The sequence below is a fragment of the Legionella pelazae genome (assembly GCF_052527395.1).
Window position 1 is genome coordinate 1 of sequence record NZ_JBNVZS010000013.1, and the last position, 57671, is coordinate 57671.

Sequence of the window (57671 nt, forward strand, 5' to 3'; positions counted from 1 at the left end):
TCTATTTACTGTCTTTTTCAAGAAACGATTATAGTCTCGCAAAACGACTGTTTATGATAACAATTTAATATTTTATTTAACTCAGGCGTATAAATACTGAACCAGCGTTAAATATTAAGATTATTAGAGTAAAATTCTTAGGAGATAATTTAGCATAAACACTCTCAAAAATAACATTTTTCAAGACTGTAAATTTTAATTCAATCTAATTTCTACAAAGCCTTATAAAGAGCAAACTACCGACTACATGTCTGATAATTTATATATATGTTTATTTTTTAACTTATTATACGGATTATTTACATATCTTATATAAGCTTGCTAAGATACATGCCCTGTGGCAATAAATATTTTCTACTTGCACAATTGAAGAAATTTAAAACACTTAGCTAAATTCCTAGCTAATAGTATAAAAGTCATTAATATTTAACTTCAAAATCCTACTTTTAAGAGGTAGAAAATTTTTTGCAACAGATCCATATTTTGACAATTTATCATACTACTAGATAGTCATTAATGTACTAAAAATAGTTAGGGGTTAAGTATATGGTTAAGCATCTTATGGAAAAAAATTATGACAAAGACGTAGCAATCCTTTATCAAAAATATAATGATTTTCAAACAGAAAAAGGCTTCGACTTAATTAATCAACTTCAGATAAAAGCAGGAAAGCAAATCTTAGATATTGGTTGTGGCACAGGTGAATTAACCTATGTCCTTGCTAGAAAAGTATCTTCAGCCGGGAAAATATTTGCTATTGAACCAGATGTAGATAGATTAAAACTTGCAATCAACCATCAGATCTCCACAATATCCAGTGGTATCCCTCAAGCATTGAATTATTTGATGAGTTGCCAGAAAAATCTATAGATATTGTGTATTCTAATTACGTTTTACACTGGGTATCAGATAAAAAGAAGGCTTTTACCCAAATAAATAAATTATTAAGGCCTCAAGGTCAATTTATAATGAATTGTATTGCTGCGTATTCAAAAATTATTAGTGAAATTGAAACAGTCTCAGGATTAACGTATGAGCAATTTCAGAAGAAATATCCGTTAACACAAAAAGAAGAATGGTTAGCACTTTTAGCTGAATATAATTTCACCGTAATAGAAAACTGCTCAATTGAAGATTTTGAGTTTGCTTGTTTAGATGAGTTTTTACTATTTTGGGAAGCCACCACGCAAGGCAAATATAAACGCGAAAGCCTTTCTAGTAATAGGTACTATGCTCTGATTAAAAAATACCCATCTAAAATAAGATTGTTTGGAAATGAAACTCTCAGTGTTTTATGTCGTTCTAAAACGATATGCGACCTTTAGCAATTTATTTTTCATTCAGAAAACAAACGTTATTTAAGCTAAAATAGTTAACCCTTTATCGGCTATTAAATTTAGTAATTTTAAGGAAGTGCCTCTTGGGTGTTTCTCTCCTTGTTCCCATTGCCGAACAGTTGAAGGCGATGTATTTAAATATTTAGCGAAAACAACCTGACTGACAGGCTCTCTTAAACGCAAGGTTTTAATTTCTTGCGCTGTAAAAGATTTAATTGGAGGCAAACATAATGCATCAAATTCATGCATTGTAGTAGCATCTACAATACCAGCATCATAAAGACCTCTAGCAGACCCATGTACAACATCTAAAATTGATTTTTTCATTTTTCACCTACTCTAATTAGATTGCCAGAATCTAATGCATTCATAATTTCTATATCCGATAAAGAAAAATAAAGTTTGGCTAATTTTTTTAAGGCCTTAAGTTCCTTTTTTATAAACATTACCACCCAGATTAGCATCAAATAAACCATTATTCATTTCTGAGACTGCATCTATAAGCACCTGATCGGAAATCTTGTACTCTTGAGCCATTCAGAAAAGGCATTAATTTTATATATTTCCAATTTTTCTCTTTTAGATAATTAAACCACTTAGTGTTATAATTACAAATATTTATTAATACTAAACAGCTATGTTATAAAAATAAAAAATATAAAAATTTTCTCTAGGATGGAGCTCCTCTGTAGATTCCAAAAGAGGTAAAATGTAATTCTCAAAAAACGAAGGTAAACTACGCGAGCTTTATTTAAACAATAAAAACCAGTGAGATATTTTCTGTAGTCGTGATGCTAGCGAAAAGGTTATCGATCATATAGTAGGTATATCTAGACATGCCAAGTAATCTTTTATAAGAAATGTTAACTAACGAATCCAATTTATAATTTAATTAGATTCATTAGATTAATGAGCTAACTATTTTATTTTAACAGTTTTACTGCCAAATTTTTTCCGCAGTAAGTTTAGTCTTGGCAAGATTATAAATACCATCTTTAAAATGGCTTATATGTTGTTTCTTTTTTAAAGAACCTTCACCAAATACAATAAATTCGCGAATAGTTTTCTGCTTGTTATCAGCAAACTTAATTAAAACTTTGTCTGCCGAAAGATGAATGAAATGGTTAATAGTAATCTTAACATCCTCTTTTAATAGCGTTCCTTGCTTATCAGGTAGATTTATAATCGAATTTGCTGAATACTTAATAGCTAATGAAGAAGAATTAGCTGTTTTTTCGAAATGAGAATAAGCGAAAGCTTCACTAAAGACGATAGTGAATAATGTAATTCCTAAAAAATAGTTTTTTAAATTATTAAATCTTAACATAATAAACTCTTATAATTATTTGATTAATCTTGTTCCAAAATTCCTGGACTTTCCGTCTGGATATTAAAGATTAATGCGCGTAAGCACAATATATTTTTGTGCAATAAATAATTTCAATGCGGCAAAATGGAACACTTGCTTAATACTTCCGCTATAAATTTATTTAACTATTTTAAGCATTTATTAAAAGGAGAGATTAAATGTCTAAGTCTAAGCGCGCCGATTTTAGATTGATGAGCTGGCCACAGAAAGTTCAGGCAGTAAAGAATATACCTCGTGATTTAGTTGTACTTGATTTAAATTTAGATGATTTTGGTGTTACTTCTGGCGCCGATTTAGCTGAAATTTTTGCCGCAATTCCAAGGACAGTTAAAACACTTCATTTAAGTTTAAATCAAACTATTAAACATTCTGGCGATGAGTTAGCGCAAGCATTGATGGCTATTCCGCATACCGTAACCGCACTAGGTCTATTTTTTAAAGGAACTTGCGAAAGTTTGGGTGAGGATTTATCCCAGGCATTGATGACTCTTCCCGCTACCATTTGTTATCTTAACTTAAGCCATAATAATCTTGGCAATGAGCCTGTTTTAGATATATTGCAAGTAGTTAAAGCGCTACCGGCCCAATTGGTTTCACTTAATTTAAGCGCAAATAATTTGCAGGCAAAAACTACGGCTGAGTTATCTGCAATAATTCAAGCTATCCCTAATAAAATAAAGGTAATTGATTTAACCGCTAATGAACTCTTTACCTATAAATCGTTACGACAACGAGATGAATTACTACAGGCCTTAGCGCCTTATGAAAAAAATGGTCGCCTTAATCTAGCTCATAATGGTGAAGCAGCTTTTTTAAGGGCTTTATTGCCTGTATGCTCTATGCTTATTCAGCGTAAACTGCCCCTAGAGATTGCTTGTAATATCTTAGCAAAATTACTACCAGAAAAAGATAAACTTACAGTTATAGAAAAGGTTGATGAACAAATAGGTAAAATTTTTCCTAATCAGACTATTAAGCAATTTGTAGAATTTCATAAGCTAAATTTAGAAAAATTAATGCTTATTAATACGGCTAAGCGGGGGATTAAGAATTATCTAGCTTGGGCTGCGGATAAAACCAATGTTGCCATGTCGCGAGGCTATGAAAATTTTTTTACGCGGTTAGGGCATGGGCAAGCAGGTTGCGATGCAGCAAAAAAATTACTTATAGATCTAGATAATTGTTTAACACCAAATGAGGCAATTACGCTGATTAATAATTTTTTAGATCAGCCAAGTACGCGATTTTATACTAATTCATTAGCCTGTTTTCTCCTTGATGAGTTAATTAAACTACCCGACTCACCCTGGAAAAATATAAAACATTACCCACAGTATCAACCTATTGAGAATGTGAAGGCTACAAGCGAGCTAGCTAAATTTTAATGGCTAAACGATTTAACTTATTTTAAAGAGAATTTAGGATTAATTAAATAGAGTAGCTATTAAGCCAGCCAGGCTGGCTATGCCTACGTTCATTACTTTAATTTGATGGATACTTTAAAGTATCATTGGCAAAAATAATGATTTTTTCAAATCGATTATCATTCTTAGCAAATTGAAAGATAACCATAAAGGTTGCTGACACAGGCTCGCCAGTCATTTTAATACCTGCTGAACCAATTTCTAAAGCATAAAGATCTTTATTGGCTGTTTTAAAAAACATGAGCTCTTTCATCTCTAATTGTATAAATTTTTCTACAAAAGCAGGGAAAAAATCAACTGCCTTAACTTCACCTTGATGACGTGATACAACGGTACCTCCTTGTATAAATAATGCGATAGCTCCGTCAGCATCTAATTGGTTGAGTTTGCTTAAATATTTTTGAATAATTTGATGTCGTTGCTTTGTATCATTCATTAGCGCGCTTTGTGCATGTAGAGTAGAAGTGATAGCAAGAATAAGAATTATAAATAGTTTACGCATACAGTGGCTTCCTTGTTAATACTTTAAATTACAGTTAGATTTTAAATGATAGATTTAAGCATTAAGACATACGTAAAGCAAAGAAAAAATTTTATTAATATTTAATTAAAGGAAGCTAAGGGAAATTCACTATGAACGAAGAAAAGAAATACTGCTTAGCCATTACAGGGCTCTTAATTCTTTCCCTAATGATGTCACTTTCTTTATTGTTAGTGCCACCTATTCCTCAGCCCTTAAGCTATCATGATTTTGCTGATAAACGTGTATTTTTATCTATTCCTAATTTTTTCAATGTGGTGTCAAATCTATTGTTTATAGTAGGGAGCATGGGTTTAGTGTCTCTTTTTCATAAAACGATTAAATTGCTTAGTCCTGAAGTCAAATGGCCTTATGTAGGTTTATTTCTTGGTACCATTCTTACTGGTATTGGTTCTGCTTATTATCATTGGGCACCCAATAACTATTCTCTATTATGGGATAGGTTGCCTATGGGCATTATTTTTATGTCATTTTTTAGTGCCTTTATTCTAGAAAGGGTAAATAGATGGGTTGGTTTTTACTTATTATTGCCTGCTGTTTTAATTGCAATGCTTTGTACGATTCATTGGGAAATAATTGAACAATTAGGGCAGGGCGATTTACGTTTATATGGTTGGTCACAGGCATACCCAATTACAATGATCGCATTAATATTTCTTTTATTTGTATCTTCTTATACAAGTGAGCGATATTTAATAAGTGTCTTTGTTTTATTTGGATTAGCTAAGCTTACAGAAATTTTAGATAAACAAATTTATACGTGGTCTGGACACTTAATAAGTGGCCACACTTTAAAACATGTGTTAGCCGCTGGTGCAATCTTTTTAGTTATTCAATATGTAAGATATCGCAAAATTAAGGTTAAAGATTATCCTAAGCCCTCTATAAGGAGAATAAGAGGTCTAAAAATTAGTTGAATATAAAATAGGTCTATTTTTTTTAATTTACAATAGTCTAAATTATTAACTAAACTAACTTTATAACTTCTCTATATAGTAGAGAGCGTCATTTGCTAAGCTTGCTATGGCATTGGCAATTCCTTAAGCCAGTCATGTGTACTTATATACATTCGTATGCCTTAATCACCTGCGTCTTGTCTAAAACTTAGTGGGCAACCGCTATAGTTAAATTACCCCATTAAAACTGTAATCTCTCCAGGTGCATTTACTTCCACTGTAAACCCATTGGCAGAAATTTTAGCCGGCATAATGACACCGCTTTCTAAATCTACATATAAGGTACCAACAATAATAGGCGAACTGCTGTCAATGTCCATCTTAATAACGGCAGGACAAACCCCTTCTTCTTTATGCTTGCTACAACCTATCTTAACAATAGTCCATGGCACTTTAGTGGTCGCGTAAGGGCCAGCTGGCTCAGGCGCTGGAACGCCATCCACATAGGCATTGGTTGTGGTATCAGTCAGATTATGCGTGATCATCGCTTTAGGCGCTGCTAGTAATTCTGCGGTGAATAAACTAGTGATTAATATAGCAGTGCCTAGAATTGAGCGGTTCATTATTAATATCCCTTTATATTTATTTGGATTAGCAATTATTAAGAAATATCTTTATATGTCAAGTTTGTTTATTAATTTTATAGTTGTTTCTCAGCCAAATAAAAGGACTCTCAACCTTTACAACGATTAGGCTTTATCTTGTTATGGTTTGAGCATAGTTAGTATTCTAACTCAAATTGGTATAAATAATAGACATGGTTGGCAAAAATGAGTTCCTAAATTTGTCACAATTTGATTGACATAATATTTTAATATGTTATCTTAAAAGTTAATCACAAATTAAATGACAATATTGTCATAATAATTAAGTCAAAAATTTAAATCTATGTAAGTAAGGAGTTTTCCATGGCTAATTTTGAAAAACAAGCTAAAGATACGATGCAAAAAGGTTTAAATGAATTAGAGAAGTCAGGTTGTGATTGGCTAGATTACGTCCAAAAACATCCTTTGCAAATCATGTTTTTTGGACTAATAGGTTATTTTGCTGTAAAGGGCATAATTAAAGATTAGATTGCAAGCTTATCTAATTAAATAAACAAGCAGAGCTGTAATGCTCTGCTACATTTTAGGTTTAAATGGCCTATTAGAGGATGATTCTAAATTAGAAAAAGGAGTACGACATGACAACTAGTGTTGGTATGCAGGCTAAGTTCCATAATGCTCTTTATGCTCTTTGTGAGCTCGATTTTGACGCAGTTGCCGCCTATAAAGTAGCCATTAATCGGCTTGAAAGTGAAGTATATAAGCAGCGTTTAAGCGGATTTATGGATGATCATAAACGGCATATAAAAAATATAACTAATATCCTTAAAGCTCATCAAAAGGAAATTCCTATAGGTCCTGATATGAAACAGTATCTAACTAAAGGTAAGATAGTCTTAGCTAATATATTTGGCGATAAAGCTATCCTTAAAGCAATGGTTACCAATGAAATAGATACTAATACAGCCTATGAGCGAGTTAGTGAGCATACTAATAAATGGCCTGAAGCAACTGCAGTTATTATGCAAGGTTTAGATGATGAGCGACGTCATAAACAATGGCTTGAGGCGGCAATTGAAGAACTTGAGGCCACAATTGAGGAAAATCAATAGAGATTAAGATTAGGTCAAAACGACCTAATCTTCCTAGCATAGTTATTTACTTAACATACTTAGGGCATGTCTTAGTTTTTTACTTCTCTAATTAACCTTCTTAATGAAGATATGATATAAAAATAAAAAAATGATTAAATTTAATACTATTTTAAGCTTACTATATTAATATAAAACTATTAGATAGATAAACTTAAGTAACTAGTATGCCAACCACTGCAACCCCAACTCCTACTACAGCTTACATTTATTATGGGGTACTGAACTCACATACCTTATTAATATGCTGTTATCATAGTGGTCGCATGAACTCTCTAGCATTCTACTCTTTATATTCACAACAATTAAATCTTCAATATACACGGCAACTCAATAAAGATAAGAGCCCTATTAAAATTTTTCCAAAGTATAAGTGTACCTCAGTAACTATTAAAGATAGCAGAGACTATGACTTGGTTGAGCAAGCCGTTTTAACTGCGCTTAAAAATATAAAAGAACAGCTAAATGAGTCTAACCAAGAATTTAGGGAAGTCTCTTTTTACGCTGATGTGAACTTATGTTTTTTAGATAAACTCGAGATTGCTCGGTTCTTTATGGATAATACACTGGCTACTATATTTCAAGTACCGGTAAGTTGCGTTTTAGAAACAACTTTAACTGCGGTGGCAAAGAAGGCGGCAGAGCATCATCAAAAGCATTATAAATCTAAGGTTACAATCAGGACTAAGGAAAAAGGCTCAGACGGTAAGTATACCTATCCAGATGATAGTAATGAATTAAGTGAAAATACAGTAACAAAAATTAGTGATGAAACACTCACAAAAGCTAAGGAAATTACAGAAATTATTGAGACTACTAGCAAATTGGAAGACGAGATTAAGGATGAGTTAAATCAGGTTAAGAAAAAGAGGCGGTTACTAGAGCCTCAAACAGGTGTAGATGCTGTAGATATTCCTAACACAAGTAGTAGTACGTAGAAATATTTTTTTAGTGATTAATGAAATGAAAAAAATGATATTTTTTAATAAAGTTAACAAACCAACTTATAAAGTTGAGCTATCATTGAATCACTTCAAAAAGGATATAGATAATCGTTCTGAGAAATTAGCTTCAGTCTACAGCTATTTAGATAAATTAAAAGAAAAACAGCAATTCTTACTTCAAGAAAAACAGAAAACAAATGATGAACAATTAAATAGGAAACTACAACTTGTAAATAATGATATTAATTATTTAACTAACAAATTATTAGAAATCAAGCCAGAGGAAAAACTTAAGGAAATGCGACTTAAATATAAATCTTTAAAGACTCAGTTTGAAGCGATAAAAGAAGGAATATAGTAAATTTGGTTAGGATTTTTTCCTTGTGTAAGGTATCTAAGCTCACTGTATCATTAGCAAAATCTATCTCATAAAAAATTTAATTTAATTAAAAAAATTTTTATATTTAATAATTTGTTAATGTATAAGTATTAAAATTGGACTGTAGATGATAAAACGAGAAAATCATGAGAAGTCCAATATATGTTCACTATGGATTAAATGCAACAGGCATATTAATAATCAGTTGTTACCATGATAAGGGCCCGGCTTATATGAATTATAAGGGGACTACTATTCGCTATAAAGACACTAAAAACCTTGAAAATAAATTTCCAGATTTTAAAGAACCTGAGCAAATTCCGATTGCTCCTAATGACGATTTAGAGGTTGTTGAACGAAATTTAAAAGTAGCAATTACTGGGAAATTAGCAGAGATAGTAAATAAATTTGGTGTTAAAGCTGTTTCTGAGGTAATTTTTTTGGCTGATATAAATTTATGTGTAAATAATTATAACATTGCAAAATTTTTACTTGATGATACGTTAACAAAATTGCTTTTTCAAGGTGGAATTTCACTAGTGAGAACTTTAGAGTCAGGTACGTCTGAGATTGTTCAAAGAGGTATTGAAATTTATAAGAATCTCTCTGCGAATATTGAATTTAAGTCTGCTTTGTCCTTCCAAGTAAAAGGAAGAAAAGTGCCAATAGAATATATTGAAGCTGACGAAACTGTAAAAGGAAAAATTTTGGCAAAAAGAAAGGAAGTAGAACGTTTAATTCAAGACAAGGGAGTTAGCGCGGTAATTTTAATACCTGAGCCAGAGCTAGCAGATCCAGATCCAGGTGATGATATGGCGAGCGAAATTGAACAAGGGGATAAAATTAAGGAAAGCGGTGTTCCTGCGGTTAATGTAGAGCCTAATGTTTCTGTTAGCTCTGAGACTCAACGTCAGGTTAATATACTTAAGGTAATCATTAGTACACCTAAAGACGTTATTGCTAATGTTACAAGTCAATTAGAAGAGATGGAAGTAACAGAAACTAAAGAGAAGAATAAGACCTTAACTCAATAACATAAGTTAGTAAGGGTGAGTATTCAATAACTTAGATTTTAAGCCTTAAGCTTAGTTTATTTATAGAAGCAGGAGCAGCAAAAGAGTTTTAAATTTTAATAGAAATTGCTTAGCAAGCGCCTGACTTTTCTGGCAAGCTTACTTAATTAGACTAAAGCTTGCTTGATATTAAAAATTTAGGATAAATTAGATGGACTTTAAAAGTTATTTTCTAGTAGGTGGCGCAGGTTTTATTGGTTCTCATTTTGTTGATGCGTTATTAAGTATGGATACAACCGCGAAAGTAACAATTTACGATAATTTTTCTTCTGGCAAAGCGTGGCATTATCAGCAACACAATAAGGACGCTCGCTTTATAGTTATTAAAGGGGATGTTAAAGAAACAGATAAACTCAATAGGGCGATAGAAGGACATGATGTTGTGATGCATTTTGCTGCTAATCCTGATATTGCACGGGCCATTTCACAGCCAAGTATTGATTTTACTGAGGGAATTTATCTTACTTATCAAGTTTTAGAAGCCGCTCGCTTGGCGCAAGTTAAACGAATTATTTATACCTCGGGTAGTGGCGTTTACGGAGAGGTTGATATAGAAAGTCCAGAAGACCAAGCTGGTATGTATCCCATTTCGACCTATGGCGCTAGTAAACTTGCAAGCGAAGCTTTTATTTGTAGTTATTGCCATATGTTTGATCTAACTGCCTGTGTTTTTCGTTTTGCTAATGTTGTCGGACCTCGTCAAACGCATGGCGTAGGGTATGATTTTATAAGAAAACTAAGCGCCGATCCAACTAAGCTTGAAATTTTAGGCGATGGTTCTCAAAGCAAATCTTATATTCATATTCAAGATGTCGTTTCAGCCGTTTTACTGGCTCATAATAAGATGACGCAAAAATATGAAGTATATAATGTAGCTACTGGGGATTATATTAGTGTTCGTGACATTGCTAGCATTATCATAGAATGCATGGGTATAAAAAAATCAGTTCATTTCAAATTTACAGGTGGTAATAGAGGTTGGAAAGGTGATGTTCCAGTAGTACGTTTAAATATCGAGAAGATTCATTCGTTAGGTTGGCATTGTAAGCAAAATTCTGCCCAAGCCATCCAATCCTCGGCCTTGGCGATGATTAAGTACCTTCAAGAGACTTCGTTATAACACTCTCCAATAAGCTAAACCAAAACTGAGTCCCACATAGATACTAAAGATTGCTGTAGTAATAAAAATAATTTTTACAAGTTTAAAGTATGGTGAATGATAAGCATAATCTTCATATAACCAAAGGGTGATAATAGCAAGAAGAGCCCAGTAAGGGATAAAATCCACTTGATATCGTTGAACAGCAAAGGGAAGTAGAAGCAAAAATAAGGCATTAATGAGAGGAACAAAAAAGGTAAAGAGCAAAAACCACAATAAAGGAATCTTCTGATTTTTCTCTTTAAAATAGATCAAAAGTAATTTAGGTAAGGCTAAAACTAAAAGAATAAAGGGTGTTGTAATTAATACGCCGGCAATGGCTTCTAGATAATAATCGTTATCAATATGATACCGGCAGTCATGCCAAATTAACCTGATATAGGGAAAGGTATCAACTATTGTAAAAGGTTGTAGAAAATAAAAATAAAAACTATAAATCAGATTACGGGGAATTTTGCTTAGATCGTTTAATTCTTGATGTAAGGCCATTATGTTATTACAGGAAAGTTGCCAAATATGGCCAAGGTTCCAAATAGAACCAAATCGCAAATAATTATATAGCGCTAACATGAATCCAACTCCAGCGGCTGGAACAAATAAGGCAGTCACGAGAGTAAAAGGTGACTTGGTTGTGTATTTTAATAAATAAATGAAAAGAGCAGGCAGGAGAAAGAAACAAAGTAAAACAAAATGCGGCCTAGCGGCCACACAGAGTGATAAACACAGGCTAAATAAGACGATATCTTTTGTTTTGTATTGTTGGGTTATTTTATAAAGAAAAAAGAAAGCAAAACTCATAAAACAAAATGCAGACGCAATTGCTATCTCATAAACAACAGGCCTAGACATTAAAAAGGGCGCCCCGTTGGTAAATCCAAGCAACACACCCATGAATCCTAATTGCAGTTCCGAAATGTGGGAAAAATATTGTTCTTTTATCTTTATGATTAGAAAAAAGTTAATTATAAATCCTAAGGATAAAAAGAAAAACGCAGCAAGGCCATCTGAAGGGTAAAAACCTGTTAATAATTTAAACGGTAAATGAAATACTATAACGGGAAGTGGTCCGAAATAAAGATAATATTTATCTTTATATAAAGATGCATCATGCAACCTAAACTTATAATTTTGTACCGGATCATAAGGGTCCGGCAAATTAAGTAATTCTTGCGAGGGTTGTACCAATAAATTTAGATGTCCTGCGAGAAAACTTTGGGTTAAATATTGATATAAACTATGGGGTACAGAATCAACTGAGAGATGAAAAGTCGGATAAAAAGCATAGACTAGAAGAATATAGGTGACTAATGCCCCACGATAAAAGAATTTATCCCTCATCTAAACTAGCATCCTTTATTCATGAAAGGACTACCTTTGTTCCGTCAAAATCAAAGCTAAATCGCACTTCCTCTAAACCTGCTTGTCGCATGACATGGCGCAATTTATTACGATCAGCAGCATAAAACATTAAAAAACCACCGCCACCAGCCCCAACAAGTTTTCCACCAACAGCACCATTTTTTATACCAAGTTCATACCACTTATCAATCTGATTATCACTCATACTGTTTGAGCGTTGTTTCTTATACTCCCAATGCTCATGCATAAGCTCACCAAAACGTATACCATCACCTTGTTCTAGAGCTTCTTTAATACGGTAGCCTAATTGCTTGATAAAATGTAAATTCATTAACATCTTATCATCTCTGTGCTGAGTCTTATCATTTTGATCTTTCAGGATGTTACTTGCATTTCTTGAATAGCCGGTAAAAAATAATAAAAGATTATCCTCCAAATCAAAAAACATATCTTGCGAGATATTTAATGAAGTTGCTGTTACTCTGTCATCCTTATGAAAGGTAAAGCAAGTTAGGCCACCAAAAGCCGCTATATATTGGTCTTGTTTTCCTATTGGTTCACCTAGTCTTCCTATTTCGATGCAGCAGGCTAATTCAGCTAATTCTTGGGGATAGATTAATTTGTGGTTATATGCATATAAAGCTGCTAAGAGTGCTGTTGTAAAACTACCAGAGGAACCTAAACCCGTACCGGCAGGGATATCAGCAAGGGACGCAAGTTCAATTTGGTTAGAATGTAGATTAGGTAGACGTAAAACTTCCCGAAAGATTTTATGCTTTATCTCATCAACAGAATGAACATATTCCAATTCAGAATACTTAAGATAAATGCCTTTACCAAAAGGTTTCATGGCAGTGACATAAACATATTTGTTGATTGCTGCCGCAATTAAAAATCCTTCATGCTCTCGATAATAGGATGGTAAATCTGTTCCGCCACCCCCAAGCGTAATTCGCAATGGGCTACGTGCAATAATCATAAGCTCTCTCCAAATGAGGTACAGCGTTATCCATTAAGCTTTATACTGCGTTGCAAGTTCACACAGCTTTAAGTTATGTATTACTTATACACGCCTTCGCCTTAACTAAAATTTAGTGGATAACGCTATAACTTTAGCCCAGCTGCTATGGCATCATTATAAAAAGTTTTCACTGTGGTTAGAGAGTAATCATCTAAACTATAACCAACTAAGTGTAATTTTTTCAGTATATCTTTGGAGACTGTAATAATGTGGCAGCCAATTCTATCTGCTTGAAAGATATTAAACAGTTCACGTGTGCTAGCCCAGATTAACTCTGTTAGAGGGTTGGCTTTAATAATTTTTAGTGCCTCTACCATTAAAGGGATTGGATCTTGCCCAGTATCAGCAATACGTCCAGCAAAGATGGAAATATAACTGGGTACGTCAGGCGAAAGTGCTGAAACAATATGGCGTACTTGTTCTAAGGTCATAACCGCGGTGACATTAACTTTGATTTGCTGTGCTGCCAATTTCTTAATCAGGGCGTGAGAGGTTTCACGACGTGTATTTATGATTGGGATCTTGACATAAACGTTATTTCCCCAAGAAGAAATCTTTAGAGCTTGTTGTTCCATCTCGTTAAAATCATCTGCAATGACCTCAAAAGAAATAGGCCTATCGGGAATAAGGGTAAGAATTTCTTTTGCAAAGGCTTGGTAATCTACTACGCCTTCCTGGCGCATTAGTGATGGATTGGTTGTCCACCCTTTGATATGAGGTTTCTGATATAACTCTAAGAGATTGATTTTATCAGTTCCATCAGAAAATATTTTTACTTTTAAATTTTCAATTTTTTCATTCATTATTCGCTCTCACAAAGAGTTCCTTTCTAAGTAAACAGGTTACATTTAAGTTTTACCTGTTAATTTTGGATGCGATACCATCAAATGCCAAAGGACCGCTTGTAACGCTTCAGTATGCGGTGTTATTGTTTCTTGATTTACAGTTGGAATAATAATGCATGCATGAGCTACTTGAGCTGTATAACCGCCGTCTCTTCCTACAATCCCGACTATTTTAGTGCCTATCGATTTGGCATATTGTAAAGCGATTACAATATTTGGACTGATATTTTTGGATAAATCGCCGCCGCCTACTGAGAAGACAAAAACGATGTCTTTGGCAGAAAGTTTGCTAATTTTTAACCACTCAACAAAGGTCGTTGTCCAACCATTATCGTTGATTCTTGCAGTGAGCTCTGCAATATTATCCGTAGGTGTATAAGCTTCAATTCCAGCAATTTTACGAAAATCATTGACGGCATGTGAACAGTTGGCTGCACTTCCTCCTACGCCGAGAAAGAATAATCGTCCATTCGATTCTTTAAGACTAACAAGCAAATTAACTATTTGCTCGATGGCATTAATCTCTATTTGATTAATAATTTTTATTGCTTCATTTAAATATTGTTCTGTATAGACCATCTTCTTCTTCACTAAAGATAATTTCGGCTTCATGCAATGAAGGTCTGATAAGATACAGCCTCGCCACTAAGCTTTATAGAGCATTGCAAGTTCACTCGGCTTTAAGTCATGTATTCCATACACACTCTTTCATCTCAATTACTTGCGCTTTGTCTAAAGCTTAGTGGCGAGGCTATATCATTTTAAATGTAAGTTCTTTTTTAGGTAATTGCAAAAAATTTATTTCTTATTGCCTATTACCGTTTAAACTCCTTATAAACGAAGTTATAAAATCACAAAGTTAAATTATATTTTACTGTTGGGCGCATTCTGACTTTGATGATTCGCTTTAGTGTCCACCAGCTAGTATCTAGAGCATTCATTTTACTGTGTCCAATCCTTTCTTGATAATCGATAAATATAGTATGAATTTTATAACCAGATATAATTGGTTTTAAAAGAAGTTCAACAGGTAAAGCTGCTCCTTCAGCATCAAATTGTAAGGTATCTAGCATCGTTTTACGATAAGCACGCATGCCACTATGAAGATCAGTTAACCGTCTAAAAAATAGTAAACTTGCAAGCCAGGAAAATATTAGATTACCTAAATAATTAAACCAAGGCATAGCTTGCGGCTTCTTTTGTAATCGTGATGCATCCACTAAATCATAACCTTCTTTAAGAATAAGTGAAGCAAGTTCAGGAATTTTTTGGGTAGGATAAGTATTATCACAATCTAGAGTAATAATAACTTGGCGACTTGCTTCGCGTAACGCACGTTCCATAGCAGGGCCATAGCCACGAGGAGGGAATTGACGAATTACTTTGGCTCCACATGCTTTAGCAATCAATGGTGTTTCATCTTGGCTCGAATCAACAATAATAATTTCAGCTCCAGGTACAATTGTTTTAATATCTTGAATAACTTGAGCTACAGCCTGTTCTTCATTTTTAGTAATCATAGCAACAGTAACATATTTCCCTATAGGATCAGTATTAGCACTCATTGAGTTTTTTCTCCGCTAGCTTGCTTGCAACTAGAATAATACGAAAGGCGAATAAGGTAGGTCTTAGGCGGCTAATCCAATATTCAAGAGGATATAAAAACTTACAATATAATTTATAATAGGGCGAGGTAATAATACTATCTTTGCTGTGGTCTTTTTTGTTACTCAGTATGCGCTTAATAGTAGGTAAAAAGGCTCGTGCTAGAAAAGGGGTACAATCTACTTTTTCAATTTTGTAGGCAGAGGCTTGAACCATTTTCTTTGCAGAATGAAAAGTAAAGAAACGGATATGAGTACGATCCATAACACCGGTCATTTCATAATTAAAAATTCCAAAAATAAACCGTAAGCGGTTAAGCCAATTGACTACATTAGGAAGTGAGATGAGAATTTTCCCATCATCTTGCAAAAATTCTTGATAATCTCTTAGAATTTGTAAGGGATCGTAAACATGTTCTAATACATCAGAAAAAACGATGTAGTTAAACTTTTTACCTTGTAAAAAATCTCTGACCTTGGCTACATCATGCAAGTCAGCGCAAATAACTTGATGGACTCTTTTCTTTGCCTCTTCAGCGATCAAGGTGTTAGATTCCAGGGCAGAAACTTCATAACCAAGTTTTACCAGAGCGGCACCTAATAGACCTCTACCTGCTCCTACATCCAATATGGTTGCCGGGCCATTTATAGGCGGTATTTGTTTAAGAATACCTTCATTTACTTCTTCTAAGTAAGGATAATGACTTTTCTTTTGAAAATCTAAAATAAAATTTACATCTGACATGAATCAGATCCAGTTAGTTTATTTAAAGCATTTTTTAAATAAAGGGATTTTATTTGTAGGTAATCTCTTTGATCGCCATTTAAGGTTGCAGCAAGCTTAATAGCTCTATCTACTGCCATATCAATATTAATATATTCAAAATAACTAAAACGACCTAATAAGTATATCCCATGAGAAGCAAGCCAGGTTCTTACTTTGTTAGCATGTTCTTCATAACCTACGTCATAAACTACGTAAGCGTATGGTATACGGTTAACTTTTGCAAAGACGATAGAGTTATCACTAGGTAGCAAGTTACGCTTTTGTAAGCCAAGCTTAGTGTGGGTTAAAATTTCTGCATCTGACTTTTTCCAAAGTGCTGAATTTTTAGTACAGGTAATTTCTGCTTGCAAACTCCAGTGTCCTTTTGGCCCATTGACAGAAGAAAAGGTACAAGGATAACTGACTCGATTTACCCAAAATTCAGGTTCTGGAAAGTAAACAGCTGTATATTGATTAGGATCAATTCCTTGTATACCAAAAGAAATGACGAACATCGGGTTAATAATTAATTTTTCTGCTGCCGATTTAATATCAGCGGGTATGGCAATATTGATCTTTGCAATCAATTCATGGATGGGCATCGTACTAATGACTTGCTCATATTCTTTCATGTTGCCGTGACAATCATACAATCTAATTTTGTCATTTATAAATTGAATTTTGTTGACGGTGAATTGATAAATAATGGAGAGATTTTTTTTCCAAGCCTCACAAATTGCCTGGTAACCACCTTTCTTGGGATAAGAATAATAAAGCTGATGTAAGTAACCTTCTGTAGTATAACCTAAAGAAGATTTCAATATATCTTCAGGAGGCGGTGTTGGGATGCGATCCGCTATAGACATGGAAAGTCTCTCTACTGGGATATTCCATACCTTTTCGTTATAGGGAAATAAATAGCGTGAGCAAATACCTTCACCAAAGGTTTTTAAAAACCATTCCCGCATATTGTTTGGATTGGCATATTTTTCTTTGTAAGGATTAAAAATAAAATGACGGATACAGTCATAATTATCTTCTAGAGGAAGTGAGCCTAAGTCATTTTCAAAGGGGTATTTGAGCAGTCGATCTTTATAGGCAATTTTATTGTTGCGTCGACATTGAGCTATATTATCTCCTAAGGTAGCAATAATAAAATCTAAAATGTCCTCGTCACGAGAAAATAAAATGTGAGGGCCATAGTCAAAGGTAAATCCATCAACAATGAATGAGGAAGCATGCCCGCCAACATGATTTTTACTTTCCAAGATGTCAGGCGTATTTTTTAGAAAAAGGCTAACAGCTAAGCCTGATGGCCCTGCACCGATGACAGAAAGACGAGATGTAGGGATTGTAGGCTTATCTTCATCCATCATATAGTTGAGCCATCCAAAAATCTTAATCTCATAAAGTGAGGAATTTTAATTGATATCATTATATCTATTTTTCTGCAAACATTATCAAAAACTAATACTAGGTAAAGAAAGGAGTGTTATATGAGCTTGCCAGTTGCTATTTTAGCCGGTGGACTAGCAACGCGCTTGCTGCCGCTCACTGAAAAAATTCCCAAATCACTGGTAGAAGTAGCGGGCGAATACTTTATCAATTATCAACTTCGTTATTTACGCCAACAAGGAATATCACAAGTAGTGCTTTGTCTAGGTCATCTGGGAGAGCAAATTAAAGCTGTTGTAGGAAATGGTTCAGCTTATGATTTAGCCGTACGCTATTCCTGGGACGGACCTTGCCCTCTTGGCACTGGAGGCGCATTAAGGCAAGCTTTGCCACTTTTAGGTGAAGCATTTTTTATTCTTTATGGTGACTCCTATCTTCCTATTAACTTTAAAGCGGTAGAGCGAGATTTTTTTAAAAGTGGTAAACCCGCACTAATGACTGTTTTTAAAAATAGTAATCAAGGAGATAAAAGCAATGTCTTATTCAATAAGAATAAAATGATTGAGTATAACAAACGTAAGCCTTTGTCTGAAATGAATTATATCGATTATGGGTTAAGTATCTTGTCAGCATCGCTTTTAAAATCCTTTCCAAAGGGAGAGCCATTTGATTTAACAGACTTGTTTCATGATTTGTCCCTTCGCGATGAATTAGCAGGCCATGAGGTGTTTGAACCTTTTTATGAAATAGGTTCTATGGTCGGATTAAATGAGACAATGAAATATCTCTCTACCATCGCTAAATCGTAAGAAAGTGAAATGCTCGCTTTAAACGAAAAATGATGACAATAGCGAACGTAGGTTGAGCTAAACGAAGTGCAGCCCAACAAATGATGAAGATGTTACACCTCTTATCAATGTAACTGTTGGGCCTCACTTCATCTGGCCCAACCTACCTTTGCTCACCCTGTCACTCCCGCGTTAGGCGGGAATCTATTCTTCCAGTTTATAAATTAAGCTGTGTATCTTTTACATCCATCTCATTTAACATTTTAATAGCTTTAGTAACATGATCCCATGAATTAGAATTTGTTTCATCAAGTGATGCAAGAAGCTGATAAAACTGCTCTGTTTCTGGCGCTCTATGGCGAACTTTATTATGGAAAAAACGAGCTAGATTAGAATCAGATTTTTTCCATCTACTAAATATTATCAATTGGGAAACTAATTCATCGCGCGTTAAGGTTTTACTTGTTGCAGCTTGATTAAAGATGGTTCTTATATCTTCTAGACCTGCTACATGCTCTCGGGTTTTAGAAGTACAAAATGATTGAACTGCCTCAAAAAGCGCTTCTGACTTTAAATCACTAGGAAATTTTTGCTTAATGATAGCTTTCTTATTTTCTCCCAGAATACCTTCTAATGCAGACTTTTTAATAAGCGCTAAAGAAACTTTGGCAGTTTCCACTTGCTCTGGCGCTGTGTATTTAAAGTCTTTTGATTTAGTATACTTAGCTAATATTGTTATCAACTCAGTAAAGGCCCTATCGCCCATTAAATTCAAAGCTTCTGGCCTACATTCAGCAAGTTGAGTAGAAGATAAATTGGCGTCTGGACTCTCTGGACAGGTAAAAACTTGAGATTTAAAGTGATCAAAAATATTGCCTTTATAGCCTAATCGTTTTAAATAGTCGCTTGGCGATTTAAGGTTAATCTGCTGCTTTAGTTCCCCTGTTTCATTGCCAACTGTTTTGCGCGTAGCTAATAAGAAAGGTATCCCAGGCGCCAGATCATTCCAGTTTCCTCGCTGGTTTGCTACATCGGTCCCTGCGACTAACACATATAAAGTTGGCTCTATATTGGCACGTTGACTTCGTTCAATTTCTAGTCGTTGTAAGTACTCTAGCATTTCCCAAGATTCGATATAACCTCTCTTAGGTAAACTATTTGGAGTAGTATTATAGTAAAGGCCATAAGCGGCAATATCTATTCCTACGCGTAAAGGATAGGCATCTTGTATGGTTGCTCGAGCGATAGTTAATCGCTCTCTAGCATTAAAAAGTAAGCGATGATAGGTCTTTCCATTTAATTCTATTTTAGGATAAATTCGCTTCTGAAGATAAGCATCATTAACGGGTGAAATAATTGATCGTTGAACTTCAAATCCAAATTCATTCGATAAAATTGATCCAGCTTCCGATAAAATTTTTACCTGAGCAGAGGTTAAAGGGTTAGCATTAGTAAATAATATAGGTATTACTTTAGGCATAATATCGGTGTCTCCCTTTTACGCTGATGGAGCTAAAAAGATCTAAATTTAAACAATAAGTTGCTTCAAAGCAATATTAGATAAAAGAAAGGGCGAGAAAATGTAAACTTAAATGACATTTAGATCTTTATATAAGTGTTTATTAAAGCGCTACTAAACTAATAGCGCCGGACTTATTTTTTCTTACTGTTTTTATTTAATTAAAAATTTAACAATCAACTATTTTTAACTATTAGTTCCACTAGGATTAGCTCCAGGCGTTGGAAAAGTTAACAATAAATTATCATTGTTAGCAGTCCTCATCTTATCAAATAATTTAAGGCCGCCCTTAGAATGAGTAAAGGGATTCTGATCTAATGTTTCTTTATTTTGTTGAGTTGGTTTGTTGTTATCAAACATAACGTTATAGCTACTACTTAAGTTCTCCTCGTTGGCAGCAGTATGATCATAGGCTGCTTTAGATTTATTAGTTTTTAAATTAGTAAATTTGCTACCTGCATACCGTGCTGCATCAAGAAGATAGAGTGGCGAATTGACTGCTATAAGGGTAACAAACTTAATTCCAGCAAGCGCAACCAGAGTGCTTAACATAAGTAAGGCATTTAATTTTTTAGCTAGTTCAATAGCCGCCGTAGAAATGATAAAAACTGGTGCTAATAACGCTACGACTGGACGTTGAATAGTGGCTGAAAATAATTTATTACCTATCCCGGCCGGTAAAGGCCCAAAAATAGTATGCGAGAAGAGTTGCGTAATAAATTTAATTTTGTTGAAGCCAGTTGTTTGCTCTTGAAGGATTTTTGTTTTAACTTCGTCTGCAAACTTTGTTTTAATCTGTTCTTCTGTTTCATTTAACAGAGCAGCTTGAGAAGCAATATAATATTGTTTAAAGTCTTCTAAAGGCATTTGTCTGAGTTGTGTCAAACTAGAATTAATTTGATCTCTATCTGTTTGAAAAACAGCCTTTATTAATTTTCCTTTTAAAAAAGCAATTTCTAAGTCTTGCTTACCTTTATAAAATTTATTTTCAGCTTCTTGGTAGCGGGATGGTTCTCGAACTAAATCCTGGCTAGCTTGGTTGAGCTCTCCTCTTGTAATAGAATCTATTAAATTATTTTGAATTTTATTGATTAAAGAAATAGTACTTGCAATTGCGGTAGTTACAATTATGGCGCCAATTCCAACAATGATTAAACCAATATTGATGAGCCATGAGGTTAAACCAACTAATGTTCGTAAGGGTTCATAATAGCGTTTATAAAGTTTTAGATGATGATAAGCCTGCTCTATAAAATTAATAACAAGTTTTGCAGTAGCAGTAACAGGATCATTAGCAAGATCATCAATAACGTTAGGTTTCTTGTAAACTGCACCTAAAATTTGAAAGGGCTCGTCAAGGGAAATATTGTTAGCAGAAAGAAGGGAAGAGAGCTTTTTATTTGCTTTAATTTTATCTGAGTGCAAATGTATGGATAATTTTTTATAGAAGCTTTGTTGTTCCTCTTCTTCTAACTCCTTGAGTTCATCACTAATAATGAGATGAATCTTTTGCCTAACCTGGTCAACATCATCGCCATGTTGGACGCTATTTTGCTCTAAATAATCTATTAGATTTTGGAGAGCATTCTTAACTTTTTGTTCTACTAAACTCATAAATGCACACTATTTGCTGTAAAAAAGCGCACATTGTGACATCAATATGAGATCAGATCAATTATTAGCTTCCTAATATAATTAAATGAATTTAATATTTAATCAATTTGTTAAAATACTGATATTTCACATGAGAATTCTAAGTCAAATTTTATAGAGCCTTAAGCGTTGTAATTAGATTTATAATGCTACCTCTTCTAAATCGAATTCAACCGGCTCATGTTCTACCTTATTTAATAATATTTGTGACAACGTAAGTACGCTTACACTGAGTGGTAAAATGCAGATTAAATCAAGGGGGAAACTTAAAATCCCAATACCTCCAAAGGATCCTAAGTAAGAAACAGAAAGTAAGGAGATCATGTAAAACAGAAACCAATAAAGTCGTAGATCACATTGAAAAATACTTTTTCTGTGATATGCCAGACAAATAGCTAGTCCTATAATTAAGGCTAAATCAAGCTTCCATAATATAGTAAAGCCACACCAATATAGCATTAAGTTACAAAAGTAAAAGGCAATGTGGCAGCAAATTAAAGCACCCCTTAAGCGAAAAGGACGGGTAGTAGTAGGTTGCAATTTACGCATGGCTAAAAGAGAGATAGGGCCAATACTATAAGAAAGAATGCTAGCTGATGAGAGAAAGGCAACTAACTTTTGCCAGCCAGGAAAGGGCAAAAAAGATAATATTCCTACAAGGAAATTTGCATATAATGTCACATAAGGAATTTTATGGCGATTAACTTTTAAGAAAATTTTTGGTAAATGATTATTAAGAGCCATACCATATAAAATGCGTGAGGTTGCAGCTGTATAAACTAATGTAGTCCCAAAAGGTGAAAATGCTGCATCAAAAAGTAATAAACTAGCAACTATAGTAAGGCCGAGGAGCAAAGTTAAGCCTACAAGTGGCCCACTATCGCCAGGATAATTTAAATGTTGCCAACCATGAGTTAAATATTTAGCTGGAACTGCAGCAAGAAAACTGAGCTGTAACATGAAATATAATAAGAATCCGATAAGTACAGCGCCTAAAATAGCGATAGGAATATTACGTTGCGGGTTTTTAACCTCACCAGCTAACACTAGGCCATTTTGAAACCCGGTAAAGGCAAAAGCTACCCCGCCAGCAGAAAGAGCGGTAAAAATAGACACCCAATCTTCTTTGCTTGATAAATGAATAGAAATATTATTAAAGTTTGGCGCGTAATGTAAGAAAGAGAAAATAGCAATACTAGGTAAAATAAATTTAATAATACTGGCATATTTATTACACTCAGCCAGCATTTTTATTCCGTAGGAATTGAGTAAGACAACAAATAACATAATGAACATGGCGGCAACATAACCATAATTTGAAAGTTTAAGCGTTGCAGCATCGTTAACTGTTAAAATGGGAAAAAAATGACTTGCATATTGCAAAATAGCCTGTATTTCAATAGGGGTCATGACGACATAAGAGAGCCAGGATGTCCAAGCAAAGAGAAAGCCTACTTCCTGGCCATGTGTATAAGTTGGGTAATTAGACATACCTCCTGAGATAGGAAACATTGCGCCTAATTCACAAAGAGGGAGAGCAATAAAAAACATACAAAGAGTAGCAATAATCCAGCTAATTAAAGAATTGCTGCCAGCCATTTGAGCGCTAATATAAGGGCTAAATAACCAACCTGAACCAATCATACCGCCTGCAGCTGCAACTAAAACGTTTGTTGTAGAAATATCGCGTTTGAGCATGATTTTATCCTTCCTTAAATTAGAACGCCTGCAAATCTATAAAGCTTAATTTAATTGCGTAGCTAATGGTTCAAGAAGCACTCATCTAGCGTACGAGCATTATACCATGGCTGTTAACAAAATGACTGGAATGTCTAAATTTAATGCAGTGTTTGAAGCGTTTGTCTAGCTTAATATTATAATTACATACATAAGAAAAGTGCTACTTATAAAATTACTCTCATCCTTTTAAGAAAGGAAGACTGATTGTTAAGAATTATAAATTTAACAATTTTTATCTATAAAGTTAAGCAATTTTAATGTAACTGATATAGACTAAATTTGATTAAGGAACGGTAATTTAGCAAAATTAATCCATTAAGAGATTAACCGGGATGAGTAAGGATTTAACATTTGTCAGGATTATTTTAATCATTTTAGCGGCCTCATTATTAATCTCGTGTGGTTCAGGCCCGGCTGCGTCTGATAAGCAGCAAGAGTTACCTGTAGAAGTTGAGGTTGCTTTTCCCTTAAAGGATAAGATAGTGGATTGGGATGAATATACCGGTCGCTTTCAGGCTATTGAGGAAGTTGACATTCGTTCCAGGGTAAATGGCTATTTAATGGCCATAAAATTTAAAGATGGGCAGTTTGTTAAGAAAGAAGACCTGCTTTTTATTATTGATCCAAGGCCATTTCAATATGCGCTAGCACGGGCACAAGCTCAATATAATTTAGCAAAGAATCAATATCAGCGTGTTTTACAGTTGCATAAGAAGAAATTTATTGCTACACAGGTTGTTGATCAACGTTTGCAAGACTTGCAAATAGCAGAAGCACAGTTAAAAAATGCCCTTGTAAATTTAGAGTATACTGAAATAAGATCGCCCATCAATGGTAAAATAAGTCGTTATTTGGTAAGCATCGGTAATTTAATTCGGATGAATGAAACTGTCCTAACAAAAATAGTCTCTATGGATCCAATTTATTTTTATTTTGATATCAGCCAGGCTGACTTATTAAAATACACTCGTTTAAAGCAAGATAATAAAAACTCACAAGAGATTTTATTAAAACTTCCAGATGAAAAAGATTATATGCATCGTGGTAAAATGAATTTTCAAGACAATGTCATTGATGAAAGCACAGGGACAATGCAGGCAAGGGCGATTGTCCCTAATCCAGAGAAGCTTATTTATCCTGGTTTATTTGGCCGTGCTAAATTAGCGGCAAGCAATGAATATGAAGCCTTGCTTCTTCCTGAACGAGCAGTAAATACTGAGCAAACACGTCATTTTGTTTATATTGTTAATCAAAAGAATGAAGTACAACGAGTATATGTAGAGCTAGGGCCTTTACGCGAAAATGGCTATTATGTTATTCGCAGCGGATTAAAAGGAAATGAATTAGTTGTTATTAACGGCATACAAAGTATTCAGGTTCCTAATCAAAAGGTTAAGCCTGTAATTATTAAATTAACGAGTAAAATGAACTAAAATAAGGCACTTAGAGAACCTTTAGTTATTAGAAGGGATTGATAATACGTAAATAAGAGCCCTGAAGGTACAGTATAGCGCCGCCCACTAAGTTTTAGACAAGGCGCAAGTGAAGCGAGGCGAAGGAGTGTACCTAAGTACATGACTGAGCCGAGTGAACTTGCAACGCGGTATAGAGCGTAGTGGGTGACGCTATATCACTTAAATAAAGTTGGGGCTCTACATAATTAAAAGGATCTAAATGCGTATTGCTCATTTTTTTATTGATAGACCAATATTTTCGACTGTCATTTCAATTATTATTGTATTGGTAGGATTATTAGCTTATTTTGATTTGCCTATTGAGCAATATCCGCAAGTTGTTCCTCCCACCATTCAAGTTCAAGCATCCTATCCTGGTGCCAACGCTGCAATAGTTGCTGCAACAGTAGCAACACCGCTTGAGCAAGAAATTAATGGCGTTGAGGGAATGTTATACATGGATTCACAATCTACCGATGATGGCCAACTAAGAATCACAGTTACTTTTCAGTTAGGTACTGATTTAGATGACGCTCAAGTTCTTGTCCAAAATAGAGTGGCAGTTGCTGAAGCAAGATTGCCTGAAGAAGTACGCCGTATTGGTGTTACAACCAATAAAAACTCACCCGATTTGATGCTAGTGGTTAATCTATATTCTCCCAATGGTAGTTATGATCAAACCTATATAGGTAATTATGCAGTTCTTAATATTCGCGATAAATTAAGGCGCATTGGTGGCGTTGGCGAAGTTCGCTTAGTTGGCGCAACAGAATATGCCATGCGTATCTGGTTAAATCCTGATTTAATGAATTCTTTTAATTTATCAGTCAATGATATCTTGGCTGCAATTCGCGCACAAAATGTCCAAATCGCAAGTGGAACATTAAATACTCAACCACAAGATACTCAATATAGTTTTGAATACAATATTCAAACGCGAGGGCGCTTGGTTAAAAAGGAAGACTTTGAAAATATTATTGTGAAATCAAGTGAGGGACGTATAGTTCGTTTAAAGGATATTAGCCGCGTAGAATTAGGCGCGCAAGATTATCGAACAAGAGGCTATTTAGGAAAAGATGCAGCAGTTGCTTTACCCGTTTTTCAGCGGCCAGGAACCAATGCTTTATCGACAGCCCAAGAAATTATGACAACCATGCAAGAGTTAGCGAAGGATTTTCCACCAGGCCTTGCTTATCAAATTGCTTATAATCCCACACTCTTTGTTCAGCAATCCATCAATGCTGTTTTCCATACTATTTATGAAGCAGTGATTTTAGTCGTTTTAGTTATCTTATTATTCCTGCAAAGTTGGCGGGCAGCAGTTGTTCCTATTGTGGCTATTCCAATCTCCTTAATTGGTACTTTCGCTGTCATGAATTTTTTAGGATTTTCTCTAAATTACTTAACTTTGTTTGGTCTAGTTTTAGCAATTGGTATTGTTGTCGATGACGCCATTGTGGTCATAGAAAATATGGAACGCAACATGCGTAGGGGCTTAAAGGCCCGCGATGCAGCGAGAAAAACTATGAATGAAGTAGGAGCGGCTCTTATTGCAATTGGACTTGTATTAATTGCAGTTTTTATGCCTACTATTTTTTTGCAAGGAATCTCCGGACGTTTCTATCAACAATTTGGTACAACCATTGCGATTGCAACGGCTATTTCTGTGTTTGTTTCATTAACTTTAAGCCCTACCTTAGCCACTTTATTATTTTCTAAACATAAGACTTATGACATTACGCAAGTTGTGTGGTGGAGAAGGCCTATACAGCGATTCTTAGTAGGTTTTAATCGAGTAGTTGAGAATACTTCTAGACGTTATGGTTATTTAGTTGCTCGCTTAACACGACACTCACTTATGATGTTGATTGCTTATCTTCTATTAATTATCTTAACTATCTTTTTATTTATCTATGTACCGCGCGGTTTTATTCCTCGTCAGGATCAAGGTTATTTTATTATTGCAGTACAGCTACCTCCCGCTGCATCTTTATCCCGTACTGATGCAGTCATGAAAAAGGCAGTAGGTAAAATTTTAACGATACCCGGTATCGCTAATGCTGTAAGTTTTACTGGTTTTTCTGGTGCAACGTTTACTAGCGCTTCTAATTCAGGTGCAATTTTTACCCCACTTTTATCATTTGAAGAGCGCAAGCAACGCGGCATTACTCATCAAGAGATCCTTGCTAACTTACGTAAAGAGTTAAGTACAATTAAAGAAGCATTTATTGTCGTTATTCCGCCTCCGCCTGTACGAGGTATCGGTAATGCGGGTGGATTTAAAATGATGGTTCAAGACAGAGAAGGTAAAGGCATGATGGCCTTAACGGAAGCGACTACCAATTTAATTAAAGCAGCAAATAAAACGAAGCAAGTGGCTTCTGCTTTTACTCTTTTCGATAATTCTACGCCTAAGCTGTTTCTTAATATTGATAGTGACAAGGCATTGCGCCTAAATATTCCTTATATTAATATTATTGAAGCCTTACAAGTGTACCTTGGTTCATTTTTTGTTAATGAGTTTAACTATTTAGGTCGGACATTTCGAGTAATCGCACAAGCTGCCGCAGACTATCGCCGTACAGTAGATGATATTTTACGCATTAAAGTAAGAAATAGTGTAGGTGATATGGTGCCTATGGGTTCTATTGCAACAGTAAGTAACACAACTGGTCCTACAAGAATACCACATTTTAATCTTTACCCAGCGATTGAAGTACAGGGTGATATAGCACCGGGTTATAGCTCGGATGAGGCATTGACAACCATGGAGAGTCTTGCCAAACATATTCTTCCACCTGGGATTGGTTATGAATGGACAGAAATTGCCTATCAACAAAAGATGATAGGTAATACGGCTGTTATAGCATTTAGTTTAGGCGTTATATTTGTATTTTTAGTTTTAGCTGCTCAGTTTGAGAGCTGGACTTTACCTTTAGCTGTTATCTTGATTGTACCTATGTGCCTTTTTTCAGCCATGTTGGGCATTAAATTATTAGGTATGGAAAATAACATTATGACGCAGATTAGTTTCTTAGTACTGGTGGGCCTTGCCTCAAAAAACGCAATTTTAATTGTTGAATTTGCAAGACAATTGGAAGATAGAGGTGAAAACCGCTGGAAGGCAGCAATTAAAGCCGCTAAATTGCGACTAAGGCCTATTTTAATGACCTCCCTTGCGTTTATTTTAGGCGTTTTTCCTCTTGTTATTGCAACCGGGGCTGGCGCTGAAATGCGCCGAGCAATTGGCGTTGCTGTATTTAGTGGTATGATTGGTGTCACTTTTTTTGGTCTTTTATTTACACCTGTTTTCTATGTATTAATAAGTCATTTTAGGCGAGTAAAGCCTATAGTATCTACTTAATGCAAATCAGCCACAAGGCATTAATCACATTGCCATGTTTTTAGTGGCAGCAACATACATAACTATTTAAAATTAAGAAATTAGGAAGGAGTTATACAAAGCAGTTTTTAATAATGTCATCTATAATGTTTTAAACAACAAAATAAATTAATCATAATGAATTTTACCAAAATAATATTATTTTCAGCTTTGGTTAGTTTACCCTTTAAAATTGCAGCGGCTGATGATTTCGTGAATACAACAGTGCTCATTATTAAGAAATGTTATGATGAGGGCAATAAAACGGATGGTTTGGCGTTAGCGAAATGTGTTGCTAAGCAAATAGAAAATACACCAAATCCGGATAATTATATAGTAAATCTTGAAGGGAAAGTGCCTCATCAATTGAGTTTGTATTTATACAATCCTAAAGGCTTTAAAATAACTTGTTTACTGACGGGATTTGAAACAATAGAAATAAAGAGCTGCAGTAGCGCGCCTGCTAAACCATTAAACCCTGAGCAGCAATTATCCATCTCACCACCTTAATGCCTAATCAAGCAGGGGCAGTGTAATAATTAATCATTTTGGCTTTAAATCGCTTAAATAGAAATATCACACTGAATGAAGAACCAATAATCATTCCCCACCATAATCCTATGCCTTCCATTTTAAAGGAAGTGGCTAAAAAATAACCCAGAGGCAGTGCGATGAACCAAAAACTAATGATAGATATTAATAAGGTAAAATGAGTATCCTTTAAACTACGCAAAGCGCCAAATAGAGAGATTCTTACCGCTTCTATGATCTGAAATAAAGCGCATAGACTAAAAAATTCTATAGCGTAATGAATGATAGGTAAATTTTGTGTTGCTTGCAGATTAAAATCAATGCCAATAAGAAAAGTAGGAAACAGCCAATAAATTAGCGCAATAAAAAACATGAAAATAAAGGAAGTAAAAATACCCCCATTGGCAGCATGTTCAGCTGCTTGCTTTTTGCCCGCGCCTAATAGATGGCCCATTCGTACGGTAATCGCTTGGGCCATGGAGAAGATGATGTTTATTAAGACACCTAAATACTGCAAAGCGACTTGATTAGCGGCAAGCATTTGACTACTAAATAAACCCATAATGAAGGTTAGTACAAAGAAAAAGCCAACTTCTATACAATACATAAATCCCATTGGTGCGCCAATACGGATAAGTTCAAATAAATAAACTGGTTTAGAAAAGGTTAACAAATTTTGAAAATAAAGCTTATTTTTTTGATTGCTTATTAAATAGATGATCAAAATTAACATGGTAAGCCAATTACTTACAGTTAAGCCCCAGCCAGCGCCCGCGATACCTAATGCGGGAAAACCAAACTTGCCAAAAATGAGTGCAAAACTAAAAAATATTGTCAAGGATACCGAAACTAAACTTACTTTAAAAACAAGCCTGGCTTGTCCTAAGCCAATAATGATTTCAAGTAAAGCAGTAACAATAAAATTAGGTAAAATCCCAAAGGTTAATGCGTGTAGATATGAACTTGCTAATGATGTTATGTTTTTCTCTTGGCCAAGCCATAGAAAGATAGTGGCCATATTCCAAAACAAAATCATACTGGGAATAACTACGATAAAGGTTAACCAAAATCCTTCACGGACAACTTGAGCAATTCCTTGAGCATCTTTAGCACCGAATTTATGTGATATAAGTACATTAATTGAGCTTAATAGACCAAAGATAATAACCGCAAATGTCCCAGATAACCAGCTAACTAAGGCGCCTGCTGCTAAAATTGTTGGGCCTAGATGAGCTAAAAATAATGTTTCAAAAAAAAAGACACCAGACTGGACTAAACCGGTGGCAGCTAAGGGAAGGGCCAATTTAAGTAACGGGTATAAGTTTCCCTTAAATAAATTCATAAACCATACTCTTTATCAAATTGGTTAATAATATGGACTATTAGCTGATAGATATCGGCTTGTTGATTACGGTAATTAGGAAGGCTTCTTGTTAAACAGTCTAATAATGCGAGTAAATTTAATAGATTAACAGTTGTTTGCCAATCTTTTGGTAAAGAATAACTTAATGATAAGCCTTTTAAAAAAGAGTTTTTAAAAGCGAGTGGCATATGATGCGCATAACGTAACATATTAGCTACATCAAAGAGAGGTGAACCCGAAAAAGCAAACTCCCAATCTAATATTCCTGAAATTTTCCATTGCTTATCTTCCTGAGATACTAGGATATTTGCTGGATCAAAATCACCATGAACTAAACATTTCTCGTCTTGGGAAGAGAAAAAGGGCCCTAATTGACTTAAGTAATAAGTTATTTTACTTATAATATCTGCCTCTAAGACTGAAACCACTCGGTCATTTTTTAGGCAACTTTTAGCATATTCAATATAGCTTGTCTCGGATGATTGCATTATTTGCATCTGCCGATTAAAAAAGCCAGGTTTAGGAAAGGTATGAGCGTGAATTTTAGTTGCTAAAGTACCCACCTCATACATTAACTCGTTCATATTGAAGGCTTGCTTACTTAATAATAAATCGCGCAAAGTGATACCAGGAAGATACTGCGTAAAGGCAAATTGATACCCTTGATAATGACCAATAAAATAGATTTCTGGTATAGGCAATTCTGTTTTTAGACGTAAGCTTAACTGCTGCTCTCGGTAAGCTGCCTCCGTATCGCGTAGATACAAGCGCAGAATATAGGGATTGTTATCTAAATCAAAATAAATTTTACAGTTTAAATTAGCACATCCTCCAGAAATTAATTCATATGAACGCATTTTTTTATTGGGTAAGGCTTTGTTGGCCATTGCCTTTATTAGTTCTGCTGAAGGATATAGCAAAGGATTTGTTTTTTCCCAGCTTTGCTTGAAAGTCACACGTATGCTCAGTAGTTAAGTTAATAATTAATGGCTATTTAAATAAATATCGGGCAGAAAAGCCGCAATATCGATATACTCTAGCAATTTAGTGGATTTATTACTTATTTTAACATGCTACTTAATTGAAGCAGAGCTTAAATAATCTTTTTTAGATAATCGGTAGAGTACATGCGGCCTTAAAGGGCTAGTGAATGCAATATTAGGGTGCTCAAAATCATCGTCAGGATCATAATGCATACCAATTTTTTCCATAACCCGCCGCGGCCGCGAAGACCAATTATTAAGAGCTGTAAAAGAAACAAGAGCATCTAGATTTAATTGGGTAAAAGCATAAGGCAAGAGCGCTTTCGCTCCTTCTGTCGCATATCCTCTATTCCAATAACTGGAATTTAGGCGTCAACCAATTTCTATAGCAGGCGTAAAATGTGCTTTAAAAGAAGGTGTAAGTAACCCAATAAATCCAATCATGTCTTTTTTTTCTTCTTTCAATTCAACAGCATACAGTGAGAAGCCGTATTGATTAAAGTGTTCAATACTATATTCAATTAATTGTTGCGTGCGTTGACGATTACCAAGACATAGTAAATACTGACACATACTTTAGGATCTTGATTTATTTTTGTTAAGGGGTCTAAATCCTTATCTTCCCACGTGCGTAGTAAAAGTCGCTGAGTTTCTAAAATAATCATTTTACGTCAAATTAAATTTGTATTTTTAAAAGAGAATTTATAAGTATCTTTTCCAAAAAGCTTAAGCTGCTTATTAAATATTTTTTATTGACAGCCCAGCCCTAATTGTCACAGTCATTTCAGTGAGTTTTTTGTTCAGCTTATTGCGCTACTTTTATGTCAGCATAGAGGCCTGACGGTGCTCAGTAGTGCGTTCATGAGTTGATAAGTACTCGTAAAGTGTTTTAATTTGTTTAGCAATTTCAGCAGATTGGTATCCTGCTACATTTTTACTAACTAATTTATTGGCAACATATAGTACATTTTTGTCTAGAATTTTATTGATTTTTTCAATGTCTTCAAATAAAAAAGCTTCTATTTGCGTAATTGTAGTTTCTATTGCATCTGAGAAAATAGCCCTAGCATCTTTTACTGGAAGGATAGATTTACTTCCATATCGATTATTATCTCGTATTATTGCATGATTACTAATATTGTTTATTCTATTGATTGCCACAGGATGATTAGGACTCAAAAGTAAAACATTCTCGTAAAGTTCAAGTGCCAGTAAAGGAGTATTTTTAAGTGGCAACTCTGTTTCATAATAAAAATCTGCAATGAGGGAAAGAATATTAGCTAAAAACTCAGGATTAGACGCTTTTTCACTTATTTTATTAAAAGTTTCCATAAACGCACTGGAATGGGGCTTTTCTTTAAAGGTGACTTTTTTTGCAGGACCATTCTTATTAGCAAAGAATGTTGTATGAATCGTTTGAGATATACTAGGTAGGTCCTTTAGATATGAAGGTTGCTCACCAATTGGGCAAGGTATGCTTTCAGCTACTGGACTGGCACTTATTTCATTATCATTATCGGCATCTTCCAAAATAACAGTTTTTGGCCGCTTGGAAGATTTTTTTATTACAATAACCTCTGATTCATCTTCATCATTTGAAGAGGATTCACCAACCCCTTTAAGCTGACGTTTCTTAAGAGAGTCGCTCTCCTCATGAGATAGTTTAGCGATTAATTTTTGTATGTCTTCAATAATATAATGATCCTGATCTACATCAGAATTTAAAAGTAATTTTTCAAATTTTTTAATTAATTGATTAGCACTTTGAGAATCACTATCTTCAACAGCAACCAAAAGTTGATAACTTAAAATTTCAAGCGCCTGCATTGATGTAAATGGTAATTCGAGTAACTTATTGTGATTAATATACTGCTTTATTTTTAAAATAAAATTTTTGTCTGAGCTACATTTGTATGCTTGTTCTAATAAATTTAAATAGCCAAGATGCAAATTAATATCTATAGATAAATTTGCTCGTTTAGAATAATCAATGGCTTTAGTGAGCCATTCTAAAGCAGATAATATGTCGCTTTCATTAAGTGTCTCATCATCTCGTTCGTCACTTAATTCCTCACTAATCATGTCGCAAACGTCAGCCAATAACTTATAACAGAACTCTATTTTATCTTTTATAATATTCTTATTTTGGACGGCACCCATTTCTTTGAAAACGGTTTCTAGTTCAATAATTAACCCTGGAACTTCCTGCCATAATTCCTTTATAGGTTCATAATTAAAAATTTCTTGATCATCTATAGTTGTCCTAATAGCATCACAGCTTGTTTGAATTATTTCACAAATAACATAAGTAAATGCATAACGAAAATCATTACTTCTTTTAAATTTTCGTTGTGACGCTAATTGATTTAAAGTTTGCAGGGCATGTTTATAGTGAATTAAAGCTTCAGTGTATTTTTTTTCATTGTAAGCCTCGTCACCAGCAATTTGATTAGGAGTATTAAAATAATAACGCATATATTTTATTTTTTAGTTAAAAGGGTAAAAATTTTAACACATAAAACAGGTCTGGAGGTACTGTTAGCCTTGTTTTTATTTTAAATACTAAGCTAAAAGTATGCTCATTTGTTTAGCTCTTGATAAATAACAGGATATAGCTGTAAAAAGGTAGTAAACACTATAAATACACTATAATAGAATCACTTCAGGTCTTTTTTATGTTAATTAAATTATGGATAGCCGTCTCTTAACTAAAGATGAATTAAAGTTCTTACAAATTACTGACCTACATTTATTTGCCTCAGATGAGAAAAGAGTGTTTGGTATTGACAGTAATAATCGCTTTAAGCAAGTAATTTGCCATATTAGGCGGCATGAACTTCATGATACCGATGCTATTATCCTGACAGGTGACTTATCTCAAGATGAGACGCTTGAGTCTTATCATCGTGTTGTAAAAACATTTAAAGATTTTAAAATACCTGTTTATTGGATTCCCGGCAATCATGACAATCTACCTTTAATGCAAGGTCTTTTTGCAAGTTCTTCTATACTTCGTTATGAAAAGGTACTTGCTTGCAAGTATTGGCATTTTATTTTTTTAGATACCCATATTCCGGGTGAAGGAGTGGGTTATCTTAAAGAAGAAGAACTAACCATTATTATAAAGGAAATAGAAAAATTAGAAAAAACCAGAAAAAAAATTGCACTTATTATGCATCACCATCCGATTAATATAAATACACCTTTAATGGATCAATATAGCTTAAGAAATCAAAACCAACTTTGGAAAAAAATAATTAACTCTCCCGTTCAATTAATTATCTGTGGTCATGTGCATGGTCATTATAGTTTAGAGCATCACAATATTACCATTGAATGTGCACCTGCTACTTGTTTTCAGATTAAAAAAGGCGCTACTGATTTAGAAATTGAAAATTTAATGGGATATACGATACATTTTTTTAAAGGTAGCGCTTATAGATCTTCCCCAGTTATATGGAATGCAATTTAATAGCATTATAGCGCCACCCACTAAGCTTTATTGCTCGGCTCAGTCATGTACTTAGTTGTACACTCCTTCGCCTCACTCACTTGCGCCTTGTCTAAAACTTAGTGGGCGACGCTATACCTAATTTTCTTTTATCAATAATTCCACTTGATTAGCTAACCAACTTTGTTTTATTTTTACCTTTTAGATTAAATTTTGAGAGGTAAATAGCTATCTATTAGTATTTTTAAAGTTATCTTTATAAAAGCATGATCGTTAATCTGTGTTTTGGTTGTTTGAATCAAGCAATTGATTCGGAGGTAAGTCTCTATGCGTCTTAATAAATTAGTATTACATTTATATAATTTTCAAAAAGAAAAAGGATGCCGAAGCCCGTTAGATGACTTCATTTGTAATGTAAATCCCATTGTTCTTTCAACATGTATGCGTCATATTTATGTCTTTGACCAATCCCAATTGGAAGGGCAGCAAGATGTTTTAAATAAGCTATTAACTTTCTTAGAAACTCCCCGCGAATATCAAACTAAAATTGAATATGATTATTTATCAGGAATAGAGGCTTACTCATTTTTATTACTTTGGTCAATTGGTGCATTAAATAAAAATAAACCCTTAGATGATCATCGTGTATTAGATTCTATTCGAAAAGTTTGTCTTGAGTATGAAAGATCAAGTTCAGGAAAGAAGAAAATGACTTATCAAGTAAATAAAAAGTTTTTAAATGCTTTTTTATTAGATGCTAAACGTATGCATCAGGCTTTGCTTGATAATCTAGATATATTAAAAGAAGAATCGCAGGGAGAGACTGCTCCTATAATTAAAAAATTTAAGCACGCCAGTAAACAATGTGCTCAAATGAGAGACAATGATTTTTTAGATAATCTCCCTGTATTTAATTACTCTTATTTCTTATTAGAGGAATCGGAGTTATTTTTGAAGATTCAGCAGAATTTGGAGGAAGTTAAAGATAATTTACAGGTTGAGTTATCAGGAAACCACCCAAAAAAGGAAAAAAAGGCATTAAGTTTCTTTTCTAATAGTCTGGAAGCAGAAAAAACAAAGCGAGAAAAAATCAAAATTAAAATTTCTAATTTAGATACCCTAATTTTAAAAGCTAAGTCAAGTTTAGCTAATGATGCAGATAATAGCAGCTCTCTCCCATTTAAATCGACTAATGATTTGAAAACAATAAGCCTGAATTGAATAATTACGGTGTAAGTAATTTTAGAGCCTATCAATAGGTTTCAATAACATTATTCTTATGTCTATAAAAAATTAAGGTTTGATTAGCCAAAAAAGTAAATCTTTAGTGCATGCTAAGCTTTTAGTAATCAATTTCTACCAAGCATTATCTCTCTAATAAAAATGGTTAATACTGAAGGACTTATAGTTATCTTTTAGATATAAGGTACTAAGCGATAATTTTTTTACATCTGAAAAGCAAAAAAGGGCTGTTTTAAAATTTATTAAAATGCTATAATTTTAAACATTAGTAACAATGTTTGGACTTATTTATGCAGGGCAAAGATGACAGATTTGACGTCATTGTTATTGGCGCAGGGATAGCAGGGGTAACCACAGCATTAGAACTTGCTAAAATTGAAGATCAGGGTAAAAAGCTTAGGATAGCCTTAATTGAAGCAGGCTCAGAGGTTTTACCAGCAACATGTTCAACACAAAATGAATGTAATAAATTGCATACAGGTATGCATTATCTTGCTGATCTGGAAACAGCAAAAAAGTGTTTAGAAAGCGCAATTGAATTTGCTAAAAAATATCCAACATTTATTGCTGGTAGAGAGTTTACACCAAATCCTTGTCTTGGGCGCCATTATATCCTTGATAAATCGACAGTTTCTCCCGAGCAAGCAAGAGAGGTTGCCGAGTATTTAAAAAAACTTTATGCGGAGAAAGTAGCAGAAGACCCAAGCAATAAAGTATTTGGCGAGCCTGAAGAATTTATTCAAGAGCTTAGCCGAGAACAGTATGATTTTATTTCCGATTCTATTCCATTTCGTGATGATAAAGGAAATATTGTAGGTACTACAGCTGTAGCAATGGCTTTTCAAACAGCTGAGGCCCAAGTTAATATTCCAAAGTTACAAAAACACTTACAACAACAAGTTCTAGATACTGAAAACATTACTTTCATACCAAATACCTATGTAACTAATATAGGTTTAACTTCTGATCATTTTGGTTATTATATCTGTACAAAAAGTACAGAATTAGACAGAGGCATAGTTCCTCCTTTGGAAGCTAATGCAATTGTAAATTGCTCTTGGCAAAATGCCGCAGTCCTTGATAAAGGCGTAGAATCCCATTTCGATAAGACTGATAGCAATAATAGTAAAGGCGTTAACCGCGTTAAGGTAAGTATTGAAATTGAATTGCCGCAAGAGTTACAACATCTAAATACAAGTCTTTTTTCTACAGGCCCGTTTTTTTCCTTTACTAATCTAGGAAATGGTAAGGCTATTCTTACTAGTGAGCGACTTACAAATATTGATTTCTATCCAGACGGGATGGAAATGCCAGCTGATATAAAGGAGAACATTGAAAAATTAAGAAGTACACCTATGTCTGATATGGCTAAAGGACTGGCTGAATCAATTATTGATGATTGTGCTGATTGCTTAAAGGATAAGTATAGAGCTCTTCTCTTACAGACTAAGTCAAAAGAAATAAAGATTCATGTTGGTATTGTAAACATTCCTGGTTTAAAGAAAGAATATACTAAAAAAGATATCTACTCCCAAGATAGTGTTATTCATTCGCGTAAGTCAGATGGTATAGTGCATAAATCACTAGGTTATATTTCTCATTTAAGTGCGAAAATGACTTATGCGGGACGAAATCCTGAAAAGGTAAAGAGCATGATAGATAAGGATTTAGAGTTAATTGAAAATTATGAAGCTTTAGTTAACTTAATTGTTCCTCAGCTAAAATTGACAGATGCTTACGCAACACAGGATGTGGCAGGAATAGAGCAGTTATTATATGTCGAATTTCGGCAGCAAATGCTTGAAATAATATATTCAGAGGACATTAATCCTAAGACTTTAACTACACTGGAAGGAACGTGTGATGGCTCTTTGAGGTCTAAAGTAGAGAATTTAATTACGGAGATCTTACAGTCTAAGAAAAACAATGGGGAAATTTATCAAAGTAAGCCAAGAAATGCATTTTTTTCTCCACCAGCAAATGCCTTAACTGGAACTGCAGCAAGGAGAAGAGATAACACAGATCAAACTTTACGTAAGGATATGTTAACTACTACTAATACTAAACCAGGGAGTAATGGGCCTAATACTGACACGTTGAAATTAAACCTTTAAAGGGATCAGTAATACATAAATGGATAAATATATATTATTAAATCTTATTAATCATTTACCCCATGCAATTTTCTGGAAAGATTGCAATTTAGTCTTTCAAGGCTGTAATAGGATCTTTGCTGAAAAACTAGGCTTTTCTGAACCGCAAGATATTATAGGCAAAACAGATTTTGATGTTTTACCCGCCGAAGCTGCAGCTAAATATCGTCGTGATGATAAACTGGTCATTGAATCAGGTAAGGCTAAGTTAGATTATGAAGAAACTTTCATTCAACCAGATGGTTCTAAAAGAACTGTATTAGTTAGCAAAGTGCCTTTCTATGATGATAAAAAGGTAATTGTTGGTATTTTAGGTATTTATACAGATATTACTCAGCGTAAAAAACAAGAAGAGCAGTTAAAGAAAGCGAAAAAAAGCTCTGAAGCAGCTAATCGGGCTAAAGATGAATTTATTCGTAATATGAGTCATGATATTCGTACGCCTTTAAGCGGTATTATTGGTATGTCCTCTCTGTTAGAGCAAGAGGCACATACGCCAGAGCAAAAAGAACATGCTCATATGGTTAACATGAGCTCTGAGCAATTATTAATATTATTAAATAGCGTTCTTGAAATTGTAGCGACAGGAAGTGCAATCGAGTCAAATATTAAGTTCTCTAAATTTAATATTTATGAATTGATTCAATATATATGTGATTTAGAACTTCCAGCTATAAAAATCAAAAATTTAGATTTAAAAATAAGTATTGATAATGAGGTTCCTAAATTTATTCAAACTGATCAAATAAAGCTTCACCGTATCTTATTAAATCTACTGGGGAATGCAGTAAAATTTACCAATAAAGGATACATTGAAATTATTGTTCGTGTGGAAAAAAAATGTGGTAATAAAATTAATCTTGAATTTCTAATTCGGGATACAGGCATTGGTATTAAGCCAGAAGATAAGCAGAAAATTTTTACGCGTTTTTATAGAGCAAATCCATCTGCACAAGGTATTTACTCTGGATATGGAGTAGGTTTACATATTGTTAAAAAGTATACCAAGCTCCTTAAAGGACATATTGCTGTAGAAAGTAATGTAGGTCAGGGGACTACCTTTTCCGTTACTATTCCCGTGCAAGCTGTAGCGAATAAACATGACTTAACGAAAAATGATGAGGCTCATAACTCTGTTAATGTAGTAAATACAACTGTATGGCTTAAAAATGGAGATAAGCCTTGTATTCTTATAGTTGAAGACAATGCTATTGCACTAAAAACAGCAGAAACGATTTTAAAGCAGGCCAGTTGCCAGTTTCAATCTGCGCAAAATGGTGCAAGAGCAATTGAACTTTTTAGAGAGTATAAATTTGATTTAATTTTACTGGATATCGGTTTGCCTGATATTTATGGCAATGAATTAACAAAAATTTTTAGACGTATTGAACAAGAAGAAAATCAAGTATCAACACCAATTATAGGATTAACGGCTTATTCACCAGCAAATACTGAGGCAGTGCTATTAAAAGCAGGCATGAATAAAGTTATTACTAAACCGTTTAGGTTAGCTGCACTTAATGAATTGCTAGCTACGTTTGTGAAAGATAAAGTAGCGATCAAAGATAATATAGCTAAACAAGCTGATTTAGTTAATTTATTTTCTGCAGTAAAACAACATCCGCTCGTTGATATAGAACAAGGCACTAATGCAATTGGCTCAGTTAATGCATTAACTGAATTATTACAAATGTTGCTTAATGAAACGCCTGCTCATTTAAATGAATTGGAACAAGCCTGGCTTGAAAAAAATATTGTCTTAATGAGTAGAGTTATTCATAAAATGAAAGGAGGCGCTTTATGTTGTGGCGCTGTTCAAATGCAACATGCTTGCCATATTTTTGAACAACATTTAAATAGTTTAGCGGTTCAGGAACTTGCTAACTTACTCCAGCAGTTTATTTTAATTGTCAAACATACCCTCATTGAAATTAAGACTTGGTTAGCTCTGAATAATTCTACACTACAATCTTTCTAATCTAAAGTTTTCTATTCTGATAATTCTATGTCAAAATAAGTCATTTAGTATTTATAATGTTTATAGTGAATAAAAGAGACGCCACCAGCAAGAAGAATGACATAAAATAAAACAGTTAGATTAAATATGTGGTCTGGTTTTAACTAAAGGAATTATTATGCCCCACTTAGTATTAGAATATAGTAACAATATTGATATTAGACCAGAAGTGACAACTTTTTTTGCAAAGGCTCACTCTTTATTAGAAAAAATATTGCCAACACAGTTGGCTAGTTGTAAAAGCCGCTGTATTAATTATGATAATTTTTATATAGGTTCAGGGCAGATAAATAATGCCATGGTACACTTAACATTAAAAATTTTACCTGGCCGTTCTGATTTACTAAAAGAGCAGGTAGGGCAGAAGCTAATAGAATTAATGACAGAGAGTTTCGCGCCAAGAAACAAAAATCTAAATTTAGAATTCTCAATGGAGATTATTGAAGCAAGCCCACATTATTTTAAAGGCTAAGCTAATATTTATAACGTTATGAGAGTGTATAGTACAAGTGTTCTCGTGTCTTATATTTAAATTTATAGCAGTAAATTTATTTCTAGAGGATTAACCATTTTAAAGTAAGAAAGTGAAGAGTATTTCATGACTAAGAGAATGATTATTGGTATTTCAGGCGCTTCCGGAATAATTTATGGTATACGTCTTTTAGAAATTTTAGCTAAAACTGATTATGAGACTCATTTAATTGTTTCTAAGGCTGCACAGCAGACCCGGGGGTATGAGGTAACTATTTCTGCACAAGAACTTATTCGCCTTGCAGATAGATATTATTCTATTGATGATATTGCTGCAGTGATTGCAAGTGGCTCATTTAAAACAAGTGGCATGATTATTGCGCCTTGTTCTATGCAAACTTTGGCAAGTATTGCCTGTGGAATGACTTCTAACTTACTAACTCGCGCTGCTGATGTGATATTAAAAGAACGACGCAAATTAGTATTAATGGTTCGTGAGTCACCCTTTCATTTGGGTCACATAGAAAATATGCAAAAAGTAACTCAGATGGGTGCCATCGTTGCACCACCTACCCCTGCTTTCTACAATCAGCCAAAAACACTTGATGATATTATCAATCATAGTATAGGGCGTGTACTGGATTTATTTGATATTGATGTTGGAATTGTCAAGCGTTGGAAAGAAAATCCTTATTCCGACTAGTAGTGCGTGTCATGAATTAGTGTTTTTGGCTGTAAATTGGATTAGGTAACGTCCCTAAAGTTTATTTGCGGTTTTCTCAACATTAATCTAAGCACAGATTTTTCAGCTTACATCGATTTGCCCCCCTCTCCCGCGAAGGATATCATGATACTACTCAAATTCCTTGCGCGGGAGAGGGGGCAAATCGATGTAAGCTGAAAATTATATGCAGAGATTAAGACTGATGAACGTTACCTAATCCAATTTATAGCCAAAAACATTAATTGATGACACGTAATCCCTAAGCTTAAGCCAGTTTGTAGGACTATTTTTATTTTGTATTCATTTGAATTTAGTGTATTGAGTTATGCCTACTTAAGTCAGTATCAGAAAACACCGCGTTATTTGGAGCTGAAACGGGTCTTGCTGGAGTCGTTGTAAAAAATCTTGGGCTAAATAATTGTTGGCGACAATAATCCTGATAGCCTGCCGACTCAATAACCTCTTTTCGTAGAAAATCTAAGTTCTTAAGTTTATGGTTAACAGTCTTATTAATAAGCTCTATGAATTTTACATCATTTTTATTAGTAAACATAAAGCTTAATTCTTGCCAGATTCTTTCAGCAAGCTTATCTTTAATTGCTGCCCAAATAGGTTTAATATTGAAACTAAGCTGATTAAAGAGATGCATTAATCTTAAGTAATCAGCTGATGTTTTAGGATGGGCCTGTAACTCTAAATAATGCATTGCAATATCCTCTGTTAGCATTATTATTTTGTCGTTGATAGCTTTGTTAAAAGATTTCTCTAGTGGAATAAATTGCTTTTGTTGCGATTCATAAATAAAAATCTCCCCTGTTTTAATTTCATAATACCAACCGTGAATTGTAATTTCTTGCTGGTTAAGTTTTTTTATAATGGATGGATAAGACTTTAAGTGCTCAATCTGCGTTAAAATATTATATTCAATAGTTGCCTTTAATTTTAAATCATAATCAATCTCTGTATTACTAAACTGCTCTTCTATTTGATTAATGACAGGACGAGCATGGGTTAGCCAATTAGCAACAACAGGAAAGGCATTTTCTAGGTTTGGTGTTAATAGGCCTTTCATAGCGCCGCATTGAGAATGACCACAGATAATAATTTCTTTAACCTTAAGTGCCTCTATCGCATACTCAATAGCAGCTGCTTCACTACAAGCTACGCCATAAGGCGGAACAATGTTTCCTACATTCCGCGCAATAAATAAATCACCTGGCTTAGAATGAGTAATAACATTAGGATCAATACGCGAATCAGAGCAAGTAATAAAAAGTGTATCTGGGTCTTGACCTTGACTAAGTTTAATAAACACCTCTTCTAAATCTTTAAAGGTTTTCCCTTGAAATTGACGGATGCCGTACATGAGCTTTAGTGTCATTGTTCCTCTCTCTGGGCGTTGTACAAATGAAGAAAGCGCATTAATCTGCTAAAAGACATTTTAATTAAGCAGAATTATTTCTGCATGGTAAAATTAATTTTCAATTTTGTAAAGAAACGATAGGGTTCCTTACGATAAATGAATGTACTTAGTAATACCGATGTTGGACAAAAATGTCTTATCATGCGAGACAATAACTAAAGCGCCTTGATAAACACAAAGCATATCTTCAATAGCTTCTATACTACGAATATCCAGGTGATTCGTTGGTTCATCTAAGATAAGAAGTTGTGGTTGTTTCTCGACGGCTAATGAGATAGCAAGGCTAGCCCTCATGTATTCGCCGCCACTTAATTCACATGCTCTTTTCATCGCAAGTTTATTACGAAAATTAAAAGCAGCTAACCGAGCATAGGCTTCTTGTAAGGAAAGGGTAGGATCTCTTAAACATAAATTTTCAATTAAAGTTAAATTTTCATCAAGATAGTTGAGGTTTTGATCTAAATAACACGCCGCAGAAAATCCACGATAAATTCTACCTTGTTGTGGCTTTAAATGACCTAAGATAAGTTGAATCAATGTTGATTTACCAGCACCATTTTTTCCTGTAAAAGCTATGCGATCATTGCCTAGCAAAGTTAAATTAAAATTAATGAATAAGGGTACTTGCTCATTAAAGCCAAACGTTAGTTCTTCTATATTAATAATAATTTTATTGACTGGTAATTTATCTGAATCTAAGTTAGCAGTAATCTTCTCTTTTATCTCAATATTTGATTTTATTGCCTGTATCTTATCTTTTACCTTTTGCAGGCTAAGGGCCGCTTGAATTTTATTTTTAGATTGAGTTTTTTCACTTCGTCCTTGTTTTGCATTAGCAGTCAATTTATCAATTTTACCAGCTTTTCTAAGTGCTCGACCTTGTTTACGTCGCTGCTCATGTTTTTCTCGTGTTTCTTGAATGGTATTTGTCGTATTTTTAAGCTGTTTTTTTGCTGCTGCAAATTGCTGCAGGGTAGCCTGTTGTTCAATAAGCTTCTGTTCTTGATAAAGGCTATAATTACCGCCAAAATGTTTAGCTCCAATTGAAGTTAACTCAATAATTTCATCCACATAGTTAAGTAGTTGCCTGTCATGACTTGCAATTAAAATGCCCTGTTTTGTTTTTTGTAACCAGGTAAAAAGGTAATTTTTAGTGTCTGTATCTAGATTGTTGGTTGGCTCATCGAGTAAAATAAAATCTGCTTGGCTAAGCATGGCACGTGCTAACCAACATTTAGTTTTCTGACCACCGCTTAAGGAAGTTAATGCTCTATTAAAACTAATAGTTTTTAAGTCTAAGTCAATTAGAAGTTGCCGTGCTCGCGTTTCTATATCCCAGTCATCGCCAATTAAATCATAATCATCTTCAAAGAAATAACCTTCAGCAATCCGTTGTAGGGCCTTAAGTTTTTTATTAATACCCAGTAAATCAGCAACTGTACTTTTATCATAATGAGTATTAATTTGAGGACAATATTCAATTGTCCCTTGTATTTCAAGACAGCCTTGCTGAGGCTCGAGAAGTTTAGCAAGGATTTTTAATAAAGTTGTTTTGCCAACGCCATTATCTCCCACAATGCCATAGCGTTTTTGTACCAATGACAGTGAAAGATCCTTAATAGGAGAATCGGTGGTTATAAAAGCATAGGACAAATGACGCGCAATGATAGAGGGAATACGAAACATAAATAATCTCCAAGTGTCTGTGAAATAGAAACAAGTTGGAAAATTATTTACGCATTGGAGGAATACCTAAGACTGATAAGATGATGATATTTTATTATAAAAGCTAAAATTCTGTCAATAAACGTTTAACTGGGTTTTATTTTATCCAAAATGTTATATAATTACGCCACATTAAGTCTTATTTAAAAATTATAAGAAGTAATCGCTATTTTTAATCTACTTTAGGTTTTCTGTAGTTTAACTTTCTTAAGACTTAAATTTAATAAGTGCTAGTTTAAATCAAGAGCAAAACAGTCTGCTGTTAAAGGAGAGGCTAAATGCCTGTTATCCTCCCAAAATTCGATGAAACTTCTATTCAAGATGAGCATAAAAATTGGCTTATTTATTATATGAGCCAAATGCCAACAACATTAAATTATTTTAAAAACGAACTAGCAAAATTTTTACAAGAATTAAATGATGAACAATTTAGCATTCTCAGTTACCCAGAATTTTGGTCTGGAGAGCGCCTATTAGAAACAAGAATTAAATCAGAAGTTAATCAACCAGCGGCTTACCAAGAAATTAAAAATTGGCTAAAAAAGCAAAAACAAAATTCTGTTAATGAACCAGATAAAGTTAAAGAAATTGAAAATTTTGCACAAAACTATGATAGATATTTTCTCCTTTTGAAGCGTAAAGCCCTTATTCTAAGCGTTAAGCAAATAATGGAAGATTTGGACCAAGACTATCTTAATGGATTAGAAGATGAAGCCATATTTCTTCAATTCAAAACTCGTATTAATCAAATCTTAAGTCAGAGTTCTCTATTAAATATGCAAACGCGCTATGACTGTTTGCAGGCACATTTGCAAATTACGCTTGCTTGTAGGCAGGCGCATGAGCTAATTACTAAAAAAAATTATAGAAAGCTAAGGGAAGAAGTAGATTTGATTGAAGTTTTGGCAAAACGTGTGATTGATAGTTATTATCAAACCGCTAAGAAAATGACCTTAACCGACGCCATTCAGAAAGATGTTGCGTCTTTAACCTCTGCTATTGGCCTTTCCATTGGTTTAATAGGATTTGCCCTAGGTATTGCTTCTTTCTTTTTTCCACCCCTGGTTTTTCCTGTTTTTGTTTTAGGCTTAATTGGTTTGATATCTTATTTAGCTTCAGTCTTTACTGCCATAAAAATAGCGGAAGAGAGCTTTAAATATAGACGCTCTCCTAAAGTCTCAGAATTTATAGAGCTTATAATTGAGGTTATGCTTTCCCCATTTTATTTTTTCGCTGGCGAAGTTTTCTCTTTAATAGGAAGAGGTCTTAATTGGGCAGCCTCAACAATCAAATTGGTAACAGAAGTCTGGGATAATGCAATTAGTAATATACTTCCAGATATATTTTTTGCAGGAGGCATATTTAAAGAAGTCACTGAAGTTGGCTCCGTATATACAAAATCTGGCCAGCTGAAAAATACCACTGCAACATCTTGGAGTCTAATCCGCAGTACGCTAACTGCCAATATGCATGGTCAGTCTAATAGCGTAGAAGTATTTGAAAAAATTGATAATGCTAAAAAATATCTTACCCGCCAAATGGGTTATCGACCTACGTCTTCAAGCTTATCGCGAAATGCGTTATACGAAATTTTAGCAGAGCAATTAGAGCAATTCAGACAAAAGCCGTCATTAAGAGCATCTACTGATATCAATGCAATTGAAGAATTAATTGATGATTTCTTGCAATTTCAGACAAAGATAAATGAGAAAACAAAAGGAAAACAACTTATAAGTGTTAATCAATATAAGGAAGAAATAGCTCAAGCTAATCACTATTTATATAATACTGCGCAGTTATGTGAAAATTACCTTAGCAAGCATTTTGATAGTAGAAGCAGTAGTCAATTAATTCATTTTGAGCAGACTCAAATTGAGCAAATAATTCTTATACAGGAAAAGACTCGAGAACTAATTAATTTAAATAGCAAAGATTTAGATGAATTTCATGCTAACTTAACTTCTAAATCTTTAGTGCGATATAAGCGCGGATTCGTTTATACCAGCTTAGAGGGCTTGCAAGAGAATAATAAAAATGCAAAAGAAAGAGATTTACCGCTGGTATTAAGTCATCACGCCGATATTTTATTTTGGGAACAAGGATTTAGAGGATTACGACGTTCTCAGGAAACAAAAGAAATCTTTAAGATATTTAATAAATATAAAGCGCTACCAGCTGACGCAAAGCGAACTGAAACGCTCATTGAATTAAAAGAAAAATGTAATATTTACCTTGCGAAATACGGCAATAAGACCGACAAACCTAAAAAAGGCCATTATCAATATGTAGAAAAATTATCTAACTTAATAGATGAGGAAATAAAAGCGCTGCATGATAATCATTTATCGATGCCTATTTTAGTGGCTTATAAAGCAAGATAATATAAGATTACGCTAGTGTTAAGTAGCTTTAAGAATCCATTATGCAGACAACAATACGAGCATTTTTTGCCATTAGCTTATCGACTGAAATTATCAATACCATTGCCGCCGTAGTAGCCGAACTTAAGCAAACTGTACCTCAAAAAATTCGCTGGACCAAACCTGAAAATCTCCATATAACTTTGCGCTTTTTACAATCAATTCAAGTGGCCGATTTACCAAAGCTTATTGAACAGGTTGAATTAAAAATACAAGATATTTCTTCATTTACCCTGGAATTAAGTGAACTTGAATTATTTCCAAAGCCTAAGCATCCTCGCCTTATCGCTTTAAAAGCCGGGCCAAATGATCAGTTAGCTCCTATCTCATATAGTCTTGCGCAAGTTATTGATGCCCTTAATTATCCTACTGAAAAACGCGCCTTTCGTGGTCATATCACTTTAGGTCGATTTCAAAATTACCAACCACTTGCTGTTTTGCCGCAAATTCAAACAAATCATTTTCCTAGACAAATCGTGCAATACGTTAACTTATTTGAAAGTAAATTAGAAAAGGGGCAAAGACAGTATAATTTAATTAAACAATTTAGCTTAAAAGTCAAATGAATATAAATGAATAAAATATAATGGTATTTCATTTTAAGTACTAAAATACAAATACTGGCATTCCAATATAAAATTTATTCATCTACTTTTAAAGAAGTAAGTTTATAATTAAAATTGCACTAATCTTGCTTCAATAAGTGAACCTAATATCCTATCTTTATCAAGATCTAACTTAATTAATTTCATATCACCATTCGATTGTCCTTGCTTAATAAAATAGTCAGATTTTTCGATAAACAGACGATTTAAAAGTATTTTATTGAGTTTAAAAGAATTAACAATGACAAACTCTCTGTCCTTTGGTTGCTTTTTAAAATCAAATATTAAAATAGAATTTTCAGGAAATAATGGATCCATCGTTGTATTCTTCATAATTAAAGCAAATGAATAATCACTCATATCTTTAGTAAGTACTACTTCGCCAAGCTGACCTGCTTCCTTATAATTATTAGGCCAGTCTCTTAACATATCCCAGCTTATAACTGGAACTGTGTTAATTTTAAAACTCTTCTTTATTTCCTCTGGAATTGATTCGTATAAAGGAACTTCTCCAATGAGCTGACCAACTGAAATATTAAAATAGTTGGCCAAACTCTCTAAAACTGTCTTTCTAGGCCGCTTCGTTATGCCATTTAATAGATGATGCAAAGTGGGTTGAGGAATATGAGTTTGTCTTGCTAATTCACTTAAGGATAGCTCGCTATGTAATTTCATTAGCTTGCGTAAATTTTCACCAATAGAGTAATTGTTCATAAGTCACCATAAAAAAGAATAAATTATTCATTAATACTTGACTAAAAGTCAAAAATAAGTTTTAATGAATAAAAATGAATAGATATTAAATTTTATAAATAAATGAATAAATTATAATAACATGGTAAAGGCGTTAAATTAAAGAAGAATATTTGCTGAAAATCAATTAAATGTTCTTCTCTAATTTGATGGAACACATAACAAACCAACCTTGCATTAGGAGAAAATATGGAAAGTAGTAAAGAAAGAACCTTGGCTTATCAATTAGCAAAGGAAATCGATCATAAAGATTTAGAGCAAGTTTCAGGAGGTAACGGTTATAAAATGACGTCGAGAGCAACATGCAGCCCAACAGGGAGTACCGGGCAGTGGGATACCGTCATAGACATCTCAGTAGATTGGTAATCATATAAAAATTTAAAATAAATGATGTTTAAGTATGCTTCTGTCTTGTCGTTTTAAGCTTAGCGAAATGCAAATATAGGGAATAAAGGGCGTTTAAAATCACTAAGCTTAAGTAGTCAGAAGCAACTTTATGAAGTTAATAGGATAAAATCGGATTTTACGATGAAGTACTTAATTTTAACTGAACCCGATGATACGCATGCTGTATTAGTTAAATTAGCTCTAGAATCAATAGGACATTATGTAAGATTATTATTTACAGCAGATCATCCAACAAAACAAAAGAACTCTGTTTTAATTGATAAGGATTTTTATCTGTGGAAAAGTTCAGATAAATCTAAATCCTATACGAGTCAAGAATATGACGTAGTTTGGTGGCGCAGAGTGCGAAAGCCTTTTTTGCCTGAGCAGGCTGTTCATCCAGATGATTTTTCCTTCATAAGAAGAGAAAATATTGTATTTTACGAATCTTTAACCCAAAACATTGCACCCAATGCTTGGTGGATAAATCCTAAAGAGGCTGCTATAAGGGCAAATTGGAAACTGTTACAATTAAGATTAGCAGATCAATGTGGATTTAATATTCCAAAAACTTTGTGTTCAAATGATCCTCAAGAAGTGCGTAATTTTATAACAGAATATGAAAAAGACGGTGTCATTTATAAGCCTTTATACTCTAGTTTTTGGTTTGAAGAAAAATATGTTAAAGTTTCCTATACAGCTAAGTTAAATTCAGCAAACCTCCCGTCAGATAAAGTATTACAGTTAACACCAGGAATTTTCCAAAAACATATTAAGAAGAAATATGAATTACGAATAACATGTTTTGGTGACTATATTGTTGCTGCAAAATTAAATTCACAAAGTCATAGTGAAGGTAAGGTCGATTGGCGAGCTATCTACCCTGATAAAATGAGTATTGAACCTTACCGTTTACCTTTTGCTATTGAACAGCGTCTAAGAAAATTCATGCGTAAGCTTGGAATTATTTTTGGTGCATTTGATTTTATTGTTACACCTAATGATGAATATATTTTTCTTGAAGTAAATGAGCAAGGTCAATTTTTATGGATAGAGGAATATAATCCAAATTTTAAAATGCTTGATATTTTCATTAATTTTCTTATTGAGCGCACAATCAATTTTCAGTGGAATGAAAAAAGCATAACTCATTCTATTGATAAATATCGCAACAGAATGCAAAGTTTAATTACTAAAAATTTACTAAATCATGTGAATTTAAATACATTTAAAACTATTAATAGGGGAGAGGCATGTTAAAAAGGGCTTTATTTACTTCGTGTTTATTTCTTTCAGGAGAGATTTGTGCTGATACATTTATAGATTTATATGGTGATAATTCTAATCATGCTAATCAAGTATTAAAAAAATATTCATCTGAAGTAAAACAATTAATTAATAGTACTAATCAAATTATCTTAATGACTGATGCTAAAAAACAAGAAAGAGAAGTGCTTCATTTAGCAATGAAAAAAAAATATTTAATCGAAAGAATTAAAAAAAATGAACATTATGCTTTTGTTGATTTTCAAACAATCTATTATCCAGCAGAAAAAAATTATTATACAACTATTGAGGTAGTGCGGCAGGATGAAAGGCATCGATTACATTATATTCAGCCGAAGGTTAATGTAAGTTTAAATAAAACTAGTCAGAATGATTTAATTGCCAAACGAATAAAGTTTGATCAGTTAGAGATGCGTTTATTGAATGAAAATAAAATTGATCTAAATGATTCCACTTGTCCAGTCTATCATTGTGTTTCCGGTTTTAATAATCCTGCTTTACAACCTTATTTAAGCGTGTTTAATAAAGGTGCAATTATACAAAAAGAACTCATTAAAAAAACCTTAACTGAAGATCCTAATCCTGAAAGACGTGCTGCAGCTGCTTTTTTAGTTGGCCATTTTAAAGATCCTAAAGAAATTATTGCAACCTTGTCTGCCGGTATTAACGATAGAAATGAGACAGTACGTAATAATGTAATGCGAGTAATAGGGCAAACGATGGAAAAAACCCACTTTTTTGATATTGATGCTAATAAAGTACTTCCCTTAATAGATTCACCTTATACTACCGATAGAAATAAAGCTTTATTTATATTATCTTCAGCTGTTAAGTCCCAGAAGAATAAGAAAATTATTTTAGAAAAAGGAAGAAAGAGATTAGTTAATATTCTACGTTTAAAACAGCCAAATAATCACGAGTTTGCTTATTTAATTCTGAAAGAAATTAGCGGTAAAAATTATAGTGATAAAGATATACAATCTTGGCAAGAATGGTTAAAGAGTGTGAAGGTTTAAGATAGAGTTTTAGATTATAATAATCTAGTTTTTTCTGCTTCAGGAAGATTACAGAAGTCCAACCCACTTATTTAATAAAATGGAAAGTATTAAATAAGTAATTTTTAGGAATAAAAAATGGAAATTAATACAAAAAATGGTCGAGTTTTAGCCTATAGTCTAGCAACAGAGATTAGTAGTGAGGAATTACAACAAATAGCAGGAGGATCGACAAAAGTTACCTATCAAACCACAGATTATTATACCAACAGGCACGGCGTATCTGATACTGATTTAGATATGGATTGGGATTAATAGTTAACTAACTTTCAATGGGTTTTGGTATAGCGCCAGCCACTAAGCTTTATACTTCGTTGCAAGCTTGCTCGGCTCAGTCATGTACTTATTTGTACACTCTTTCGCCTCGCTCACTTGCGCCTTGTCTAAAACTTAGTGGGCGACGCTATAAGCAATACCATTGCCATCAAAACCCAATGACTTGAAAGTAAAAAATTAAGGAAAATGTAGTGAATATTCTAATCTCAACAGAGCCAGATGATGTGCATGCTATTATAGTAAAATTAGCTTTAGAGAGTAAATCACATCAGTGTTTGCTATGGTTTACTGCTGATATGCCTACTAAGCAAACCAATAGTATCTATTTTTCTAATGAACAACAATGGTGGCTTTTAGAAAATGAATCGCAATGTCCGGTGACAAATTATACAGAAATTGATGTAGTCTGGTGGCGTAGAGCTAGGCGCCCTTTTATTGGTGAAAATTTTGTTAAATCTGATTTTGATTTTATTAAAAAAGAAAACACATTATTTCATAATGGTATTCCTTTTATACTTGCTAAAGATGCTTACTGGATCAATCCATATGAGTCCATTAGCCAAGCTAACTCTAAATTATTGCAGCTAAAGCTTGCATTACAATGCGGATTTAAAATTCCGCCAAGTTTAATATCTAATTCGCCAGCAAAAATAAAAGAATTTTTGCAAGCCTATAAAAGTGATAAGGTTATTTATAAGCCTTTATCAGCCCATTATTGGTACGAAAAAGGTGTTTTAAAATTATTTTACACAAAAACTATTCATAATGAACAGTTACCGCCTGATCACCTATTACAATTAACGCCAGGTATTTTTCAAAAGTATATTAAGAAAAAGTATGAACTTCGTGTTACTTGCTTTGGTGCACATATTGTAGCTGCGAAAATTTTTTCGCAAGAACATTCTAAAGGCTTAACTGATTGGCGATCTATACCACCGGCTGAACTCAGAATTGAGCCTTATTGCTTGCCTTATTCCATTGAAAAGAAAATCCGTAATTTTATGGAAGCGCTAGGTATCGTGTTTGGCTGCTTTGATTTTATCGTCACGCATGATAATGAATATTTTTTCCTAGAGGTTAATCAGCAGGGTCAATTTCTCTGGATTGAAGATCGCTGCCCAACAATAAAAATGTTAGATAAATTTGTGAAGTTCATTCTAAATAAAAATACTCATTACAAATGGAATGACAAAAATAGTATTAGCTTAGCGGATTTTGAAGAACAAGCATCGCTCATGCTAAAAGAAAATCTACAAAAGCATATTATGCGCAATGCTTTAAAGTCAGATCAAGCAGCATGATTTTTCTTACCTAGCTCTGTAGCTTATAACTATTAATCTACAGAGTTAAAGTTCAATGATTATGAAAAAAGAATTATTTAGACAAGAAGTATTTAATCAAAAAAAAATAAGTCATTTAGGGGTAATATCGATTAATACTCCCATATCATTTAAATTTGTTACTTATAGCAGCTTAATTATTTTATTAATAATTATTTTATTTTTAGTATTCGGTGAATTTTCGGATAAATTTGTAGTAATCGGCTATTTAAATGATTCAAAAGGGGTTTTTAGTCTTTATCCAAGTAAAGGTGGAGTAATTCTTAAAAGCTATAAAAAACAGGGTGAATTAGTTAAGAAAGGAGAAGCAATTCTATTAATTAATTCTTTATTAGATAATCAGCTTTTTGATAAAAATAATATTTTAGAAAATTTAATAAAAAGAAAACAGTCAATCAATAATGAAATCACCAACAAATCAATTCAACTAGAAAAATTTAAAAAACTATTTATTAAAAAATATATTTCTTTAGAATTTTATAATAACAAAAAACAAGAATTAATTGAGCTTAATCGTAATCTTAATGCTGTAGAGTTAGAAATTATTAAATACAAACAAGATCAATTTTATATTGTTTATTCTCCTATAGATGGTGTTATTGCCGCTAATATTTTTAAAGAAGGGCAGTATGTTAACTTAGTTAAACCATTGGTAAAAATTTTACCTATAAATTCTGAATTAATTGCTAATCTATTTATTCCTGCCAATCAAATTGGGTTTATAAATAAGGATAGTAACATTACTGTCCGTTATGATGCTTATCCTTATAAACGCTTTGGTAGTTATCACGCGGTTATTGATTCCATAGATGAAACCATTCTAACCGATAATGAAGATGAAAAATCTATACAAGTCGGATACCCTTATTTTAAGGTTAATGCTAGGTTAAACAGCCAATACGTTATGGTATATGGACAGCCGAAAAAATTACAACAAGGATTAACTATTACTGCAATTATTAGTGGCCCAAAGAGAAAAATATGGCAATGGATATTAGATCCAATTTTTAGTATGTATGGAGAGCTTAAATTATGAAGAATACCTTAAATTTTAGCTTAAAGAGAAGTCATCAATTACCCATTGTATTTCAAAATGAAATTGCCGAATGTGGTCATGCTTGCGTTGTTATGATTAGTAATTACTGGGGACATGAGCTTAGTTTATCTTCTATAAGAAATCTAAGTAAGCCTTCTATGAAAGGCATTACTATGCTTGATGTCATTAATTTACTGCAAAGTTTAAATTTTAAAACTAGAGCACTACGTGTGGATTTAAAAGATCTTAAATTGATTCGCTGCCCTGCTGTTTTACATTGGAATATGAATCATTTTGTTGTTCTAAAAAAGGTGAAAAAAAATCACGTCATTATTCATGATCCTGCCATTGGCGTTAGACGTTGTACGTTTGCAGAAGTATCCAGATTTTTTACCGGTATTGTTTTAGAAGCTGAAAAGGAGGCAAATTTTCAAAAAATTATTGCTAATAACAAATTAACTCTTCTTCATTTTATGAGAATGGTTGCAGGAATTAATAAATTTATTATCTTTTTAATTTTCTTATCATTAACTATTGAAGTATTAGCCTTAATCAATCCACTGCTACTTCAATATGTGATGGATGATGTTATTAATACTAGTAACTTAAACAATCTTTATATCATTGTCAGCGCTTTTTTAATTTTTGTATTGCTACAAAGTATTATTGAATACAGTCGCAGTTATTCAGTTACTTATCTAACTACCTATCTTACAGAACAATTTTCAGCAAACCTAATTAAACATCTCTTAAAACTACCACTAGAATTTTTCTTTCATCGCTACAAAGGGGATATTCAAGCAAAATTTCAAACAATTGATCAAGTGCAGAGGAAAATAAGTACTGAGTTTATTAATACCATACTTGATGGCTTAATGATTATTATTAATTTGGTCGTTATGGCTATATATAGTTTAAAGTTAACATTAATAATTTGTTGCAGCCTTTTGCTATATTTAACAATTCGTTATTTATCTTATAAAAGCTTAAAAAATCAAACAGAAAACTCGGTTGTTCAACATGCAAAAGCAGCATCTATATTTTTAGAAACATTACAAGGTATTATGCCAATTAAGACGTTTGCTAAAGAAAATGTACATTTTAATATTTGGTACAATAGCTATATTCAATCTCTGAATGCTGATATTACTATTTCAAGACTAAATATGTTTTACAATATAATTAATCAATTATTATTTCAAATTGATCATATTGTTATTCTTTGTGTTGGTATAATGCTAATTCTAGAAAGTCGATTTTCTACTGGTATGTTAGTCGCTTTTCTCGCTTATCGGCTTCTTTTAATTAATAAGGCTTCTTCTTTTATTCGCTACGCTTTCGATTACAAACTTATTTCTATTCAATTAAACCGATTAAGTGATTTAATTTTTCAGCAACCTGAAGTCATTTCAGAAGGGCTTGGCAGATATGAACTCATGAAAGGCAAATTAGAAATCCAAAATATAAGTTTTCGCTATCATACAAGCGATCCTTTTATTTTAAAAAAGATTAATTTAACGGTTAATGCTGGAGAAAAAGTAGCAATTGTAGGGCCTTCTGGTTGTGGTAAATCAACCTTATTAAAGGTCATGATGGGCTTGTTAGTGTCTGAAAAAGGCGAGATATACATTGATGATATTAGCCTTAATCAGTTTGGTTTGAAAAATTATCGACAGTTAACTGCGTCAGTCATGCAAGAAGACTGTTTATTAACAGGATCCATATTAGAAAACATTACTTTTTTTGATGATGAGATTGATATTAATTATGTTTATCAAGTAGCAAAACTTGCTTGTATTCATGACACTATTCTAAAATTTCCTATGCAATACGAAACCCAAGTTGGCGAAATGGGTTCTATACTATCTGGAGGGCAAAAGCAGCGTATTTTATTAGCGCGGGCACTTTATAAAAGGCCAAAAATATTATTCTTAGATGAAGCAACAAGTCATCTCGATGCTCAAAATGAACTTACAATCAATCAATCCCTTAAAACATTAGCAATGACTCAAATTATTATTGCTCATCGTCAAGAAACGATTGCTATGGCAGATAGGGTAATTAATTTAAGTCAATTAATTTGAGTTCAATATAAGAGAGACAAAGGCTCTTTTATGTCACTAAGCGAATGTTAAGCCTTGTTGCGTAAAGTTAATGTCATTTTTCTCTAGAATCTTGCAATTTTTAGCGGTTTTTCACAACCAAGTAGAGCTGATGTTGGCGTTGTTAAATTTCCACTAAAAATAAGTTTTTTTGAATAAAAAACCAATCAATTTAAATGATATTTGAATTAATTTATTAGCTGTAAACTAAAAATTTATGAATTAAATTATAGTAATTTTTAATATTTAATTAACCTAATACTACAATAAAAGAATAAGTGTTATTTTTTATATCATAATTTTAGGTTATTTATGCAAATTAAAGTAGAATTTTTTGATAAATTAAATAAAGAATTTGTATGCGCTGATATTGAAGAAATATCAAGAGGGAGTAACTTTTTTGTTGTTAAGTTGAAAATAGTGAACTGATAGAAGGAGTGACTATAGCGGAAGCAGATACTAGAACGGGAGAAGTTATAAGCGCTAGCAATGAAGCTGCAGAGAAAAATTTAGATGAAGCAAGGAAGATGGCAGAGTCAGCTGGGTTTACCTGGAAAAAATTTTAGCAATTATAGTTTACTTATTTAGGTTTGATTATGTATACAAAATCTGATAGTGAAGATGAGGTAAAAAAGCTTGATAGTCCGAGTGATATTTTTTCAGACACAAACGAAGCAGATGATAGTATTGATAGTGCTGATAGTGAGGCCGAACAAGACGAAGATGATTATGATAGTGATATAAATGAGGGGGCCATTGAAGCTGCAAGGAATGGTGATGTAAAGTATCTAGAAGAATTGTTGGCGAATAACATCCTTTTATTAGACCTAAGAGATCATTATGGCAACACCCTTTTACATTTAGCCATAATGAATGAGGACGTGGTAGTAGTCAAGTTTTTGCTTGAAAACGGTGCCTTAGTAAATGTAGTTAATGGAGCTGGGGCTTATCCACTGCATTTTGCAGCAAGGAGGGGAAATTTAGATCTTGTTAATTTATTAATTGCTTATGAAGCTAATATAGATTGTGTAAATAAAATGCAAGAGAGCCCTTTATATACTGCTACCCTATTTCAGCATAGAGAGGTGGTCAACGCTTTATTAGAAAAAAGGGCCAATCCTAATCATAGAAATAAGGAGCTTAGAACGCCACTTCATGTGGCCTCAATTCAAGGTGATGAAGAAATTATTGCGTTACTTATTCAACATAAAGCCATAGTTGATGCTCAAGATGAGAAAAATTTTACGCCTATCCATGAAGCAATTATGAATGGACACAATAATATTGTTCAGAAGCTAAAGAGGTCTGGCAGCCAAATTGACTCAGCTCAGTTTCTTTTGGATAGAGATCTTTCTATTATTTTTAATAATGATTTACTTTATAAGTTTCTTGAAGAGATACATGGTCTTGATTTAAGTCATGGTGGAAATTCGAAAGAAGCCGTTCGTATTATCCAAAATGGAATACGACAATTTCTTGATGAGTGTCCTGAATATCAAATTTACTTCGAGAGTATATTAAAAGCCTTAGAAGCATTCGACTCAGATGAGTCAACTATCCTTGAGCCTCCTGAAGCAGATTGTAGTATTAAGTCATTGTCCTCACTATTCCACATATCATATATTTTAATAAAGAAATCCCAAGATACGTATTTCATTTATTTCTGCGATAGAGGTCTATTAGGATTTAAAGGTACAAAATCTGATAAAGCGCAACCTATTATCCAATTATCGATACCTGCAGCCGATTATTCGGAAGTAATGAGGAAATTGTCTTCAATTTGTGAGAGTGGCGAACTTGATAGATTATTCGTCTATATCTTTGAGCTTAAACAAAAATACAAAAGTACAGGCATTAATTTGACCGAACAGGCCGTATTTAAAAATGGTAATTGTTATTTTGAAAATTTAAAAACGTTACTTC

At 33.5% G+C, this 57671-nt stretch carries 54 protein-coding genes (1 of these 54 running past the window's edge); 31 read left to right on the top strand and 23 right to left on the bottom strand.

The genetic code is table 11. The annotated features are described in order from the left end of the window. The first annotated feature begins 546 nt into the window (after window positions 1–546). Window positions 547–870, top strand: coding sequence for a methyltransferase domain-containing protein (locus ACQUW5_RS12215; protein ID WP_444991535.1), 324 nt, complete (start codon window positions 547–549; stop codon window positions 868–870). Beyond that, window positions 852–1325: a methyltransferase domain-containing protein gene (locus ACQUW5_RS12220; RefSeq protein WP_444991536.1), complete on the top strand. Its 474-nt coding sequence runs from the start codon at window positions 852–854 to the stop codon at window positions 1323–1325. Before ACQUW5_RS12215 ends, ACQUW5_RS12220 begins: the two co-directional genes overlap by 19 nt. Before the next feature lie 33 nt (window positions 1326–1358). Here the strand turns inward: ACQUW5_RS12220 and ACQUW5_RS12225 are convergent, their stop codons facing one another. From ACQUW5_RS12225 to ACQUW5_RS12235, 3 genes are all read right to left on the bottom strand, one after another. Continuing rightward, on the bottom strand, window positions 1359–1664 hold the full coding sequence (locus ACQUW5_RS12225; RefSeq protein WP_444991537.1) for a helix-turn-helix domain-containing protein: 306 nt from the start codon (window positions 1662–1664) through the stop codon (window positions 1359–1361). Between the two features lie 96 nt (window positions 1665–1760). After that, window positions 1761–1874 (bottom strand): type II toxin-antitoxin system RelE/ParE family toxin, encoded by a 114-nt coding sequence (locus ACQUW5_RS12230; protein ID WP_444991538.1) that lies wholly within the window; start codon window positions 1872–1874, stop codon window positions 1761–1763. A 400-nt stretch (window positions 1875–2274) separates the two neighbouring features. After that, on the bottom strand, window positions 2275–2664 hold the full coding sequence (locus ACQUW5_RS12235) for a hypothetical protein (protein WP_444991539.1): 390 nt from the start codon (window positions 2662–2664) through the stop codon (window positions 2275–2277). 200 nt (window positions 2665–2864) lie between these two features. On the opposite strand from ACQUW5_RS12235, the gene ACQUW5_RS12240 reads away from it, so the two are divergent. Further along, window positions 2865–4091: a leucine-rich repeat domain-containing protein gene (locus ACQUW5_RS12240; protein ID WP_444991540.1), complete on the top strand. Its 1227-nt coding sequence runs from the start codon at window positions 2865–2867 to the stop codon at window positions 4089–4091. A 97-nt stretch (window positions 4092–4188) separates the two neighbouring features. Here ACQUW5_RS12240 and ACQUW5_RS12245 read toward each other — a convergent pair whose 3' ends face one another. Further along, complete coding sequence (locus ACQUW5_RS12245) at window positions 4189–4632, bottom strand: nuclear transport factor 2-like protein (protein WP_444991541.1); 444 nt, start codon at window positions 4630–4632, stop codon at window positions 4189–4191. Between the two features lie 131 nt (window positions 4633–4763). Here ACQUW5_RS12245 and ACQUW5_RS12250 point away from each other — a divergent pair, with 131 nt between their 5' ends. Beyond that, window positions 4764–5588, top strand: a complete 825-nt coding sequence (locus tag ACQUW5_RS12250; protein WP_444991543.1) for a hypothetical protein — start codon at window positions 4764–4766, stop codon at window positions 5586–5588. 212 nt (window positions 5589–5800) lie between these two features. Here the strand turns inward: ACQUW5_RS12250 and ACQUW5_RS12255 are convergent, their stop codons facing one another. After that, window positions 5801–6190, bottom strand: coding sequence for a hypothetical protein (locus ACQUW5_RS12255; protein ID WP_444991544.1), 390 nt, complete (start codon window positions 6188–6190; stop codon window positions 5801–5803). Between the two features lie 345 nt (window positions 6191–6535). Here ACQUW5_RS12255 and ACQUW5_RS12260 point away from each other — a divergent pair, with 345 nt between their 5' ends. From ACQUW5_RS12260 to ACQUW5_RS12285, 6 genes are all read left to right on the top strand, one after another. Next, the gene (locus tag ACQUW5_RS12260; RefSeq protein ID WP_444991545.1) at window positions 6536–6700 is read left to right on the top strand and encodes a hypothetical protein; all 165 of its coding nucleotides are present in this window, start codon (window positions 6536–6538) and stop codon (window positions 6698–6700) included. Between the two features lie 110 nt (window positions 6701–6810). Next, entirely contained in the window at window positions 6811–7284 is a 474-nt protein-coding gene (locus ACQUW5_RS12265; protein WP_444991546.1) for a DUF2383 domain-containing protein, read from the top strand. 206 nt (window positions 7285–7490) lie between these two features. Beyond that, on the top strand, window positions 7491–8261 hold the full coding sequence (locus ACQUW5_RS12270) for a hypothetical protein (RefSeq protein WP_444991547.1): 771 nt from the start codon (window positions 7491–7493) through the stop codon (window positions 8259–8261). 25 nt (window positions 8262–8286) lie between these two features. Further along, the gene (locus ACQUW5_RS12275; RefSeq protein WP_444991548.1) at window positions 8287–8625 is read left to right on the top strand and encodes a hypothetical protein; all 339 of its coding nucleotides are present in this window, start codon (window positions 8287–8289) and stop codon (window positions 8623–8625) included. Window positions 8626–8792: 167 nt separating this feature from the next. Next, a complete protein-coding gene (locus ACQUW5_RS12280; RefSeq protein WP_444991549.1) occupies window positions 8793–9680 on the top strand; it encodes a hypothetical protein in 888 nt (295 codons plus the stop codon). 190 nt (window positions 9681–9870) lie between these two features. Further along, window positions 9871–10839, top strand: coding sequence for an NAD-dependent epimerase/dehydratase family protein (locus tag ACQUW5_RS12285; protein WP_444991550.1), 969 nt, complete (start codon window positions 9871–9873; stop codon window positions 10837–10839). Here the strand turns inward: ACQUW5_RS12285 and ACQUW5_RS12290 are convergent. The 7 genes from ACQUW5_RS12290 to ACQUW5_RS12320 all read right to left on the bottom strand — a co-directional run bounded on the left by ACQUW5_RS12290 (window position 10834) and on the right by ACQUW5_RS12320 (window position 17849). Next, window positions 10834–12216 (bottom strand): hypothetical protein, encoded by a 1383-nt coding sequence (locus ACQUW5_RS12290; RefSeq protein ID WP_444991551.1) that lies wholly within the window; start codon window positions 12214–12216, stop codon window positions 10834–10836. The two genes, ACQUW5_RS12285 and ACQUW5_RS12290, sit on opposite strands and share 6 nt — an antisense overlap. Before the next feature lie 19 nt (window positions 12217–12235). Then, complete coding sequence (locus ACQUW5_RS12295; protein ID WP_444991552.1) at window positions 12236–13216, bottom strand: GHMP family kinase ATP-binding protein; 981 nt, start codon at window positions 13214–13216, stop codon at window positions 12236–12238. A gap of 125 nt (window positions 13217–13341) precedes the next feature. Continuing rightward, a complete protein-coding gene (locus ACQUW5_RS12300) occupies window positions 13342–14061 on the bottom strand; it encodes a transaldolase (RefSeq protein WP_444991553.1) in 720 nt (239 codons plus the stop codon). A 45-nt stretch (window positions 14062–14106) separates the two neighbouring features. Then, window positions 14107–14715 carry an SIS domain-containing protein gene (locus ACQUW5_RS12305; protein ID WP_444991554.1) on the bottom strand — a complete coding sequence of 203 codons (609 nt, stop codon included), beginning with the start codon at window positions 14713–14715 and terminating at the stop codon, window positions 14107–14109. A 239-nt stretch (window positions 14716–14954) separates the two neighbouring features. Next, window positions 14955–15668 carry a glycosyltransferase gene (locus ACQUW5_RS12310; RefSeq protein ID WP_444991555.1) on the bottom strand — a complete coding sequence of 238 codons (714 nt, stop codon included), beginning with the start codon at window positions 15666–15668 and terminating at the stop codon, window positions 14955–14957. Then, entirely contained in the window at window positions 15658–16452 is a 795-nt protein-coding gene (locus ACQUW5_RS12315; RefSeq protein ID WP_444991556.1) for a class I SAM-dependent methyltransferase, read from the bottom strand. The genes ACQUW5_RS12310 and ACQUW5_RS12315 overlap by 11 nt, the downstream gene beginning before the upstream one ends. Beyond that, on the bottom strand, window positions 16440–17849 hold the full coding sequence (locus ACQUW5_RS12320; RefSeq protein WP_444991557.1) for a protoporphyrinogen/coproporphyrinogen oxidase: 1410 nt from the start codon (window positions 17847–17849) through the stop codon (window positions 16440–16442). The genes ACQUW5_RS12315 and ACQUW5_RS12320 overlap by 13 nt, the downstream gene beginning before the upstream one ends. Window positions 17850–17969: 120 nt before the next feature. On the opposite strand from ACQUW5_RS12320, the gene ACQUW5_RS12325 reads away from it, so the two are divergent. Further along, the gene (locus tag ACQUW5_RS12325; RefSeq protein ID WP_444991558.1) at window positions 17970–18677 is read left to right on the top strand and encodes a nucleotidyltransferase family protein; all 708 of its coding nucleotides are present in this window, start codon (window positions 17970–17972) and stop codon (window positions 18675–18677) included. Between the two features lie 196 nt (window positions 18678–18873). On the opposite strand, the gene ACQUW5_RS12330 is transcribed toward ACQUW5_RS12325, so the two are convergent. The 3 genes from ACQUW5_RS12330 to ACQUW5_RS12340 form a co-directional block, all read right to left on the bottom strand. Further along, on the bottom strand, window positions 18874–20136 hold the full coding sequence (locus ACQUW5_RS12330; protein ID WP_444991559.1) for a hypothetical protein: 1263 nt from the start codon (window positions 20134–20136) through the stop codon (window positions 18874–18876). A gap of 225 nt (window positions 20137–20361) precedes the next feature. Further along, complete coding sequence (locus ACQUW5_RS12335) at window positions 20362–21789, bottom strand: hypothetical protein (RefSeq protein WP_444991560.1); 1428 nt, start codon at window positions 21787–21789, stop codon at window positions 20362–20364. A 180-nt stretch (window positions 21790–21969) separates the two neighbouring features. Continuing rightward, a complete protein-coding gene (locus ACQUW5_RS12340; protein ID WP_444991561.1) occupies window positions 21970–23526 on the bottom strand; it encodes an APC family permease in 1557 nt (518 codons plus the stop codon). A 374-nt stretch (window positions 23527–23900) separates the two neighbouring features. On the opposite strand from ACQUW5_RS12340, the gene ACQUW5_RS12345 reads away from it, so the two are divergent. The 3 genes from ACQUW5_RS12345 to ACQUW5_RS12355 all read left to right on the top strand — a co-directional run bounded on the left by ACQUW5_RS12345 (window position 23901) and on the right by ACQUW5_RS12355 (window position 28914). Further along, on the top strand, window positions 23901–25001 hold the full coding sequence (locus tag ACQUW5_RS12345) for an efflux RND transporter periplasmic adaptor subunit (RefSeq protein ID WP_444991562.1): 1101 nt from the start codon (window positions 23901–23903) through the stop codon (window positions 24999–25001). A 241-nt stretch (window positions 25002–25242) separates the two neighbouring features. Next, window positions 25243–28386, top strand: a complete 3144-nt coding sequence (locus ACQUW5_RS12350; RefSeq protein ID WP_444991563.1) for an efflux RND transporter permease subunit — start codon at window positions 25243–25245, stop codon at window positions 28384–28386. Window positions 28387–28542: 156 nt separating this feature from the next. Beyond that, window positions 28543–28914 (top strand): hypothetical protein, encoded by a 372-nt coding sequence (locus ACQUW5_RS12355; RefSeq protein ID WP_444991564.1) that lies wholly within the window; start codon window positions 28543–28545, stop codon window positions 28912–28914. A 7-nt stretch (window positions 28915–28921) separates the two neighbouring features. On the opposite strand, the gene ACQUW5_RS12360 is transcribed toward ACQUW5_RS12355, so the two are convergent. The 5 genes from ACQUW5_RS12360 to ACQUW5_RS12380 all read right to left on the bottom strand — a co-directional run bounded on the left by ACQUW5_RS12360 (window position 28922) and on the right by ACQUW5_RS12380 (window position 33756). Beyond that, entirely contained in the window at window positions 28922–30277 is a 1356-nt protein-coding gene (locus ACQUW5_RS12360) for an MATE family efflux transporter (protein ID WP_444991565.1), read from the bottom strand. Beyond that, complete coding sequence (locus ACQUW5_RS12365; protein WP_444991566.1) at window positions 30274–31254, bottom strand: phosphotransferase family protein; 981 nt, start codon at window positions 31252–31254, stop codon at window positions 30274–30276. The genes ACQUW5_RS12360 and ACQUW5_RS12365 overlap by 4 nt, the downstream gene beginning before the upstream one ends. Before the next feature lie 117 nt (window positions 31255–31371). After that, on the bottom strand, window positions 31372–31596 hold the full coding sequence (locus tag ACQUW5_RS12370; protein WP_444991567.1) for a GNAT family N-acetyltransferase: 225 nt from the start codon (window positions 31594–31596) through the stop codon (window positions 31372–31374). Between the two features lie 57 nt (window positions 31597–31653). After that, entirely contained in the window at window positions 31654–31854 is a 201-nt protein-coding gene (locus tag ACQUW5_RS12375; RefSeq protein ID WP_444991568.1) for a hypothetical protein, read from the bottom strand. A gap of 246 nt (window positions 31855–32100) precedes the next feature. Beyond that, window positions 32101–33756: a hypothetical protein gene (locus ACQUW5_RS12380; RefSeq protein WP_444991569.1), complete on the bottom strand. Its 1656-nt coding sequence runs from the start codon at window positions 33754–33756 to the stop codon at window positions 32101–32103. Between the two features lie 214 nt (window positions 33757–33970). Between ACQUW5_RS12380 and ACQUW5_RS12385 the strand changes: the two genes are divergently transcribed. From ACQUW5_RS12385 to ACQUW5_RS12410, 6 genes are all read left to right on the top strand, one after another. Then, complete coding sequence (locus tag ACQUW5_RS12385; RefSeq protein WP_444991570.1) at window positions 33971–34753, top strand: metallophosphoesterase; 783 nt, start codon at window positions 33971–33973, stop codon at window positions 34751–34753. 306 nt (window positions 34754–35059) lie between these two features. Continuing rightward, complete coding sequence (locus ACQUW5_RS12390; protein WP_444991571.1) at window positions 35060–35953, top strand: hypothetical protein; 894 nt, start codon at window positions 35060–35062, stop codon at window positions 35951–35953. 311 nt (window positions 35954–36264) lie between these two features. Next, on the top strand, window positions 36265–38088 hold the full coding sequence (locus tag ACQUW5_RS12395; protein WP_444991572.1) for an FAD-dependent oxidoreductase: 1824 nt from the start codon (window positions 36265–36267) through the stop codon (window positions 38086–38088). A 19-nt stretch (window positions 38089–38107) separates the two neighbouring features. Then, window positions 38108–40105 carry an ATP-binding protein gene (locus ACQUW5_RS12400; protein WP_444991573.1) on the top strand — a complete coding sequence of 666 codons (1998 nt, stop codon included), beginning with the start codon at window positions 38108–38110 and terminating at the stop codon, window positions 40103–40105. Window positions 40106–40262: 157 nt separating this feature from the next. Further along, window positions 40263–40616, top strand: a complete 354-nt coding sequence (locus ACQUW5_RS12405; protein ID WP_444991574.1) for a 5-carboxymethyl-2-hydroxymuconate Delta-isomerase — start codon at window positions 40263–40265, stop codon at window positions 40614–40616. A gap of 126 nt (window positions 40617–40742) precedes the next feature. Beyond that, on the top strand, window positions 40743–41318 hold the full coding sequence (locus ACQUW5_RS12410; protein ID WP_444991575.1) for a UbiX family flavin prenyltransferase: 576 nt from the start codon (window positions 40743–40745) through the stop codon (window positions 41316–41318). 331 nt (window positions 41319–41649) lie between these two features. Here the strand turns inward: ACQUW5_RS12410 and ACQUW5_RS12415 are convergent, their stop codons facing one another. Both ACQUW5_RS12415 and ACQUW5_RS12420 read right to left on the bottom strand, forming a co-directional pair. Next, on the bottom strand, window positions 41650–42720 hold the full coding sequence (locus ACQUW5_RS12415; protein WP_444991576.1) for a carbonic anhydrase: 1071 nt from the start codon (window positions 42718–42720) through the stop codon (window positions 41650–41652). A gap of 129 nt (window positions 42721–42849) precedes the next feature. Further along, complete coding sequence (locus tag ACQUW5_RS12420; protein WP_444991577.1) at window positions 42850–44448, bottom strand: ABC-F family ATP-binding cassette domain-containing protein; 1599 nt, start codon at window positions 44446–44448, stop codon at window positions 42850–42852. Window positions 44449–44765: 317 nt separating this feature from the next. Here ACQUW5_RS12420 and ACQUW5_RS12425 point away from each other — a divergent pair, with 317 nt between their 5' ends. Together ACQUW5_RS12425 and thpR are read left to right on the top strand one after the other, a co-directional pair. Further along, window positions 44766–46868 carry a hypothetical protein gene (locus ACQUW5_RS12425; RefSeq protein ID WP_444991578.1) on the top strand — a complete coding sequence of 701 codons (2103 nt, stop codon included), beginning with the start codon at window positions 44766–44768 and terminating at the stop codon, window positions 46866–46868. A 41-nt stretch (window positions 46869–46909) separates the two neighbouring features. Next, window positions 46910–47473: an RNA 2',3'-cyclic phosphodiesterase gene (thpR, locus tag ACQUW5_RS12430; RefSeq protein ID WP_444991579.1), complete on the top strand. Its 564-nt coding sequence runs from the start codon at window positions 46910–46912 to the stop codon at window positions 47471–47473. A gap of 108 nt (window positions 47474–47581) precedes the next feature. Here thpR and ACQUW5_RS12435 read toward each other — a convergent pair whose 3' ends face one another. Beyond that, on the bottom strand, window positions 47582–48226 hold the full coding sequence (locus tag ACQUW5_RS12435; RefSeq protein WP_444991580.1) for a helix-turn-helix domain-containing protein: 645 nt from the start codon (window positions 48224–48226) through the stop codon (window positions 47582–47584). Window positions 48227–48454: 228 nt separating this feature from the next. Between ACQUW5_RS12435 and ACQUW5_RS12440 the strand changes: the two genes are divergently transcribed. From ACQUW5_RS12440 to ACQUW5_RS12480, 9 genes are all read left to right on the top strand, one after another. Continuing rightward, complete coding sequence (locus ACQUW5_RS12440; RefSeq protein ID WP_444991581.1) at window positions 48455–48631, top strand: bacteriocin; 177 nt, start codon at window positions 48455–48457, stop codon at window positions 48629–48631. 162 nt (window positions 48632–48793) lie between these two features. Further along, window positions 48794–49912: an MvdC/MvdD family ATP grasp protein gene (locus tag ACQUW5_RS12445; RefSeq protein WP_444991582.1), complete on the top strand. Its 1119-nt coding sequence runs from the start codon at window positions 48794–48796 to the stop codon at window positions 49910–49912. Beyond that, entirely contained in the window at window positions 49906–50955 is a 1050-nt protein-coding gene (locus tag ACQUW5_RS12450; protein WP_444991583.1) for a HEAT repeat domain-containing protein, read from the top strand. Before ACQUW5_RS12445 ends, ACQUW5_RS12450 begins: the two co-directional genes overlap by 7 nt. Window positions 50956–51072: 117 nt before the next feature. Continuing rightward, entirely contained in the window at window positions 51073–51249 is a 177-nt protein-coding gene (locus ACQUW5_RS12455; RefSeq protein WP_444991584.1) for a hypothetical protein, read from the top strand. 212 nt (window positions 51250–51461) lie between these two features. Next, window positions 51462–52571, top strand: coding sequence for an MvdC/MvdD family ATP grasp protein (locus tag ACQUW5_RS12460; protein WP_444991585.1), 1110 nt, complete (start codon window positions 51462–51464; stop codon window positions 52569–52571). 61 nt (window positions 52572–52632) lie between these two features. Continuing rightward, a complete protein-coding gene (locus ACQUW5_RS12465; protein WP_444991586.1) occupies window positions 52633–53646 on the top strand; it encodes an HlyD family secretion protein in 1014 nt (337 codons plus the stop codon). Next, a complete protein-coding gene (locus ACQUW5_RS12470; RefSeq protein WP_444991587.1) occupies window positions 53643–55730 on the top strand; it encodes a peptidase domain-containing ABC transporter in 2088 nt (695 codons plus the stop codon). The genes ACQUW5_RS12465 and ACQUW5_RS12470 overlap by 4 nt, the downstream gene beginning before the upstream one ends. A gap of 455 nt (window positions 55731–56185) precedes the next feature. Next, complete coding sequence (locus ACQUW5_RS12475) at window positions 56186–56314, top strand: hypothetical protein (protein ID WP_444991588.1); 129 nt, start codon at window positions 56186–56188, stop codon at window positions 56312–56314. A gap of 30 nt (window positions 56315–56344) precedes the next feature. Next, window positions 56345–57671: the 5' portion of an ankyrin repeat domain-containing protein gene (locus ACQUW5_RS12480; protein ID WP_444991589.1), read on the top strand. The gene runs 317 nt beyond the window's last position; 1327 of the gene's 1644 nt are visible here — the first part of the coding sequence; its start codon is at window positions 56345–56347; the stop codon falls past the right edge of the window.

Coding starts and splice junctions, on each gene's coding strand:
- ACQUW5_RS12275 (WP_444991548.1), top strand. CDS start 8,287: ATGAAAAAAATGATATTTTTTAATAAAGTTAACAAACCAACTTATAAA.
- thpR (WP_444991579.1), top strand. CDS start 46,910: ATGCAGACAACAATACGAGCATTTTTTGCCATTAGCTTATCGACTGAA.
- ACQUW5_RS12305 (WP_444991554.1), bottom strand. CDS start 14,715: ATGAAGCCGAAATTATCTTTAGTGAAGAAGAAGATGGTCTATACAGAA.
- ACQUW5_RS12335 (WP_444991560.1), bottom strand. CDS start 21,789: ATGAGTTTAGTAGAACAAAAAGTTAAGAATGCTCTCCAAAATCTAATA.
- ACQUW5_RS12425 (WP_444991578.1), top strand. CDS start 44,766: ATGCCTGTTATCCTCCCAAAATTCGATGAAACTTCTATTCAAGATGAG.
- ACQUW5_RS12470 (WP_444991587.1), top strand. CDS start 53,643: ATGAAGAATACCTTAAATTTTAGCTTAAAGAGAAGTCATCAATTACCC.
- ACQUW5_RS12285 (WP_444991550.1), top strand. CDS start 9,871: ATGGACTTTAAAAGTTATTTTCTAGTAGGTGGCGCAGGTTTTATTGGT.
- ACQUW5_RS12320 (WP_444991557.1), bottom strand. CDS start 17,849: ATGATGGATGAAGATAAGCCTACAATCCCTACATCTCGTCTTTCTGTC.
- ACQUW5_RS12315 (WP_444991556.1), bottom strand. CDS start 16,452: ATGTCAGATGTAAATTTTATTTTAGATTTTCAAAAGAAAAGTCATTAT.
- ACQUW5_RS12340 (WP_444991561.1), bottom strand. CDS start 23,526: ATGCTCAAACGCGATATTTCTACAACAAACGTTTTAGTTGCAGCTGCA.
- ACQUW5_RS12215 (WP_444991535.1), top strand. CDS start 547: ATGGTTAAGCATCTTATGGAAAAAAATTATGACAAAGACGTAGCAATC.
- ACQUW5_RS12450 (WP_444991583.1), top strand. CDS start 49,906: ATGTTAAAAAGGGCTTTATTTACTTCGTGTTTATTTCTTTCAGGAGAG.
- ACQUW5_RS12240 (WP_444991540.1), top strand. CDS start 2,865: ATGTCTAAGTCTAAGCGCGCCGATTTTAGATTGATGAGCTGGCCACAG.
- ACQUW5_RS12380 (WP_444991569.1), bottom strand. CDS start 33,756: ATGCGTTATTATTTTAATACTCCTAATCAAATTGCTGGTGACGAGGCT.
- ACQUW5_RS12310 (WP_444991555.1), bottom strand. CDS start 15,668: ATGAGTGCTAATACTGATCCTATAGGGAAATATGTTACTGTTGCTATG.
- ACQUW5_RS12465 (WP_444991586.1), top strand. CDS start 52,633: ATGAAAAAAGAATTATTTAGACAAGAAGTATTTAATCAAAAAAAAATA.
- ACQUW5_RS12350 (WP_444991563.1), top strand. CDS start 25,243: ATGCGTATTGCTCATTTTTTTATTGATAGACCAATATTTTCGACTGTC.
- ACQUW5_RS12225 (WP_444991537.1), bottom strand. CDS start 1,664: ATGAAAAAATCAATTTTAGATGTTGTACATGGGTCTGCTAGAGGTCTT.
- ACQUW5_RS12345 (WP_444991562.1), top strand. CDS start 23,901: ATGAGTAAGGATTTAACATTTGTCAGGATTATTTTAATCATTTTAGCG.
- ACQUW5_RS12330 (WP_444991559.1), bottom strand. CDS start 20,136: ATGCCTAAAGTAATACCTATATTATTTACTAATGCTAACCCTTTAACC.
- ACQUW5_RS12250 (WP_444991543.1), top strand. CDS start 4,764: ATGAACGAAGAAAAGAAATACTGCTTAGCCATTACAGGGCTCTTAATT.
- ACQUW5_RS12375 (WP_444991568.1), bottom strand. CDS start 31,854: ATGTGTCAGTATTTACTATGTCTTGGTAATCGTCAACGCACGCAACAA.
- ACQUW5_RS12405 (WP_444991574.1), top strand. CDS start 40,263: ATGCCCCACTTAGTATTAGAATATAGTAACAATATTGATATTAGACCA.
- ACQUW5_RS12325 (WP_444991558.1), top strand. CDS start 17,970: ATGAGCTTGCCAGTTGCTATTTTAGCCGGTGGACTAGCAACGCGCTTG.
- ACQUW5_RS12280 (WP_444991549.1), top strand. CDS start 8,793: ATGAGAAGTCCAATATATGTTCACTATGGATTAAATGCAACAGGCATA.
- ACQUW5_RS12300 (WP_444991553.1), bottom strand. CDS start 14,061: ATGAATGAAAAAATTGAAAATTTAAAAGTAAAAATATTTTCTGATGGA.
- ACQUW5_RS12455 (WP_444991584.1), top strand. CDS start 51,073: ATGGAAATTAATACAAAAAATGGTCGAGTTTTAGCCTATAGTCTAGCA.
- ACQUW5_RS12400 (WP_444991573.1), top strand. CDS start 38,108: ATGGATAAATATATATTATTAAATCTTATTAATCATTTACCCCATGCA.
- ACQUW5_RS12420 (WP_444991577.1), bottom strand. CDS start 44,448: ATGTTTCGTATTCCCTCTATCATTGCGCGTCATTTGTCCTATGCTTTT.
- ACQUW5_RS12415 (WP_444991576.1), bottom strand. CDS start 42,720: ATGACACTAAAGCTCATGTACGGCATCCGTCAATTTCAAGGGAAAACC.
- ACQUW5_RS12255 (WP_444991544.1), bottom strand. CDS start 6,190: ATGAACCGCTCAATTCTAGGCACTGCTATATTAATCACTAGTTTATTC.
- ACQUW5_RS12295 (WP_444991552.1), bottom strand. CDS start 13,216: ATGATTATTGCACGTAGCCCATTGCGAATTACGCTTGGGGGTGGCGGA.
- ACQUW5_RS12355 (WP_444991564.1), top strand. CDS start 28,543: ATGAATTTTACCAAAATAATATTATTTTCAGCTTTGGTTAGTTTACCC.
- ACQUW5_RS12290 (WP_444991551.1), bottom strand. CDS start 12,216: ATGAGGGATAAATTCTTTTATCGTGGGGCATTAGTCACCTATATTCTT.
- ACQUW5_RS12440 (WP_444991581.1), top strand. CDS start 48,455: ATGGAAAGTAGTAAAGAAAGAACCTTGGCTTATCAATTAGCAAAGGAA.
- ACQUW5_RS12235 (WP_444991539.1), bottom strand. CDS start 2,664: ATGTTAAGATTTAATAATTTAAAAAACTATTTTTTAGGAATTACATTA.
- ACQUW5_RS12230 (WP_444991538.1), bottom strand. CDS start 1,874: ATGGCTCAAGAGTACAAGATTTCCGATCAGGTGCTTATAGATGCAGTC.
- ACQUW5_RS12265 (WP_444991546.1), top strand. CDS start 6,811: ATGACAACTAGTGTTGGTATGCAGGCTAAGTTCCATAATGCTCTTTAT.
- ACQUW5_RS12260 (WP_444991545.1), top strand. CDS start 6,536: ATGGCTAATTTTGAAAAACAAGCTAAAGATACGATGCAAAAAGGTTTA.
- ACQUW5_RS12245 (WP_444991541.1), bottom strand. CDS start 4,632: ATGCGTAAACTATTTATAATTCTTATTCTTGCTATCACTTCTACTCTA.
- ACQUW5_RS12390 (WP_444991571.1), top strand. CDS start 35,060: ATGCGTCTTAATAAATTAGTATTACATTTATATAATTTTCAAAAAGAA.
- ACQUW5_RS12360 (WP_444991565.1), bottom strand. CDS start 30,277: ATGAATTTATTTAAGGGAAACTTATACCCGTTACTTAAATTGGCCCTT.
- ACQUW5_RS12410 (WP_444991575.1), top strand. CDS start 40,743: ATGACTAAGAGAATGATTATTGGTATTTCAGGCGCTTCCGGAATAATT.
- ACQUW5_RS12270 (WP_444991547.1), top strand. CDS start 7,491: ATGCCAACCACTGCAACCCCAACTCCTACTACAGCTTACATTTATTAT.
- ACQUW5_RS12435 (WP_444991580.1), bottom strand. CDS start 48,226: ATGAACAATTACTCTATTGGTGAAAATTTACGCAAGCTAATGAAATTA.
- ACQUW5_RS12385 (WP_444991570.1), top strand. CDS start 33,971: ATGGATAGCCGTCTCTTAACTAAAGATGAATTAAAGTTCTTACAAATT.
- ACQUW5_RS12395 (WP_444991572.1), top strand. CDS start 36,265: ATGCAGGGCAAAGATGACAGATTTGACGTCATTGTTATTGGCGCAGGG.
- ACQUW5_RS12445 (WP_444991582.1), top strand. CDS start 48,794: ATGAAGTACTTAATTTTAACTGAACCCGATGATACGCATGCTGTATTA.